The sequence below is a fragment of the Sphingosinicella rhizophila genome, assembly GCF_032378825.1.
In the GTDB taxonomy this organism is placed as follows: Bacteria; Pseudomonadota; Alphaproteobacteria; order Sphingomonadales; family Sphingomonadaceae; genus Allosphingosinicella; species Allosphingosinicella rhizophila.
On record NZ_JAVUPU010000003.1, the window covers coordinates 396,493 to 454,163 of the forward strand.

Below are 57,671 nucleotides of genomic sequence, written 5' to 3' on the forward strand. Positions count from 1 at the left end.
GGCGGGTCACTGCCGGCCAGAATGTCGTCATCCACGGATGCACGGTCGGGGACGATTGTCTCATCGAGGACAATGCCACCATCCTCGATGGAGCCGCGATCGGGAACGGGGCGGTCATCGCGGCCGGCTCCGTCATCTCCCCCCATTCTGTCCTGCAATCCGGCTGGCTTCATTCGGGATCCCCCGCAAAGGCGGTCCGACCGGTCGATCCCGGCGAATATGAGCAGCGCAAAGCCGCGATTTCCGACTCTGTATTTGCCTCGATCTTCGATCGTACCGCCCAGGCTGGCTCCGATCGGGTAGGCCTTGGCGAAAATGTCTTCATCGCAAGAACCGCTGCCTCGAAGGGCCGGCGCCACCATCGCGTGGGGACGGCGCCTCGAACGAAGCTGGTCAGGGGGCAGTCGGCCGGCCCGGCGGCGTGAAACGCGGGATGATGGCGAGGGCAATCGCGATATGTCGCACCTGCGGCCATCGGCCGCCGATTGCGCGCAGCCTCCGGCGCACGATCAAACTCCCTGTTGAGACAGCGTGCAGGATTCAGACCATTCAGTCTGAAGCGACCATGGTGTAGATCGCGCTGTCTACGCGCTTGCGGCCGCACTGATCACGGTGGAATCCGTGTCTCGCCAGCACCCCCCGGCAATGCCAAGTTTTTATGAGTCGTAGAAAGAGAATCTCTACCGCTCCCGGCTCTCGGTCGCAGCTGTTGCGCGCCTGTCGTCTAGGCAGATGCAGGATCGACGTCGCCCTGGAAATGCGCAGCCTAAGATAAGCTATGGCTGCAACTTAGCAATACTGGTTTGCGCTTCCAAACCGAAAGTCAACATAAACAAGGGGTAGACACATTTCGGTCCGCACAGCGGACGAGGAACCCAATCCAACATAAGGGGGACGAAACGATGAAACTGGGTGATATCAAATATGGTTGCGCCATCGCCCTGATCTGGGCGGCACCGGCTTTCGCCCAGGCGACCCCTGAAGCCGAAGAGCCCGCCAACGACGCCGTTCAGGCCAGCAATCAGGGCCAGGAAAATGGCAACGAAATTGTCGTCACCGCAACGCGTCGTGAGACGACGCTGCAAGATACGGCAATGGCGATCAGCGCAATCGGCGAGGACCAGATCGAAAAGCGCAATCTGGTCGGAATGGACGATTACCTTCAGTCGCTTCCGGGCGTCAGCTACCAGGATCGCGGCAACGGTCAGAACACGATCATCATCCGTGGCATCAGCACCGGCAGCCAAATCTCGACGAACACCCCGACCGGCAGCTATTTCGGAGAAGTGCCCGTCACCGGGCTGGGCACCCAGATCAACGGCAACCAGGCCGGCAATTCCGACCCCAAGCTGTTTGACGTTCAGCGCGTCGAAGTTCTGCGTGGACCGCAGGGCACTCTGTTCGGATCGGGCGCACTTGGTGGCGCCGTTCGCGTCATTCCCAACGCGCCTGACCTGAACGATGTGGAAGGCAAGGTCGAAGCGGAATATTCGCGCACCGCTCGTCGTGGCGGCAACAATTATCAGCTTCACGGTGTGCTCAACCTGCCGATCATTCAGGATCAGCTTGCGGCTCGCCTGGTCGCCTATCGTGTTTTCGATGATGGCTATATCGATAACGTGGCCGGAAGCCAGCCCACGGCGGACATCATCGGCCAGACTGCCCTGGGTGTGCAGTCGCGCGATCGCGAAAATGTTGGCGCGTCAAAGACGACGGGCTTCCGCGGCAGTATCTTGTGGGAACCGATGGAGGGGTTGTCGTTTAACGCGATGCACCTTTATCAGCGCGTCAAACAGGACGGTCTCGGCTACATCAACCTCGATGTGTCGGAAACTGATTATCTTCAGGTCGCTCCCAGAACGGGGCCACTCAGCAATTCCGACGAGTTCAGTAATGCAACTTTGAATCTATCAAATCTTGTTGCAGAATATAGCTGGGACTGGGGCTCTCTGTTGAACTCTACGTCTTATATAGATTACAATGCGAATAGCCAATTGTCATTGGGATTCTATGGCGTATCAATATTAGGCGGAACCTATTCCGCTGGGCGCAAGTACCACAATATCTTCGTGAACGAAACTCGGTTCACGTCCGACTGGGACGGGCCGCTCGGTATCGTTGCCGGCCTCTATTATGAGAACCGCTCGGAGCATATTTTTGCGAATCTGCGCTACAGCGGAACTGTCTTCGATCCGGGTACTCCCGATAATCCGGGGCCGACATTCACAATTGAACAGCTCCTTGGCGAAGGCCCTGAACGCAAGTTGGTGACCAAGCAATTCGCAGCCTTTGGCGAAGCGGCGTTCACGCCGTGGGATCCGTTCACTTTGACCGTCGGAGCTCGTTACTATAAGTTCAATATGTCGTATCCGATCTTCCTCGATAAGTCGGACGAACCCACCATTGCGAACGGGCTGCAGGGTTTCGAGAAGAGCATCGATGGCGTGAACTGGAAAATCAACGCCGCCTACAAGCCGAGCGAGCAGATTCTTCTGTATGGCCAATGGGCGCAGGGCTTCCGTCAGCCGCAAATTCAAAACACTCTGGACCCCTTCAACGATCCTGATGGAAATGGGCTGTTCGATTTTGCAGATGGCTCCGAGCGTCGTCCTCCGGAAGGCTTGCTCGATCCTGACAAGGTCGACACATATGAAGCTGGCTTCAAGTTTCAGTCGTTGAGCGGTAACGTCAGCGGCTCTCTGACCGCTTACTATACCGACTGGAAGGGTATTCCGGTTATACTTCTGACCGTTCCGTTCGGCGCAGGTTTCTATTTCAACGCCGGTAGTGCAACGGTGAAGGGCGTGGAATTTGAATTGTCCGGCCGGTTGCCTGGCGATTTCTACGCTCAATTCTCGGCATCCTGGTCGAAAGCCACTCTGGGAAATGACCCGGATTCGCTCTCGCTTTCGGGAGGGATCAGAGACGCCGACTTGCCGGGTTCGCCCGATCACAACGCCTATTTCGCTCTTGAAAAGCGCTTCGACATTGGCGGAAATGAAGCCTTCATCCGGGGTGACTGGACATATGTCAGCAGCTACTACAGCACGCTTTTCGAGACCGGTAGGGTCGGCGACTATCATCTGTTCGGCCTCAATGCCGGTATCACGATCGACAACATAAAGGTCGGGGTGTTCGCCAAAAACCTGACCAACCGTAAGGACCTCACCTGGGTTGATAATCTCTTGGGTGGCGGGCGCGCCTATCGGCTTCGCCCCCGGACCATCGGTGTCAATGCGAGCTTCCAATTCTGACGATTGGGGTGACGGCGTCTTCGGGCGTCGTCACCTCCATTTTGCGATGAATCAGCGCGAGTTCTGTCTGCCTTCCGACGGCGTCGGCTGCAGGACAATCCTGCCTTGCTTCTTTCGTGAGTCCGCCTGGCCGGAACTTGGCGGCGGTGGACCTTGCCAATGGACTTTGGCCGCTGTCTCCCGCGCCACTTGCCGCCGATCGGCGTGCTGATCGTGTCACGCCGTGCGCACCCGATGTACGGATTGACCGGCGTTCGGTGTCGATATGTTAGAGGAGAACGACAATGAACCGGAGAGAGGCTCTATTTTCCGCGCTGGGCGCAGCGGCCGCGTTTTCCGCGCCGGGCGCGTTTGCGCAGAACCGCGGCGGCAACGTCAGCGTGAAGGATGCGCGCCGGCTCCAGGATTCGACCATCCTCATCGACGGCCTCGACCCGTCCGGGCTGACCGAGCGGTATCTGGGCATGCTCGAGGCCGCCGGGGTCGATGTCTGGCATCAAAGCATGGGCGGGATCGACAGCTTCGTGAGCCTGCTGCATTTCTGCGATCGATATTCGAACCGCATCACCCAGGTCAAAAGCGTTCGCGACATTCGCCGGGCGCACAAGGACGGCAAGGTCGGGCATCTGTCCGGCTGGCAGGCTGCCCACCCGCTGATCTCGGACGGCGGTCCGACAATGCCGGCCATCCGCAATCTGCGTATGTATCACGAGCTCGGGCTCCGGATTGTCGGCATCAATTACAATGTGCAGGATTCGTTCGGGGGCGGCGCCTGGGCGCCGACCGTACCGCTCAGTGCCGCCGGGCGGCGCCTGGTCGAGGAGATTCACAAGCTCAATATCGTGCTCGATGTCGGCGGCCATACGGGCGACCAGACATCCTGGGACGCGATCGAAATGTCGAAGGGCATGCCGATCATCTGCTCGCACACAAATTTGCGGGCGCTGGTTGATAATCCGCGCAACATGACCGACCGGATGATCGAGGCGATCGCCAGGACCGGTGGCACGATCGGCCTCACCACCATCAACGATTTTCATGCGCGCAGCCGCAAGGACGAAAAGATCCCGCTGACGCCGCAGGTCGCCTTGGACAAGCATCTCGACCAATATGATTATCTGAAGCGTCTCGTCGGCGTCGATCATATCGCCCTCGGACCGGACTTCATGTTCGATCGGCCCGATATCAGCGTGATCATCCCAGAGCTTTGGCCGCCGATCGCGCACAGCAACAATCCGCCCTGGTTCATGGTCAAGGATTATGAAGTGATCACCGACCTGCCGAACGTGACGCAGGGCCTGATGCAGCGGGGCTGGACGGACGCGGAGTTGAAGAAGGTGCTCGGCGGCAATCTGCTGCGAGTCTATGAAAAGGTCTGGGGTGCTTGACGCCAACTCCTGCGTCGCATTGATGACCGTGAATATGATCGGAAGAGGAAAGATAATGGACGTGCCCGTTTCGAGTGATGGATGGGTTGGACAGGGGCGTTCGCGGCGGACCGGCGCGGCGCAGCGGGCGATGCGGCTGGCCACCGCCGCGACCTTGTCGATCGCCGGCATTCATGGCCTGCCGGCGATCGCCGCCATCGCGCAGGCGGCTGCCTCGAATCCGCAGGCCGAGGCCGAGACGGCCCGAATCAACGCCTGGTTCGACGCCAAATATGAGGAGCAGCTGGGTTTCAGTCCGATGACGCGCAGCTATGGCGGCGACAGGAAGGACAATGACAAATTCGATGACATGTCCGAGGCCGGCATGGCCCGCGTGCTGGAATGGAAGCGGAAATCCGTAGAGGAGCTCAAGTCGAAATTCGACCGGTCGAAGCTGACGGCGGAGGGAAAGCTTTCCTACGATCTGTGGATCGAACAATATGACATGGCGGCGGCGGCCCACAAATTCCGCCGGAGCGAATATGTCATCACTTCCCACTTCGGTCCGCAGACCATGCTGACGCGCTTCCTTCTTTCCGTGCACACGGTGAGCGAGCCGTCGGATATGGATGGCTATATCGCGCGCATCAGCGGCATTTCGCGTGCGCTTCTGCAAAATCTGGAAAGGGCGAAGATCAACGCCGCCGCCGGGGCGCGGCCGCCTCAATTTTCCTTCGACGGCGTCATCGAGCAATCGACCGCGCTCAGTTCGGGTGCACCGTTCGGGGGCGAAGGCGACAATGCCGTCTGGACCGATGCGCAGGCGGAGATCGCCGGCCTCGTCAAGGCGGGCAAGATCGATCAGGCCAAGGCGGATCGATATAAGGCAGCCGTGCGAAAAGCTCTGATCGAGGATTGGGGGCCTGCCCACCGCCAGATCGTCGCTTGGGCCCAGGCGGAGCGCCCGAAGGCGGATGTGGTCGCGACCGGTGTCGGCAAGAATCCGAACGGCAAGGCCTATTATGCCGAAATGCTCGCCAATTCGACGACCACCGACCTTACCGCGGAGCAGATCCACCAGATCGGTCTCGACGAGGTCGCCCGGATCAAGGGCGAAATGGAAGCGATCAAGCAGAAGGTCGGCTTCGAGGGGTCGCTGCAGGACTTCTTCAAATATGTGCGCGACGACGATCGCTTCTATTATCCCAACACCGATGAGGGCCGGCAGGCCTATATCGATGCGGCGACTGCCCATCTTGCCAGGATGAAGACCAGGCTTCCCGAATTCTTCAACATCCTGCCCAAGGCGGACGTCATCGTGAAGCGGGTCGAGCCCTATCGCGAGCAGGCGGGAGCGCCGCAACATTATCTGATGGCTTCGGCGGACGGCACCCGCCCGGGCGTCTTCTACGCGCATCTGATCGACATGAAGGCGATGCCGATCCCGCAAATGGAAGTGATCGCCTATCATGAAGGCAATCCCGGCCACCACATGCAATTCTCGATCGCGCGGGAGCTGACCAACGTTCCGAAGTTCCGAACCGCCTTATATTATAATGCAACCCAGGAGGGGTGGGGCCTCTACACCGAAAAGCTCGCTAAGGAGATGGGCGGATACCAGGATCCCTATTCCGATTTCGGCCGCCTCACGACCGAGATCTGGCGTGCGATCCGCCTCGTCGTGGACACCGGTCTTCATTCGAAGGGATGGACCGAACAGCAGGCGGTCGATTATTTCAGGGAGAATTCGCCGGCAGCCGAAGGCCAGATTCGTGCGGAAGTCCGGCGCTACATCCTCTCCCCGGGCCAGGCCACAGGTTACAAGATCGGCATGATCAAGATCGAGGAATTGCGCCGGCGCGCGGAAACCACCCTCGGTCCCCGGTTCGACATCAAGGGCTTTCACGACACGATACTGGCAAGCGGCCAGATGTCGCTGCCGTTGCTGGAACGGCGGGTGAATGAATGGATCGAATCTCGGAAGGCCAGCTAGCCAGTTTGAACCCCATCTGGCCCATCCCCTTTAGGGGAGGGCTAAAAGGCCCAGGCCGACCGCGTCGCCTCAACGCTTCCGGTTGGCGGCGGCGTGTCTCGCCATGATCTGCGCCAGCAGATCTTCCGGCAGTTCGGGCATCCGCAATGAATCTGCCCCGACCATCGTCTCGGCAGCCACCATCGCGTTGACGATGGCTTCTTCGGTGGCCTCGATCGTCGCGTTGAACAGCGGCGACAGCAGGTTGTTCGGATGCATGGTCAGGCCGGTGGACGGCTCATTCTCGCTCAGCATGCCGGTATTGGCGGTGGAAAAGGCGATGAAGATGTCGCCCGAGCCGTCATTGCTGATCGCGCCCAGCCGACCGAGCGCCAGCGAAGGGCGCTTCACCAGACGCTTCAGCTGATGCGGAAGCAGCGGCGCGTCGGTCGCCACGACGACGATGATCGAGCCGTCTTTTGGCGGATCGCCATTCTGCTTGGGGGAGGGATCGGGGCATTTGGCGAAGTAGCGCGAATATTGGCCTTCGATCGAAGGATCTTCGTAGCAGAATTTCTGGACATTCTGTAACTCGGGAACGGGGACGCCGGCGATGGTCTTCAGCTCCCCCCGATTGCCGTAATTGCACTGCACGAATACGCCGACCGTATAGGTCTGCTTGCCGACCGTCAGCACCCTGGACGACGTTCCGTTTCCGCCCTTGAAGCCGTTGCACATCATGCCGGTGCCGCCGCCGACCGAGCCTTCCACGACGGGTCCCGCTTTGGCCGTGCGCATCGCCGCGAGCGCATCCTCCTTGGTGACGTGATAGCCGTTTATGTCGTTGATGAACCCGTCGAAGGTCTCCGCGGCGACCGGCGCGTGCCAAAGGGCCGGCCACCCCTTTTCGACCATCCAGGCGACTGCCGCATCCCGCACCACGCCGACACTATGGGTGTTGGTGATCATGATCGGTCCGTCGAGGAGCCCGCGTTCGTCCAGCCACGTCGTTCCGGTCATCTCACCGGACGCGTTCAGGGCAAACCAGGAAGCGAATACGGGTTCGGTGGATGCCTTGCCGCGCGGGTGGATTGCGGTGACGCCGGTGCGCACGGGCCCGATGCCCTTCTGCAATTTTCCGTTGCCCTTGATCAGGGTCGTCTGGCCGACTTCGACGCCCTTGACGTCGGTGATGGCATTCAGCGGCCCCGTCTGACCCTTGAAAGGCACGCCGAGATCGCGTGCGCGATGTTCGGCCGCCGCGGCGGGGCCGGCGCCGACCAGCAGAGCGCAAAGCGACAGGAGCAGGAACGGCTTCATCTTCATCGTTGGCTCTCCTCTTTTTTCCGACCGTCGGCCCTGGTCTCGTGCGGATTAATCATTTGAATAGAGCCTGTCGCATAACGAAATTCGCCAGCTCGCCGGCCCTATACAAGGATCATCGCCGCCTCCCGATCCGTTCCCGATCCTATTTCGCGCTTGGCAGCGGCTTTTCTTCGTGAGCGGGCATGAACAACCTGCCGTCCTGCAGCATCAGCCGGCCGTTGACGAAGGCCGTGCGGACCTTCTTCAGCGCGCTCAGATCCTGGTCGGGATTGCCGTCCACCACGATGATGTCGGCCAGCTTTCCGCGTTCGATGGTGCCGAGACGATCTCCCATGCGCATGATCTCGGCGCTCGTCTTGGTTGCCGCGACCAGCGCCTCGGTCCTGGTGAAGCCGATCTGGGTGAAGGATTCGAGCTCGTTGATATAAGCGCCGGGCATATATTCGGGCCAGTTCATGATCAGGTCGAGGCCGATCCCCATCTTCACGCCTGCTCTTCGCATCTTGCGGGCCATGTCCAGGATGGTGGTTTCGTTCAGCTGGAAGCGGCGCGATGTGGAGCCGAAATAGCCGCCGCTCGACCTCGTGATGATGCGGTAGGGGATCAATGTCGGCACCGATGCGACGCCCTTTTTGGCCATCAGCGCGATCGCGGCGTCGCTGCGCGGCAGTGGATGCTCGATCGAATCGACGCCGGCCTTGATCGCCATGTCGATATATTGCGTCTCGGCATCGACCGTGACCGGCAGACCCAGCGAGTGGGCTTCGTCGACCGCGGCGCTGATCTCGGCCTGGCTATATTCGCTGGCCAGCTTGATCAGGTCCGCGCCCTTGGCGAACTGGATGCGCACCGCCTCGCGCCATTCGTCGGGGCCGGAGGCGATCCGCACCATCGAATTGGGGTTGCCGTCCCCGACCTCGGGATAGCCCGGCCCGAAAGCGTGCCCCGCACCATGGCCGCCGGTCATGGTGATGAGCTGGCCGGCCGCGAAGATGCGCGGACCCGGAATTTCGCCCGCTGCCTGCAATTTCTTGAGTACGAACGGCGCGTCGCCATGCGAGCCGACATCGCGCACGCTGGTGACGCCGGACTGAAGGTAGATTCCCATGCGGCCCAAGCCACGCATGACCGATTGCGCACCGCTGATATTGGAGTCCGAATAGACGCTCATATCGTCGGCATCGAGGAAGGTCAGGTGCATGTGGAGATCGATCAGCCCCGGCATCACCGTCTTACCGGTGACGTCATAGACGATCGCGTCCTTCGGCCAGTTGCGGTCGTCCGGCTTCAGCACGGCGGTGATCGTCTTGCCCTCGACCACGATGGTCGCCGGCCGTGCCGCCGCGCCGGTGCCGTCGAACAGCCGGCCGCCGACCAGCACGAACGATCCCTTCGGCGCATTATACCCCGCAGGGGCTGGAATGCGCAGCACATCGTCCGACGTCGGAACCGATGGCGGCAGCCACTGGCTGCGATCATGGATGGGCCGTGTTTCCGCTGCGCGATCCTGCGCCGTCGCCGGGCTCGCCAGGAGCGCGGCCGAGAGCAGCAGAGTTGAAATCCATTTGATCGTCATTGAGCCCCTCCGTTGGCGGATCTGCCAGCAACCTTGCGCTATTCCGGTGCCGCTGTGGAGAGCAACCTCCTCCGACTCCCGTCTGGCGCGATATGGGCTGAACCATGGGTGGCGGGACAACGGGCAGGCAATCGAATAAAGTTAGGGCAAAGGATCAGAAATTCTATGTTGATGCAGCGCTGCAGCGATATGGACGGGATCGATGCTTGGGCGGCCTTCCGGCACGCGTTAGGAAAACTGGCTCTAGTATCGAAGATTTGTCGCTTGCGTCCGGAGGCCCTTGGCAGGCACGTGGGCGTGACAAGCGTGCGCGCCGCGCGCCGCGACACTTTTGGGGGAGTGATCCGATTAGCAAGATGCTGAGAAAGAAGGCCATCCTTCTTGGAGACGAGCGGCCGGTCGAACATCGCATGGCCCGTACCCTGTCCTGGCCGCATCTGGTGGCGCTCGGTGTTGGGGCGATCGTGGGCACCGGCATCCTTACCCTGACCGGCGTCGGCGCCGATCGGGCGGGGCCGGCCGTGCTGATCTCCTTCGCCGTCGCCGGGTTGATCTGCGCCTGCGCTGCACTGGCTTATGCCGAATTGTCGACGATGATGCCGGCTGCCGGGAGCGCCTATACCTACAGCTATGCGGTTCTCGGCGAAATTTTCGCCTGGGTGATCGGCTGGAGCCTGATCCTCGAATATTCGCTCGTGGTGTCGGCCGTCGCGGTGGGCTGGTCCGGCTATGCCGCGCCTCTGCTGGACGCATGGCTGGGCATCCCCATGGCGCTGATGCAGGGGCCGCAGCTCGGCGGCATCGTCAATCTTCCAGCCATCTTCATCATCGCCGTCGTCACCGGGCTGCTGATGATCGGCACGCGGGAGAGCGCCACCGTGAACGCGGTGCTGGTGGTGGTGAAGATCGCTACGCTCGCTTTGTTCGTGGCGGTTGCGCTGCCGCATTTCGACGGCGCCAATCTCGACCCGTTCATGCCCTTCGGCTTCGGCAAGACCATGGATGCCGACGGCGTGGAACGCGGCGTGATGGCGGCGGCGGCGATCATTTTCTTCGCTTTCTACGGCTTCGACGCGATTTCGACGGCCGCCGAAGAGACCAAGAATCCGGAGCGCAATCTGCCGATCGGCATCATCGGGTCGATGCTGATCTGCACCCTGATCTACATGATCGTGGCGGCAGCGGCGGTCGGCGCCATTTCCTTCACCATTTTCGCCGACAGCCCGGAACCGCTGGCTCTCATCCTGCGCGAGCTTGGCCAACCGGGCATAGCGACGATCATCGCGGCCGCTGCGGTCATTGCCTTGCCCACCGTTCTACTGGCCTTCCTTTACGGCCAAAGCCGGATCTTCCTGGTGATGGCCCGCGACGGCTTTCTTCCCCAAAGCCTCGCCAGGATCTCCAGTCGCGGGGCGCCGGTGCGCATCACCATCGTCACGGCGGTGCTGGTTTCGATCATCGCCGGCGTGTTCCCGATCGACGAGATCGCGGCGCTGGCCAATGCCGGCACCCTGATCGCCTTTGCCGCCGTCGGCCTGTGCATGCTGATCCTGCGCAAGCGCGCACCCGACATGCTCCGGCCATTCCGCACGCCGGGGGCCCTGCTCGTCGGGCTCATCGGAATATTGGGCTGCGCCTATCTGTTCTGGAGTCTGCCCAGCAAGACCCAGCTCTACTTCCTGACCTGGAATGCTGTCGGTCTGGCGGTCTATTTCGTCTACGGCATGCGCAAAAGCCTGGCCAAGTAGCAAGGGAATGGAACAGGCTTGGCCGGCATGGTAATGGTGGGGGAGGAACTTTCTCCCAAGCGCTTAAGAAATAAACAATAAGATGGCGTTAGGTCTCGCTCGTGACACCACGGGTCGAGACAGGTTTTGCAAGAGACAGCGCGTAAGGCCGTTCGTTTCCGCCGGAAGCCAAGCTACCGGACCAGGATCGTGCTGGCCGCGGCGGCGGCCGCCGCGCCTGGGTGGCTGCTCTATATGTTGCCGTCACTGCCGCCGGGCCTGAAAGCGGGTCTCGTCGCCGTCGCGATCGCTCTGACGGCGGCGGCACTCATTTCTCTTCACAGGCTGCTCGGTCCGCTTGGCGTCGCAGCCCGCAGGCTCGCGGCGCATACCGGCCGTGCCGGGACGCTCGAACCGGAGGCGGGCGAGAACGAGATCGACACGATCCTTGCCGGCATTTCGCAACTGACCGAACAAGCGGAGGCGCTTCAGCATCGCTGGGTGCAACGCCATCCGCTGACAGGATTGCCGACCCGCGAATATCTGCTGTTGCAGATTGCCGAGGACATTGGCCGGGATCCACGGGATTCCCTGGTCGGTACGATCCGCTTTTCCGATTATGACCGCTTGTCCGCATTCGATCCCGCAAGTGCCGAGACTGCGCTGAAGGCATTCGCCGCAAACCTGGCCGCCGCCGTCGGCAAGAACCGGCCACTCGCCCATATCGACCGGGATTGTTTCGCCATCTGGTTTCGTGACAGTCCGGCGGAAAGCGGACGGAAGGAATTGCAGGCGATCTGCTATGCCCTGGGCGGCGAAATCGAAGCCGGCGACCGGCTCATCATTCCCGACCTGGAGGTCGGGACGGGCGTTCTCGGCGTGGACGGAAACGATCCCGCCGCAGTGCTGACCCGAGCCCTGGTGTCGATTCAGAGACCGGCCGACGCAACCAAGGCCGCAGCGCCCGGAAGATCTGTTCAGGCAGCGCGAGAGCGTTTCTCCCTCGAACAGGATCTGCGTCATGCGATTGCCCGAAGCCAGCTCGAAATGGAATTCCAGCCGGTCGTCGACCTCGCCCGCGGCAGGCTCATCGGTGCCGAGGCGTTGCTTCGCTGGCACCATCCTCAGGCCGGACTGATTTCGCCAGGCCGCTTCGTCCCCATTCTCGAAGACATCAACCTCATCAACGAAATCGGCATGTGGACCCTCAACGCCGCCTGTCGCGAGGCCCGCAATTGGCAGAGGCGCGGCATTGGCGGACTGAGGGTGGCGGTCAACCTATCCGCGACGCAGTTGCGGGATCCCAAGCTCGAATCGATGATCCTGCGGACGCTCGAGCGGCACCGGCTGCCGCCGGAGGCGCTGGAACTGGAATTGACCGAAACCGCGGCTGCGGAGGATGTCGATCGCACGCAGGCATTGTTCGTCGCGCTCCGCGCTGCGGGCATCAGCATTTCCATCGACGATTTCGGCGCCGGCTATTCGAGCCTGAGCTATTTGAAGAAGCTTCCGTTCGATCGGCTGAAGATCGATCGCGAATTCGTTCTCGACGTACACATGCACAAAGACAGCCAGGCCATCTGCCGGAGCCTGATCGAGCTCGCCAGAGGGCTCGAAATCGGCATCCTCGCCGAAGGCGTGGAGAAAAGCGAGGAGGTCGAAATGCTGCAAGGCTTTGGCTGCGCCATCTTCCAGGGCTTTCATTTTTCCAGGCCGCTCGGTGCCGCCGAATTCGTTCGCCTCGCCGTCGACCCGGCCTGGCAAGCAAGGCTGGCGAACCCCGTCGGCCGCATCATCAATGATCTAGAGAATAGGATTATCGCATGACCGTTTTCGCCTCGGGCCGCAGCAGGCGGCGCGGCTTCATCATGGCGACCGTGCTGGCGACCGTGCTGCTGGGCGGCTGCGGCGGGAAGACGAACACCGGAGCGGTGGAATCCGCTTCCGGAAGCGCCGCCACGGGCTGGAAGGGACGCAGCCAGGTCATGGAAGCGATCGAATTGCTCAATCGCGGCGAACCGGTTCCGGCCCGGAAATTGTTGATGGCTGTGCTGAAGAAGCAGCCGGGCGATTCGGTCGCGCGCCAGTTGATCGATCAGATCGATCGCGACCCGAAGATTCTCCTCGGCACCGAAAACCATCGTTACACGCTGAAGGAAGGGGACAGCCTGTCGGTGCTGGCGGCGCGCCACCTCGGCAATCCGATGATGTTCTTCGCGCTCGCCCGTTACAATGATATCGCGGTGCCCAGTTCGGTCGGACCAGGCCAGACCATTCTATTGCCGGGCCGCGCGCCGACCCCGGCCGTGGTGCGCAAGCCGGCTCCCAAACCCGGAGCCGCCCCAAGCCAGAAGACCGGCCCCGCGCAGGGCGCGGCGAAGGCGCCTTCGCCCGCATCGAAGCCGGCGCAGCGGCCGGCCAATGCGGCCCAGGCCTCGAAGCTTCGCGGGCAGGGGCTGGCGGCGATGAATTCCGGGTCGATCAATCGGGCGGTGACGCTGCTTCGTCAGGCCTTGAGCCTCGATCCGTCGAGCGCCGTCATCCGCAACGATCTCAACCGCGCCTTGCGCATCCAAGGCACCGTCCGGGCAAGGCCCTGATTTTGCGCGCTAAAGGCAATCCAAACTTAACCCTTCATCATTACCTTGGCGGCCCATGCCTGAAAGGCGCCACACTTTAAGGAACGATGGTGCAGCTGATCGGTCGCTACAAGATCGAAAAACTCATTGGCGAGGGCGCGATGGCCAATGTCTATCGCGCCCACGATCCAAGCATCGATCGCGTCCTGGCGATCAAGGTGCTGAAGAACGAGTTCCGGCAGAATCCGGAGATCGTCACCCGCTTCCTGCGGGAAGCCAAGGCGGCCGGCGCGCTCTCCCATCCCAATATCGTCACCATCTACGATGTCGGTGAGGCGGACGATTATCCCTATATCGCGATGGAGCTGCTGAACGGCGAGCCGCTCGACGAACATATTGCTAAACATGGTCGGCTGACGCTCAAGCGGAGCATCCGTATCGCCGGACAAATCGCCCGTGCGCTGCATTACGCGCACGGGCTCGGCATCGTCCATCGCGATATCAAGCCGTCCAACATCGTCCTGTGCGAGGATGGCGCGAGCGCGAAAATCCTGGATTTCGGGATCGCCCGCATCGGCGAGGCCGATCGGGTCCGCGCCGAACTCAACGCCTTGCGGACCCAGGTCGGCCAGGTGTTGGGGACGCCCCGCTACATGAGCCCGGAACAGGCGCTGGGGCTGGAGATCGATCATCGCTCGGATCTCTTTTCGCTGGGGGCCGTCCTCCATGAAATGATCACCGGCCAGCCGGCTTTCGGCGGATCCAGCCTCGCCACCATCGCCCTCCAGATCACGCAGCAAAATCCGGACCCTATCGCCGCGTCCATTCCCGATTGCCCGCGCGGCCTTCAGTTCGTCGTCGACAAGCTGCTCGCGAAGCAGCCCGAAAAGCGGTTCGCCAGCGGCGCGGATGTCGCCAACACGCTGCGACGGGAATATGAGGCGCTCTTTGCCGAACGGCGCCAGCATCGGCGCGGCCTATCGCTGGAATGGCGGCTGACGCTCGTCATGGGCGTCGCCACCGCGGTTGCCTTGCTGGTCAGCATCACCGCGGTGCTCGACAGGCAATATAAGATGATGGAGCGCATGGCGCTTACATCCGGCACATCGATCGCGTCCTTCGTCGCCACCAACGTGGCCCTGCGTGCAGTCGAAAATGCCGGATTGCCCGCTGCCCAGCAGGATTGGCTGCCGGTGCAGGCATTCGTCGCCGCTGCGTCCAAGGATCCGAACGTGCAGCGGATCGTCATGGCCGACGCCCATCGCAGGATCAGGGGGTCGAGCGATCCGGCGCGGCTGGGCACCTTGCTGAAACCCGTCGAGGGCGAGACGGTTCTGGCCTCGAGCTCCGACCAGATCGTCACCTCGACGCCGAAGAAAGGCTTCCGGTTCCGGCGCGCCGTCCGCTATGCCGGCCAGCCTTTCGGCACGATCGAGCTGGTGGTCGGCGGTGGCGAATTGAAAGCCGCGGCGGCGAGTGCGCGTAGCCTGTTATTGGGTCTGGGGGCGGCCCTGCTCCTGATCGTGCTGGCGCTAAGCTATACGATCGCGAGCCAGCTCGCCCGCCCGATCCGGCAGCTCAAATCGGCGCTGGCCGATGCCGCCAACGGAAGGCTCGACTATCGCATATCGCATGGCCGGCGGGACGAATTCGGGGATCTGTTCGACGGCTTCAACGCGCTCGCCTCGACGCTCGAGGAGCGCGCAGCCGGCAATCCCGAAAGCGTGTCCGCGGACCCGTCCCTGAATGCCACCCGGGTCGATCTCCCGGCTGCGGCGGCGCCTCAGGCCGGCCGCTTCGGACGGCGCGTCGCCTGATGTTCCTGCTCAAGCTCTTTCACGAAAGCGACCAGCTTCACCCGGTCGACGCGCGCATGCTGAACGAAGGCACGACGCGGGTCGGCCGGGATCCGGCCGCCGATTGGGTCATTGCCGATCCCGAATGCGAGGTGTCGCGGACGCATCTGGAGCTCAGCTATCGCGACGGCGCGTTGCGGCTTCGGCCATTGGGCGCCAACGGCGTGTTCCGCGCGGACGGGGAGAGGATGGAGACGGGGTCCGAACAGACGCTGGGCCTCGGCGCCGCCTTCCGCTTCGGCAAGTATCGGGTGGTGGTCGATCCGTCCCCTTTCGCTTCCCAGGCCACCAATCCGCTCAACCAGACGATGGTGCTCGCCGCGCCCTTCGGGGACCGTGCCGAGATACCGAGCGACTGGGCGGATTCGCCGGAGCCGCCTCCGCTGACCGGTGACGGCTCGCTTCTCGAGGCATTTTGCGAGGGCGCCAAGCTCGACGCGTCGGCATTCTCCGAGGAGGATCCCGCGGACGTGATGCGCCGCGCGGGTGCCATCTACCGCCAGATGATCCTGGGGGTCGGCGATCTGATGAGCGAACGAAGCAGCGCGAAGACGCAGTATCGAATGGATCGGACGACGATCGGCCAGCAGGACAATAATCCGTTCAAATGGGCCCCGACCCAGAGGCTGGCCATCGATCTGCTGCTTTCGCGCGACAGCGGATTCCTGTCCGGTCCGGCCGCACTGAAGGCCTCCTTCGAGGATCTGAAGCGGCATCTCCTCAGCACCTTTTGCGGCTTTCGCGCTTCCTTGCTGGCGCTGGTCGATATTGCCAGCCCCAAGCGGATCGAGGAGCGGATCGAAGGGCAGAAGCTGTTCCTCAAGGGAAGGTCCAGCGCGCTCTGGACGGAATATGAACAGGTCCATCGGGATCTCGACGCACAGATGCGCGACGATCTCGACGGTTCGATCAATCGTGCCTTCATTTCGGCCTATGAACAGAAGATGCGCGATCTGAACAACGGAGGCGGCCTGTGAGCTTCCTCGGCCGCTTCATTAGCGAGCAGCAGGCGGAGCCGGAGCCGGTGGCGCCGCAGGCAGCCGGCGCGTATCGCTGTGCCGCGCGCAGCCATGTCGGCAAGGTGCGCTCCCTCAACGAAGACAGGTTCGTGGCCTTGCCGGATGCGCGCCTGTGGGCGATCGCCGACGGCATGGGCGGGCATCGGGCGGGCGACGTGGCGGCTGAGTTGGTGGCGGGCGCGCTCCGTGCCTGCGCGGCCGGCGGTACGGTCACCGCCGATGCCGCGGCTGCGGCGGTGCAGCAGGTCAATGCGCAACTGGTCGGCATCAGCGAGGCGAAAGGCGGGTCCGACATCAGCGGATCCACCGTCGTGGCGCTGATCGTGACCGACGATCACTATCATTGTCTCTGGGCCGGCGACAGCCGCGCCTATCTGTATCGCGACAGCCGTTGCTACCGCATCAGCCGTGATCACAGCGTCGTCCAGGAATTGATCGATGCCGGCGTCATTGCCGCGGCCGATGCTCCGTCCCACCCGAGCGCCCACGTCATCACGAGGGCGGTCGGCGCCGCCGCGACGCTCCGGCTGGATATCAGCAGCGGCACGATCGAAGCGGGGGACCTCCTTCTCCTGTGCACCGATGGCCTCAGCGACATGGTCGGCGTCGGCCAGATCGAAGCCTGCTTGGCCGGCGACGACATCGAGGCGATGGCGGATGCCCTGCTCGCCGCCGCCCTGGAAGCCGGGGCACCGGACAATATCTCCTTCATCATCATTCGGGCACCCTGAGCGGGGCAAGCGGAGTCTCTTCGCCATTGTCGAGCCTGGCGCCGGACGATCCTCGCGAGGATCGCGCCTTGCCGCGCCGATTGACAGACGGGAAGAGTCGCGAGCAATCAGGCTCTATTCAAATGTCCAGGCAAGGACAGCCCATAAGAGGATCTGTGGTGACGAAAGCTGGAATTTTCACGAAATTGATCGCAGCCTCCTTCCTGCTGGCGGGGGCGGCCGTCGCGCCGGCCGCCGAGGCCGGGCTGGATCTCATCATCCGCAACGGAACCGTCTATGACGGTACCGGCTCCGCGCCGCGCCGCGCGGATATCGGCATTGGCGGTGGCCGCATCCTCTTCGTCGGCGCCGCCGGCGACCGCGAGGCGAAGACCGAGATCGACGCGCGTGGATTGACGGTCGCGCCGGGATTCGTCGATCCGCACAGCCATGTGCTGGAATCGGTGACGGGCGTCGAGGGGCCGTTCCTGGCGCCGCAGATCCTGGCCCAGGGGATCACTACCTCTTCGATCGGCGCTGACGGCTTTCGGTCGCCGGACGAGCTTCGCACCCTGTTCGCGGCGCTCAAGGCCAAGGGATCGAGCACCAATCATTTCTGCTATGTCGGCCATAATGGCGTTCGCAAGGCCGTGATGGGCCATGAAAAGCGAGCGGCGACCGAGGCAGAGATGGACCGGATGAAGGCGCTGGTCCGCGAAGGCATGGCGATGGGTTGCGTCGGCCTGTCCGCCGGGCTGATGTACGATCCCGGCATGTTCAGTCCGCGCGAGGAAATCGTCGCGCTCGCCAGGGAAGTGAAGCCGTTCGACGGCACGTTCGATTCCCATTCCCGCGATCCGGTCAAGCAGTTCCTGGCCTCCGAACTGGAGACCGCCGAGATCGGTATCGCTGCCGGCATCCCGGCAAAGCTCGGGCACCTGAAGGCGGTGGGTTTGTCCAACAAAGGGAAGTCGGCGGACCTCGTCGCCCGGATCGATGCGCTGCGCGCCCAGGGACATGATATCGTGGCGGACATCTATCCCTATGATGGCGCCCAGACCAATCGGCTGGCCAATATCCTGGTCTTTCCGGGCCAACCGCCCATCCGCCCCTCGCAGAGCCTGGACAGCGTCATCGCGGCGCTGCGGACCACGCTCGCCGATCCGGCGGCCAAGGCGGCGCTCCGGGACGCGACCAACAATGGCTATCGGGGCGGCTTCTCCTGGGTGAAGGCGGTCGGCTATGACAGCATCCGCATCGTCGACGCGCCCGGTCAGCCGGATCTCGTCGGAAAATATCTGTCCCTCATGGCCGAAGCGAAAGGAGAAGATCCCTTCGACACCATGGTCGACCTCCTCCTCAATGCAAAAGGGACGATCATCATCACCGCCGGCGCTATGGTGGAAGAGGATGTCCAGAGGCTGCTCGTGCAGCCCTGGGACATGATCTCCAGCGACGGATCCTATATCGGCAAGGGGAGCGTCTATCAGGCGGCCCCGCATCCGCGCTCGAGCGGGTCTTTCGCCCGCGTGCTCGGCCATTACAGCCGCGATCTGAAACTCTTTCCGCTTGCCGAGGCGATCCGCAAGATGACGTCGCTGCCGGCCCGGCATCTGCGCCTATATGATCGCGGGGAGATCGCCGTCGGCAAGGCCGCCGATATCGCCATCTTCGATCCGGCGGCTGTGGCCGACAAGGCGGACTATGTGCATCCCGAACGCCTCGCCGTGGGAATGAAACATGTGCTGGTCGGGGGCATTGCGGTGTGGCGCGACGGCGCGCCGACCGGCGCGACGCCGGGCGCCTTCATCGCCCGGCAGCCTTCCGACCGATGAACGCCTCGCCCTGGACTTGATTCACGGCGGATGGAATCATCTGGCGACCCGGAACTAACGGGAAAACAAGGAGAAAAAGGACGTATCCGGGACGAGTCAGGTACGCCCGGCGCGTCTCACCAGGCGATGCCGTAATCGTCGCCATGATTGCTGGATCCGCCCCAGAAGGTGCCATGCTCGCGGTCGAAATAGATCGCGTTGATCGGGCCTGAGGTCTTGCGGCCGTAGCTCAATTTATAGCCCATCTTATCCAGCTCCGATCGGACCCAGGGCGGCATCTGCTCGTTCAGCAGCAGCCCGCCCGGCTGGATCTCATGCTCGCCGAACGATGCGCGCATCTGGTAGGAATTGATATTGGGCGCTTCCGCGGCCTGCTGCACGTTCATGTCGAATTCGACCATGTTCAGGAAGAATTGAAGCAGGTTCTGGTCCTGCGTGTCGCCGCCCTGGACGGCGAAGGAGAGGAAGGGGCTGCCGTCCTTCAGGGCCAGGCTCGGGGTCAGGGTGACGCGCGGCTGCTTGCCCGGGGCGATGACATTATAGGGCCCGTCCGCGGCATCGAGCACGAAGCTTTGCGCCCGCTGGCTGAGGCCGACGCCGGTCCGGCCGGCGATCACCGCCGGAATCCAGCCGCCGCTCGGCGTGATCGAAACCACCCAGCCTTCGGCGTCCGCGGCCTGCACGGTCGTCGTGCCGGAGCGGAAGGTCTTTTCGAATTCGGCCTGGGCGAGCGGAGGCGTCGAGCGGGCGTCCAGCTCGCTGCGGTTGCGGTTCCAGTCCCGAAGCAGGTTCTGATAGGGATTGCGGCCGCGCTGGAACGGGTAGGGATCGCCCGGGCCGATATTCGGATCGTTGCGGTCGGGCCGGATCAGCTTGGCGCGGCTGCGGGCATAATCCTTGGAGAGAAGGCCCCTTATCGGCTCCTCCGGCCCGGCATAGATGTCGCCATAATAGAAATCGCGATCGGCGAAGGCGAGGTTCATCGCCTGATAGAGCGTATGGACGTAGCGGGCGCTGTTATAGCCCATCGACTTCAAATCATATCCTTCCAGGATGTTGAGCGCCTGGAGCAGCGCCGGGCCCTGCGTCCATTCGCGCAGCTTGTAGACCTGGATGCCGCGATAGCTGGTCTGGACCGGTTCCTCGATCCGCACCCGCCAGTCGGCCAGGTCCTGCATGGTGAACAGGCCGCCCTGCTCGCGTGTGCTTCGCACCAGTTCTTCGGCGATGTCGCCGCGATAGAAACGGTCATAGGCCGCCTGGATCGCTTCCTTGCGGCTCTTGCCGGCGGCAAGCGCCTGCTGCTCTGCCGCGACCAATTTGCGAAGCATGGCGGCGAGATCGCGCTGGCGGAAGATCTCGCCCGCGTCCGGCGCTTCGCGCGCGCGCCCGGGATGGGTCAGGAACAGGGCCCGGGAATAGGGCCATTGCTTGATCCGCTCCTTGTTCTGCTCGATATAATCGGCGGTCTGCTTCTCGATCGGATAGCCGTCCGCCATCTGGATGGCCGGCTCCAGAACCTCCTTGAGGCTGAGCTTCCCATATTCGGCGAGCATCACCAGCAGGCCGCCCGGCGTCCCCGGCGTCACCGCCGCGAGCGGCCCGAATTCCGGCGGATGTTTCATGCCCTGCTGCTTGTAATAGTCCGGCGTGGCCCCCGTCGGCGCGACGCCGAGGGCATTGATGCCGATCACCTTCTTGGTCTTGGGATTGTAGATCAAGGCCTGCGTCTCGCCGCCCCAGGACAGCACGTCCCACATGGTCGAAGTCGCGGCCAGCATCGCGCAGGCGGCGTCGACGGCATTTCCGCCCTTGGCGAAGATCGTGGCGCCCGCCGTCGCCGCAAGCGGCTTGCCGGTGATCGCGACCCAATGGCGGCCGTGGAGAACCGGTTTGGCGGTGGCCTGCGCGGAAGCTGCCTGCGGCCCGGTCGCCACCAACAGCAGGGCCATAAGGGAAGTGATGATGCGTCGCATGCCGGAGCCCATATTGTTGCCAATGTCCATCCTGGGTCGCCAATGCCAACCTTCAAGTCAAGGGTCGGACGTTGTCATGGCCTTGCCCAAGCGGGCCAGTCCCGGCAGCCGTCCGATCGGCAATGGACTCTCATGGGAAAAGGGCTCATCTTCGAACGGGGAATTGGCCGTCGGCATGACGGTCGAGGAGGGGATATTATAAGATATTTGGCCTTGGCTCTGACGGTGCTTCTTGCGTCGGCGGGCAAGGCCGCTCCGGCAGAGAAGCTCGAAATCCGCTTCTGTCCTGAAAAGGTCGTGCGGCCCTATCCGCTGGACAGCATCCGCGGGATACAAGGACTGCTGGTTCAGAATATTGCCGTCGTGAACAAGGGCAAAGTCCCTCGCGCCATCGCAGAAATAGAGATTGCTTTGCTCGAGGGCGATCGCGTCATCGACACACGATCGATCAAGGGACCTTCGCTCGACGCCGCGGTCCGAACGGCGCAAGCCGTCAAGGCGCAGGGAATTTTGGAGCTTGCGCCCTTCCAGTTTTGCGACGGTCGGCTGCTCGGCGACGCAAGCTTTTCCGAACAGACGAAGATAATGCCCGGCCAGGCCCTGCTTCTCATGCAGCAGGTCTTTGCCTATCGCGGCGCGCGTAATAGGGTTCGCGTCACGGCGCGGGCGGACGATATGGGATCGGAGGTCGCCAGCGCGTTCATTCCGATCGACGCGGCCGGCTCGGCGACCCGGTTCCGCTGGCCGCTCGCCGGCACCCGGACCTGGCTGGTCGCTGCGGCGGCGAGCTTTCATACGACCCACCGCTGGGCCGTCCCCGAAGAATTCGCCTTGGACATCATCGCCGTCGATGCGGACGGCAACAGCCATAGCGGAGCCGGCGACGCCAATGCCGATTTCTACGCTTATGGCGCGGATGTGGTCGCGGCCGCCGACGGTGTCGTCGCGAAGCTGGTTTCAGGAGGCCCGGAAGAAACACCCTTGCTGCGCAAACCCGACGAGGCGATGAACGCTTATTATGCGCGGATCGGGGAGCGCCAGGCCCGCAATCTCGCATCGGGGGAGGCCGGGGTCGTCGGAGACGGCGTGGTCATCGACCATGGCAATGGCGAATATTCTGTCTATGCCCATCTTCGCCCCGGCAGCGTGAAGGTCCGGGTCGGCGAACGCGTGCGATCCGGGACGGTGATCGGTAGCCTCGGCTCCTCGGGCAATTCGACGGAGCCGCATTTGCATTTCCAGATTTGCGACCGACCAAGCGTGCTTTCCTGCGCGGCCATTCCGCCCAGCTTCGTGGACATCCTGCTTCCGGCGGCGGACGGGGACCGGCCGGTCCAGTCCGGCGATCTGGTGCGCGCCGGCAAGGATTGATCTCGCCGTCCGGCGTCGTGAAGCGGACGAATCCGGGGACCTCAAGCGGCGGGGATAGTCTTTCCAGGATTCATGATGCCGTCCGGGTCCAAGGCCTGCTTGACTGCGCGCATCACTTTCAACGCTTCGCCATGCTCCGCCTCCATCAGTCCGAGCTTGTGGAGACCGATACCATGTTCGCCGGTGATGGTGCCGCCATGATGGAGCGCCCGCAGCGCGATGCTTTCGGCCAAAGCGTCGGCGCGTTGCCGTTCGGCCGGATCGCTCGGGTCGAACAGGATCAGGACGTGGAAGTTGCCGTCGCCGACATGTCCGACGATCGGGCAGATCAGGCCCGATGCCGCGGCTTCTGCCTTGGTTTCCGTGATGCAGGCCGCCAGGTTGGAAATCGGCACGCAGGCATCGGTCGCGAAAGCTTCGCAGCCGGGCCTCAGACCGCGCGCCGCCCAATAGCCATTGTGGCGGGCCGTCCAGAGCCGGTTGCGTTCTTCCTGGACCTTCGCCTGTTGCAGGGCGCCGCCGCCAAGTTGGCCGACGATTTCCCCGACCTGCGCGATCTGCTCGTCCACTGCGGCCGGCGAGCCGTGAAACTCCATGAACAAGGTCGGCGCTTCGCGGAGACCGTCCAGCTTCGAATAAGCGATGCTCGCCTGCATCTGCAGTTCGTCGAGCAATTCGATGCGGGCCATGTCGATCCCCATCTGCAGGATCACGGTGACCGCCTCGATCGCGCCCGCCAGATCTTCGAACTGGCACACTGCTGCGGCGATCACTTCCGGGATGCCGAACAGCCGAAGTTGCAGCTCGGTGATCACGCCAAGCGTTCCTTCGCTGCCGACATAGAGACGGGTGAGATCATATCCGGCCGAGGATTTGCGGGCGCGGCCGCCGGTGCGGATGACTTCCCCCTGCGGCGTCACCACGGTCAGCCCGAGCGTGACCTCCCGCATCGTCCCGTAGCGCACCGCATTGGTGCCGGAGGCGCGGGTGGCGGCCATCCCGCCGAGGGTCGCGTTGGCGCCCGGATCGAGCGGAAAGAACAGCCCGTCCGATTGGATATGGGCGTTTAGCTGCTCGCGGGTGACGCCGGCTTCGACGCGGCAATCGAGATCGGCGGCGCTTGTCGCCAGGATCTGCGTCATCTGCGACATGTCGAGGCTGATGCCGCCGTGGAGCGCCTGGATCTGCCCCTCGAGCGACGTGCCGACGCCGAAGGCAATGATCGGCACCTTATGATCGGCGCAAAGGCGCACGATCTGCGCCACTTCTTCCGTGCTGCGGGGAAATGCGACCCCGTCGGGCGCCATGATGTCGTGAAGACCCTCGCCGCGGCCATGGGCGTCGCGCACGGCCTGGGAGGTGACGAACCGATCGCCGAGGCTGGCGTTCAGGCTGGCAAACAACGCTGTCAGATCTTCGCCCGTCTTGTTCACTGCACCATCACCTCTTCTGCCAGATAGGCGCGTGGATCCGATTTTCCGAGGATATTGTCGATAGCTTCCAGGTAGAAACCCTCAAATCCTTTAGTCTCCGATCTCTCGCGAAGAGAGCGGATCGATGCGGTCCGGTTCCTAGAATCTGAGACTTGGCGTGATGAAATGGAAGGCAAAGGCGATCCACAATATGGCCAGCTGAGCTGCCGCCAGCAGGCTGTTGCCGATCCGGGTGAACCAGCCGCGGTCTTTTGTCCACGTCAGCCAGGCAAGATAGATGGTCGCCACGGTGCAGAGGCCGGCAGACACGCCCACCAGCTGAAGCAGCCTGATCCAGGGATCCAGCGTCGCGTTCAGAAGTGACAGGTCGTTCATGGCCGCTATGAAGATCCAGGCCCAACCGAGGGTGAACACGACACCCAGCAAGGCGCCGACCCGCGACAGCGAATGGAGCTTTGCCTCCTTGCCCTTATGAGACGCCGGCCGTTCGAATTGCCGCCGCAATATCGGTGCGATCGGCCAGGCCAGCGTTGCGATCAGCAGGATTGTGAAGGCTGCCCCGAGCAAGGGCAGGTTGAGAGCGCCGGAGCGATGGAGCGGGACAGGCAGCCACAATGCGGTGGGTCCGCCGCTATTGGTACCAAAGGCCACAACGCGCCCATTCTCAATCCGCGCCGCCAGCAGATCGTCGCCGCCCGCTTCGCGCCATACGAACGGCCCGATCTCCCGCCATTTCTTCGCAGCGCCGTCAGCGCCGTAGAAGCCGCCGCCCCCGGTCACGGAGATGGTGCCGTCTTCATTGGCGGCCACGTCCACCTGCTGCGCGATCGCATAGACCAGGCTCATGAAACTGGATTCGATGTGCCGCGAGCTTTCGTAGCGTCCCGCGATAAGGGCGGCGTGAGCGGCGGCCGTCGGCACCGTTCTTTCCAGGGGCGCTTCCGGGGCGGGGAAGTAACGGTTCAGGAAATGATCGAATATTCCTTCCATGACAGGATAGGCGCCGCCATTCTTTCCCGCACTGTTGAGGGCGATGAAGAATCCGACCCTCTCGTTCGGGAACATTCTCAGCTCATTGAAGAAATATTGGGAATCGCCGCCATGGCCGATGATGCGCCGCCCGTTGCGGTTATATTCGAAGAACCCGTAGCTGAATCCATTCAGCGCGGGGATCGGCCGGTCGCGACCGAAATGCATCGACCGCGCCGTGTCAGGGCGCATCAACCCGTTTCCTTGTTCGAGATGACCGATCATGAAGCGGCCCATGTCGCCGACGGTCGCAGAAATGCTGCCCGCCGGTCCCAGTTGATCGAGCTCGAATGGACCCGGCGCCTGTGACGCGGTGAGATAACCCTTGGAGACAAACGGCGCTAAAGCGGGTGGGGGCGGAATGCGGAACGTGGATCGGCGCATGCCTAACGGAGCGAAGATGTGGCGCTCCATGTAAAGATCGAACGGCTCGCCCGACACGCGTTCGACGATATAGCCCGCCAGCGCCGTGCTATAGTTTGAATAAGCCGAAATGCGGCCAGGCGGATAGATCTGGGCCGGCACGCTTTGTTTCAGGTGGAGGCCCAGCGGCTTCAGACTCGCCGCGTCTTGCGCCATCATTCCCTTCACGGCTTCTTCGAAGCCGGCGCTATGATGCATCAGCATCCGCATGGTCACGGCATTGCCGCCGTGCCGGGGAATCCTGAAATCCAGATAGGCGTTCACGTCGGCGTCGAGGTCGATCCTGCCCTTCTCGACAAGCTGCATGACCGCCGTCCACGTGAAGGTCTTCGCGACCGATCCCGGTCGGAACATCGTCTCTCCCGGGTCTACTGGCTTGCGGCGGGCGACGTCCGAATAGCCATAGCCCTTCTGGAAGAGAATCCGCCCGTCCTTGACGATCACGATCGCGCCGCCGGCAATATCGGTGCGTTCGAGCGCGGCTGGCACCATTGCGTCGAGCCAGGGCTCGAGGTCCTCGGCAACCAATTGCGGCGCGTCCGCCGCGCTGTCGCCCGTGACGAAGGCCGGGGCGGGTGGCGGAGCGGCGACGAGTTTGCCCGTCGCAATCAGGCCAAGCAGCAGCGTCATGATGGCCCATTTTTGCATGCCGGCTGCCCGCCTTTGTCTTCCGCCTGAATTCCCCCATTTCGCGCGCACGTCCGCGCCGACGCGGGCCTTGGCCATCATCGCCGTGAAAAGACCGACATTTGCGACCGCTCGCTGCCGTCCGATAGCCTGATCCGTGATTTCAGGATCAAGGTCTTGCCGTCGGCGGAGACGGTGGACAGGAGGTGGCCGATGATCCTGTCCCGGAGCTCGATCGTGCCCACGTTGGTGCGGTCGTCGATGCGATCCACCGTCAGCATGTCATAGGCCGGGATCGCGGTCTGCGGCACCGGCTTGCCGAAGCTGTAGGGAATGGTGAAATAGAGCATCTCGCCGCTCGGCGTCTCTTCCCATTCCTTGATCACCATCCCGTCCGCGGTCGGCTCGAAAACGAGGATCTTGCTTTTCGGCGCCGGTCCCGGCGTGAAGGTGGATTTGGCGACATCCAGCGTCCAGGTCCCGATGAAAGGGTCGTTGGCGGCGTGAACCGGAGACGAAGCGGCGACAAGCGCCGCAAGGCTTGCGATCAGCGAAGTCCGGACCCGCATCCTTCGTCTCCTCACCCTGGCTGGACGGACGTCAATCGGCTCCGGCGCGGATGACGCCGAGCCGGTCTAGCGTCGCCAGATATTCGGCGATCTCCTCGATCGGCACCGGCGCGATGGTGGCGGCGATGGCATCGCCGATCTGCTGAACGGTGCGGCGGCCGTCGACCAGATTCAATGTCTCGTAATCGAAGCTCGGTCCATCCTCCCCGGCGCGCCGCGACAGCAAAGCGGACCTTGGCAATCCTGCTTTTTCAAGATGATCGGCGAACCAGGAATAGCCGAAGCCGGTCATCGGCCCCTTCAGGGCGGAATTGCGGCGATAGACCATGCCATAAGCCGGCTCGGCCGGCGCGGACATCGGTGCGCCCTCGCTCGCCGTGGCGACATCGGCGCTGAGGCCGAAGCGCCCCAGGGATCGTCCCACCTCGGCTTCCAGGCCTTCGGCATGAAGCAGCAAACGCGCTTCCTCGGCGGGCGTGGCGGATCGCCGCATCAGGTGCGCCGTCCGGCGGACGGCTTCTCCCCGGCTGGCGCGCGCTATTGCCGGCACGTCGTCCTGGGTCAGATTCGCGAGCGACCAGGCGGATGCCGCCGCGATGAAGATCGCCCGACGCATCTTGGTGCTGTCCAGATTGGCGGGCACGTCCTTGTTGGTATGGATGTAGATGTCGGGCCAATCGGCCAGATAGAGGACGGGCACGCGGAAGCTGCCTTCGGCCCAGATCTGATGGTCCGACCCTTCCGAAAAGCCGCCGATCTTGGCGTGAAGCGGGTTCCTGGTCCCGTCGGGCTCGATCAGGGGCAGGGCCGCTTCGCCAGTGTCGGCATAGAGCCGCGACTGATCGTCCACATAGCGGGCGATCGCGAAGCCGATGTCGGAAACGAAGCTCGGCAGGCTTGGCGGCGAGCCTTCGACCTTCAGATTGCCGTGGGTGATGTCGGTATTGCCGCCGATCATGTCGAGATGGATGGTCGCCAGCGTCCGTTTCACCCATTGCGGGCGGGCGTTCAGATAGGCGATCGTGCATTCCATCTCGCAAGGCCAGATGAAGCGGATCGTCCGCTCCGGCTGCGGCAGCCGGCCGTCGGAGATCAGCCGGTTCAGGCTGCGGGCCACTTCCAGGATGCCGGAACAGCCGCTCGCATTGTCGTTGGCGCCCGGCGAAGGGTGGTCGAGATGGCAGGATAGGACGATTTCCTTGTTCCTGTCCTTGCCCGGGATCAATGCCGTGGGGATCAGATAGGCGGACGGGCTGCGCCCGGCATCGACCTTGGCGCGCAGGCGGATCGTCTCGCCCTTGGCCAGCCGCGCCTGCCAGGCGCGCGCCCGCGCCGGCGAGACCATGAAGGCGAAGGCGGGATCCTTCCACGTATCGAGATGGCCCCAGCGGATCAGATCGTCATCCTCGCCCCACCAGCCGCTCTTCTGGTTCTGCGCCCAGGAGATTATGCCGGCGGCGCCGCGCTCGGTCACTGCGAGCCGCGCGACGGCTTCGGGCTGCGAGGAGGTGAGCACGATCTTGCCGCGCACGTCCTTGCCTGCATAATCGCTGGGCGAGGTGCCGGCGCCGATATCCGCCAGCTCGGCATTGGCCACGCCGCTGATACTGTCCTGGGCAAGCGTGAGCGGCTGATCGGCCCAGGATGCGATACGCTCCCCATCCGTCCATTCCGTACCCTCGCGCCGTTGCTCCCACAGCTCGGCGAAGCGTGCGTTCCAGGCCGGACGCGAACGCTGGGTGCCGTAAAAGATCTTGCCGTCGGCCGGGAAGGACAGGATCTCGACGTCCTTGAGGCCATAGGATTTCAGCCGGTCCCGGATCAGCTCCGCGGCGGCGCGATAGCCTTCGGACCCGCGCATGCGGTGATGCAGCGACAGCGCCTGCACATTGCGCTTCGCAGCCGTGCCCGAAACCTCGGCGGCGATGGCTTGCGCATGGTGGGGCGGCACGATCGGCAGCTTTTCCTGCGCAGCGACGGCAGCGGGCATGGCGAGCAGGAGGAAAGGAAGGAGGTTTCGCACGATAATTGAAGCCTGCCAGCAGGGGCGGACGGTGTCCAGACTCCCCGTGGGTCCGATGGTGGAACGGGACCAGTTTTCCAGTTTGCCGTCCGGCCGGACCTCGAGCCCTTTCGCTCAGGCCAGGTCGACCAGCCTCGAGCATCCGGAAGATCGTTCAGGTGACGGCGGCACGGACCCGGTAATCGTCGCGGTCCCATCTCCTGTCGGCCATGATCGTCTTGAGACGCTGGACGGCCTCCCATACGTCGGCGAAGCCGACATAGAGGGGCGTGAAACCGAAGCGGAGGATGTCGGGCGCGCGGAAGTCGCCGATCACGCCCTCCTCGATCAGCGCCTGGACGATCGCATAGCCTTCGGGATGGCGGAAGGAGACATGGCTGCCGCGGCGCGAAGCCTCCCTGGGCGTCACCAGTTGGAGCCCGGCAAAGTCGCATTCCTGCTCGACCAGGTCGATCATCAAGGAGCAGAGGTGCCGCGACTTTTCCGCCAGTCGCGCCATGCCGGCTCTGGCAATCAGGTCGACGCCGACTTCGAGCGCAGCGATGCCCAGGATCGGCGGGGTCCCGCACAGGAATCGCCTGATGCCTTCGGCCGGCCGGTAATCGTCGACGAAGTCGAACGGGCTCGAATGGCCCATCCATCCCGACAAGGGCGATCGCAACCTGCCGTGATGGCGTTTCGCGACGAACAGGAAGGCCGGTGCGCCGGGGCCGCCGTTCAGATATTTATAGCCGCAGCCGACGGCGAGATCGGCCCCGGCCCCGTTCAGATCCACTTCCACCGCCCCGGCGCTGTGGCTGAGATCCCAGAGGATCAGCGCGCCCGCTTCATGCGCGCGCGCCGTCATCGCCGCCATGTCGAGCTTGTCAGCGGTCTTGTAATGGGTCTGGGTGAGAAGGACGAGCGCGACCTCCTGCGTGATGGCGTCGGCGAGCGTCTCGCGCGGCCGCGTCTCAAGCCGGCAGCCTCGGCCGACGGTCGCGATCGCACCGTGGATCATGTAGAGATCGGTCGGGAAATTGCCTTCTTCCGACAGGACGATCGTCCGGTCCGGCCGCGCCTCCAGAGCCGCCACGATCAATTTGTAGAGATTGGCCGAGGTGGAATCCCCGACGATCACTTCATCCGGACCGGCGCCGATCAGCCCCGCAATCTTGGCGCCGACGCGGAGCGGGGCGTTGATCCAGTCGTTGGAGGTCCAGCTGCGGATCAGATCCGCGCCCCATTGCCGTTGCACGACGTCGGCCACGACGCCGGGAGTGGCCGCCGGCAGGGCGCCCAGCGAATTGCCGTCGAGATAGATGAGCCCTTCCGGCAACAGGAACGCGCTGCGATATTCCGCCAGCGGATCGGCCGCGTCCAGTTCCAGGCAATGGTCGAAGGTGATCTTGGTCATCATGCGTCCGCCTGATCCCTAGCCTGCGAGCCGTCGAATGCAAGCCGGCTGGTCTCCTGCCGGGCATCGTCGAGAAACTTGGCGAGCATGGTGCCGCCGGTGCCGATCGCGTCGGCGGCCATGCCGGATGGTACGGTGATATAATCATGGGCGATCCGGCGATGGGCCAGCCGGAACCGGTCGACCTGGGCGATGGCCGCATCATAGGCTCGGCGGAGTGTCTCCGATCCGGTCTCGGCACGGGAACGCAACCGCGACACCCTCTCGACATCCTCGACGAAACGGCGATGCCGGCGCGGCATGTAGGTCCGCATTTCCTTGAAGAATTTGCCGGTGGCTGTGCCGTCATGGACGACACCCAGCACCGCGTCGATGGCCTGGATCAGCGCGCTCTGCCCGGCGCTTCCACCGGTGAGCCGACGGGGATCGGTCCATCTTCCGTCATAGACCACGCCCGGCGCGGGCCAGCCGGCGACGAAGATGCGGACGCGATGGTAGAAGATATAGGGATCGCACCATTCCCGCATGCGTTCGAGCGCCGCGATGACGGGCTCCATCCCGTCGACGATTCGTTGCGCCTTGCGGGTAAGATCCTCGTCATCCTCTTCATGGGAAGCGATGGCCGCCTCGCGGATGCTGGCCAGCAGGCCGGCGCCCGCCAGCTCGACGCCCATCGACGCGAGGTAGAACCATTCCTCGTCGACCCCGCCCAGGAAGCCGATCATCATCTGGGCATTGTCGGCGGAAACGGGTCGGCTGCGGTCGACCCGCCGCCAATTGTGCAGCACCATCGATCCGTAATGGCTGATCGGCGGGCGATCGAGCTTCGCGGCGAGATCGACGAGCGGCATTGCGATCGTGCCCGGGATCTTCAAGTCCGGCTCGGACCCTCCCCAGACCCAGGCATTGGCGAAGGTGGTGAGGATCAGAAGCGCTCGTTCGAGTTCCGGATCCGACCAGAGATCGTCGAGCCCGAGGCACGGCAGTTGTGCCAGTTCCGCCCTCATCCGGCCGGACCGGATCAGCGGGGCGATCGACGGGACCAGCCCTTCCCACGGATCGTAGCGCGGCGGCAGCCGCTCGAGCGGATCGGCGGACGGGACGAAGCCGGTGACCGGATCGATATCATAATGGTCGAGCGGGCGCAGGATGTGGGCGCCGTCGCCGGATGAAGTGCGCGCGAGATTCAATGCTTCCACCACCGCCGATCGTCCCTTCACCGTCTCCGAGGCATCCATTTCAGACCGAAAAGAAGTCTGGTCAAGGACCAGTTTCCGACTGTAATATCAGACTTCTTATGGAGCTCCACGTCCCCATCGACCGATCTTCCGGCGCCACCCTGCCGCACCAGATCGGGCGCGCGCTGATCGAAATGATCTGCTCCGGCATGTTGCCGCCGGGTACGCGGCTGCCCGCCAGCAGGGCCTTCGCCGATCAGCTGGGGGTGGCGCGTCTGACCGTGGTCGAGGCCTATCAATGGCTGGCGGACCAGGGTTTCGTCGCCGCCCGACGCGGATCGCGCGCGGTGGTGCAGGAGGTCGGCATTCTTCCTTCCGCTTGTGCGGCCCCGGCCGAAGAGGCTGCTGCAGTTCCCGAGAAATCGTCCCCGGCATTCCTGATCGACTTTCGCGCCGTGCGGCCCGATCTTCGCGCCTTCCCGCGCCGGCGCTGGGGCGCGGCGCTTGCCGCGGCAAGCCGGGATCTCGCGCCGGAGGATCTCGATTATGGCGATCCGCTCGGCCACATGCCCTTGCGCGAGGCCTTGTCTTCCTATCTGCGCAGGAGCCGCGGCCTGACCGTCCCGGCCCGCAACATCGTCGTCACGTCGGGCAGCGGGCAGAGCCTGGACGTCATGCTGCGCGCCCTTCCGGAGCATCGCGAGGTCGCACTGGAAATGCCCGGCCATGCCATCATCCTGAAACTGATGGCGCTGCACGGCTCCCGAATGATCCAGACGCCGGTCGATCGGGACGGCATCCGTGCCGATCTCCTTCCCGCCGACAGCAGGAGCAAGCGGATCGTCCTGGTCACGCCCAGCCATCAATTCCCGATCGGCGCCCGCATGTCTTTGGCCCGGCGGCGCGCCCTGATCGCCTGGGCATCGCGCACCGATGCTCTGATCTTCGAAGACGATTATGACAGCGAGTTCGCCTATGACGGGCGGCCGCTCATTCCCTTGGCGAGCATCGATAGGACCGGACGCGTCGTCTATATGGGCACATTCTCCAAGACTCTCGTGCCCGGACTTCGCCTGGGCTTCATGGTCGTACCGGATTGGCTGCGCGATCGCGTGGCGGCTGTGAAGCTTTGGTGCGATTATGGTGGCGGCATCGTTCCGCAGGCGGCCTTGGCGCGATGGATCGACGACGGCAGCTTCGAGCGGCACTTGCAGCGCATGCGATCGCGCTATCGCGAACGATATCGCGGGCTGGTGGCGGAGGTCGGGTCGGTGTTCGGCGACCGCGCCAGGATTATCGGCGCGCCGGTCGGCATGCATGCCGCCATTGCGCTGAAATCGACGAGGACCGCGGAGGAGATTGCGGATCGTGCCGCCGGGCTCGGCGTCGGGCTCGCGCCGCTTGCGCCCGCGGCTGGCATGCTCGAAGCGGGCGAATCCGCTTTCCTGATCGGCTTCGGCAATTTGAACGAGGATGAGATCATGCGAGGGCTTGCGCTGTTTGCGGAAGCGGCGGCCTGAGCGCTTCTTCCTTGTCCGCTCAAATGACTTGGTGTGCACTTGCTTCGGCGCCGTTCGGCGCTAATCGATGAGCTGGAGCAAGGGGGCTTGGCGATGTTCAAGAAAGCGGAAGTGCGGCGGGAATGCTGGGACTATGCGGTTCCGTTCGCGATCGCGCGCGGCGTCCGGACAAGCTCGGACCTGGTCGTCGTGACCCTCGACGACGGCATCCATCGCGGCCAGGGCGAAAGCTGTCCGACGTCCCGTTACGGCGAGAGCGTCGAAAGCGTGCTCGCGCAGGTCGAAGAGATGCTGTCGGCACTGAAGGGCGGCGCCGATTGGGACGATCTTCATGACGACCTCCCGCCGGGCGCTGCGCGCAATGCCGTCGATTGCGCAATCTGGGACTGGCGGGCCAAGAGCCAGAACCGGCGTGTCGCCGATCTGCTCGGGCTCGCGCCGCTCCGGCCTGTCGCCACCGTCTTCACGGTCGGCATCGGCACCCTCGATGAGATGGCACGCTCTGCCGAACGAAGGAGCAAGCAGCACGGGACGTTGAAGATCAAGCTCGGCGACGGCGGCGACGATCTGGCGAGATTGCGCGCGGTCCGCGCAGCGGCTCCGGGTGCGCGGCTGATCGTCGACGTGAACGAGGGTTGGGATGCGGCGCGGCTGGAAGAGATGATGCCTGAATTGGCTGCGCTGGGCGTCGCGATGCTGGAACAGCCCTTGCCGGCCGGGCAGGACGGCGCATTGGCGGGCATTGAACGATCCATGCCGATCGGTGCGGACGAATCCTGCCACGTCGCCGCCGACGTCGAAGAGCTTGTCGGTCGCTACGACGTCGTCAACATCAAGCTCGACAAGACCGGTGGCCTCACCGAGGCAATGCGGCTTTTGAAGGCTGCGAAGGTGCGCGGCTTCGAAACGATGATCGGTTGCATGGCCGGCACCTCGCTCGCCATGGCGCCCGGCGTGCTGGTGGCCCAGAATTGCGCGTTCGTCGATCTGGATGCGCCTTTGCTGTTCGGCCAGGATCGCGAACCCCGCCTGCTCTACGACGGCGAAACGGTCCACCCGCCCGAGCCCGCGCTCTGGGGTTGAACGTCACGCGATAAAACAGCTTAACCGGGCAGCCGGCAGGGTTTTCCTTCATATTGGTGGCGGAGCAGCGCATATTCCTTGCCGTTCCAGCGCAGCACCGGGAAGCAGAAGCCCGGGCCGCCCACCTCGATATCCTGCCAGCCGCCTGCGCCTCGTGTCGCGAGGAATTTGGGGATGCCGCTGTTGGAATGAACGCTTTTCCAGCCGGCAGGCGATGAAGCCATGATCGCATAGCCCTGGCCGGTCATGCCGTGGCAGGCGATACCGGAATCGACCAGGATGATTTCGGCCTGGCCGTCGCCGTCGAGGTCGCGGATGGCGCCGCCATCGACCCATTCGTCGTCCAGCCGGCCCTCGCCATTGCCGTCGCAATTGGTCCAGCCTCCGTTTTGCTTGCGGAACCCGGCGGCGCGGAAAATGGCGTCGCGTTCGGCCGGCGCGAGCTGGCTCGTTTTCATCGGCAACCTCCACGAAGCGGCCGGGCCGCCCGGTGGAGCCGCCACCGCGGCCATCGGGACGAAAAGCAGGAAGGGGAGAAGCCCGCGCACGTTCACCTCCGGATCAGGGGATCGTTGCGGCTCTATATCAGACTTCCGGACCCCGAGGCGATGCGCCGAAAGCAACGCGCACGATCCGGAAAGAAGCTTCGGGGACGCGACTTGTTTTGCGACTGGATATTCTCGGATCGTCCTACCCCTGGCACCACTGGGTCATTGACACCCGAATGGAAAAGTTCTGATTTGACCGGCGCCGGCATTGCCTGCATCGTGGTGCGGGGGCGTGAGGAGGTTGGAATGATCGATCGTCGTACCCTGCTGGGCGCTATTGCCGCATTGCCTCTGGCCACTTCGGCCGCGGCACAGGCTGGGGCGGCCCCGTCGGCTGCCGCCCTGCATAAGGTCCGGATACCGGGAACGAAGCGCGATGTCCCTCTCGTCGGTGTCGGGACGTCGCGGCGCTACAATGATCCGCAGGGCGCTGATCAGATGGCTGCGCTGAAGGCTTCCATCGCCCGTTTCGCAGAGCTGGGTGGCCAGGTGATCGACACTGCGCCTTCCTATGGCCGGGCCGAGGCCGTGACCGGCCAGCTGGTTCAGGAACTGGGCGTGCGCGACAGACTGTTCCTCGCCACCAAGGTGGGCGTCGACAGCCGCGAGGAGGGGGTGGCGCAGGTCGAGCAGTCGTTCCGTAACCTCAGGACCGACCATATCGATCTGATCGCCGTCCACAATCTGCGCGACGTCGGCAATCAATTGGCGATCCTTCGCGAGCTCAAGGCCGAGGGCCGCGTCGGGGCGGTCGGCATCACGACCTCTTCGGACACGCAATATGCCGATTTCGAGGCGGTGATGCGCCGTGAGCCGCTCGACGCGATCCAGGTCGATTACGCCCTCGACAATCGCGGGGCGGGGGATCGGATCCTGCCGCTCGCGCAGGACCGGCAAGTGGCCGTCATGATCAACCTGCCATTCGGTCGCGGCCGGCTGTTCGAGGCGACCCAGGGCAAGCCGCTTCCCGATTGGGCAGCCGAGATCGGCGCGGCGAGCTGGGCGCAGGTCTTCCTCAAATATATCGTCTCCCACCCGTCCCGCCCGATCGCCATTCCCGGAATGGCGCAGGCCCGCTACGTCGATGACAATATGGGGGCGGCGCGGGGGCCATTGCCGGATCAGGCGATGCGCAAGCGCATGGAAGATTATATCGCTGCCATCTAGGGTCCGGACCCTAGTTTACTGGTCCGGGAGCGCGGGTCCTCCGCGTCAAAAAACGATCGGCCAATCAGACTGAAAATGGGGAGGGGACTTTGACTTCGGATTCGACAGAAGCTGCGCCGGATGGCGTCCTGGCGCGGATCATCGTGGCGCGAAAGGAAGAGGTGCCGGCGGTGGTCGGAGGCTTCGTCCTCTTCTTCCTGCTGTTCGCAAGCTATTTCATGCTGCGGCCGGTGCGCGAGACGTTCGGCATCGCCGGCGGCGTCGACAATCTCCAATGGCTGTTTCTGGGCACCTTTCTCGCCACCCTGGTCGTCGTGCCGATCTATGGGCTGCTCAGCGCCCGGCTGCCGCGCCGCACCTTGCTTCCGGTCACTTACATAGGCTCGGGCCTGATCATGGCCGGCTTCGCCTTCAGCCTGATCGCCGACCCCGACAATGTCTGGATCGGCCGCGCCTTCTACATCTGGGTGTCGGTGTTCAATCTCTTCGTCATCTCCATCGCCTGGAGCCTGATGGCCGATCTCTTCACCAGCGAACAGGGCCGGCGGCTGTTCGGGCAGATCGCGGCGGGCATGAGCATGGGCGGTCTGACCGGGCCCTTGCTGAGCGGGCTCCTCGTCGAGCCGCTCGGTCTTGCCGGCCTGCTTCTCCTGTCGACCGCGCTGCTGCTTTCGACCCTGTTATGCGTTCGCTATCTGCTGGCCTGGCGGGACCGCCAGGGCGCCCTTGATGCCCCCGAAGCGTCGACGCGGCCGATCGGTGGCAGCATCTGGGCGGGCCTCGCTCTCATTCTCAAATCGCCTTATCTCCTGGCCATATCGCTGTTCGTGATCCTGCTCACCTCCGTTTCCACCTTTCTCTATTTCGAGCAGGCGCGCGTGGTGGAGGCGGTCTTTCCCGATCGTGTCCAGCAGACTCAGGTCTTCAGCGCCATCGACGTCGTCGTTCAGTCCTTGACCATTTTCGTGCAGCTCTTCTTCACCGGCCGGATCGCGCGGCGCCTCGGCGTGACGGTGCTGCTGACTGCGGTTCCCTTGATGATGATGCTGGGCTTCGGGGCGCTGGCCATCGCCGCCACTTTCCCGGTCCTCGCTGTCGTCATGGTGGTCCGGCGCGTCGGCGAATATGCCCTCGTCCGTCCGGGTCGCGAGATGCTGTTCACTGCCGTCGATATCGAGACCAAGTACAAGGCCAAGAACGTCATCGATACGTTCGTCTATCGCGGTGGCGATGCGATCTCGGCCTGGGCCAATGCCGGCCTCGTCGCTGTCGGCTCGACGGCCCTCGCCGCGATTGTCGGGGCGATCATCGCCGGGCTCTGGGCGCTGACCGGCCTCTTCATCGGACGGCGCGATCGCGCCCGTCAGAAGCCGGGAGCCGCAGCCGGATAAGGACCTTGGGCGCGCGGCAGAGTCTCAGCCGGCTTGCCGGTGCTTGCGCTGACGGCTGCCGATCGCGATCAGCTTGGATCGCGCCATCGCCCGGGCCTTGTGGGCGTCCATCGGCTGCGCGAGCGCGAAGCCCTGGCCGAATTCGCAGCCGCGCGTCTGCAGGAATTCTCGCTGCTCGGGCGTTTCGATATGCTCGGCGATGCAGGGAAGGCCCAGCGATGCGCAAAGGCCGAGCACGCCGCGCAATAGCCGTTCGGCAGCTTCGGAGCTTGCCGCCGTCGTCACCAGCGAGCCGTCGAGCTTGATCGCATCGAAATTCATCTCGCGCAGGTAGGACAGGCTCGCATAACCGGCTCCGAAATCGTCGAGCACGATCCGTGCGCCGGCATCGCTCAACATCTTGAGATTGGCGCGTGCGACCTGGAAATCGGCGAGCAAGGCAGTCTCCGTGACCTCGATCTGAAGGCGCGACGGGTGCAGGCCCTGCTCCTTCAATATGGCGAGGATCGTGTCGCCCGTCTGGCCGGAACAGAGCTGCACCGCGCTCAGGTTAAAGGAAAGGCTGACCGTTTCGGGCCATTTCACCGCCTCGCCCGCCGCCTTGCGCAGCAGGAAGTCGCTGACCTCCTCGATCACGTCGATCTGCTCGATGATCGGGATGAACTCGGCTGGGGAAATGGGACCGAGCACGGAGTGCGACCAGCGCGCCAGCGCTTCGAACGAACATAGGATGCCGGTCTCCAGCTCATAGATCGGCTGGTAGACGAGCTGGATCTGGTCCTTGACGTCGTCTGATCGGAACGCGCCTTCGATGGCGACGCGGCGGCGGTTGCTGTCGGCCATGGCGGGCGAGAAGAAGGAGACGGAGCCGCGATTATTGTCCTTGGCCGCGTAGAGCGCGGTGTCGCAGCAGATCAGCGAATGGCGGAAGTCCCGCTCTTCGGGCTGGATCAAGGTCATGCCGCAGCTTCCCGACAGCCTGAACTGACGCCCCTCTACCCGATATGGGCGTCGCAGCGCCGCGCAGATCGCCGTGGCCAGCGCATCGGCCGAAGCCTGGTCCTGATCCGTGGCCAGGATGGCGAATTCATCTCCGCCCATCCGCGCGACAAACGCGGCGCGGCCGACCGCGCGGGTGAGTCGTCTCGCCACTGCGGCGAGCACGATGTCGCCCGCAGCGTGACCGAACGTATCGTTGATCGGCTTGAATCCGTCCAGGTCGACAAGCGCCATCAGCGAGATCGTCCTGCGCTCTTCGTCGCCCATGTGGCGCTCGAGCCTGTCCAGGAATGCCCGGCGGTTGGCGACGCCTGTAAGCGGATCGGTGTCCGCGATCGCCCGCACCTTCGCCTTTTCGGCAACGGCCGATCGTTCGGCGCGGCGCGCCCGTTCCTTCTCGCTCTCGGTCTGGGTGCGGGATCTCACCAGTTCCGAAAAAGCTTCGTTCTGGACGTTCATGAGCCGGAGGACGAGCAGGATGGTCAGCACGAGGCTGATGCCGATGCCGACATGGGCGGGATCGGCGGACAGGATCAAGCCGGCCGCCAGCGGCAGGCCGAACAGCAATAAAGGCAGCCGGGCGGCGCTCGGAAAGGGGCTGAGGCCATAAGCGCAGCCCAGCATGGCGAGGCAGGAGAAGAGGATGACGTGGGTGGCATGCGCGTCGTCCGGCGTGCGGAGAAGGTCGATCGCGGACCAGCAGAAGAGCAGGCTGAACAATGCGGTCAGCAGGAGCGTCTGGCGTAGCTGGCCCAGCATCTCGTCGGGCGTCAGCGCCTGGCGTCGTCGCTTGATCCAGTAGAACATGCGGCCGACCACCAGGGCCACCAATGCGGTGGCGGGATGCAGGAATTGCGTGATGCCCTCCCCGTTGGAAAGGACCACGCCGAATATATTGGCCAAGGCGATGATGTAGAGCAGCGGGATCTGGCGCTGGAGCGCCCGATATCGTTCTTCCAGCAGCGCACGGCCCGTCGGGGTCCGGGCTTCGCCGACGTCGATCAGCGCGCGCGGCAGCGAGGAAAGATAGGATTTCATCCTTCGCTCTTAGGCGCGATCGATTAAGACCAGGTTTCCGGCTGCCGGACTTTGGTCGCTTCGCTTGAAGATCGTTCCCGTCCGCCGCCCGCCCGATGGATGAAGGAGAGTCGCGGGCGCTCCGCCTTGCTTTCGTCAATCGATGCAAGTCCGGCTTCTGTGGCCCCGGATCCTCTGTTATCGACCCGGACTCGATGATTTCCATAAGGGGGCTTGTTCATGAGTGCAGCGGGCATGGGAGAAGCGGCGGAAAAGACCTGGTTCGGCCAGCCGCGGGGCCTGACGATCCTGTTCCTCACAAACATGTGGGAACAATTCTCCTATTTCGGCATGCGTGCGCTGCTCGTCTATTACATGACCAAGCAGCTGCTGATCGAGCAGACCCATTCCTCCTATATCTACGGCGCCTACACCTCCTTCGCTTATTTCACGCCGATCATCGGCGGCGCGATCTCCGATCGCTGGCTCGGCAAGAAAAAGGCGGTGATCATCGGCGCCAGCGTCATGGCCGCCGGCCATTTCATGATGGCCTTCGAGTCACTCTTCTATTTCGCGCTGGCGACGATCGCGATCGGCAATGGATTGTTCCTGCCAAGCCTGCCGAGCCAGATCAACGACCTGTACGGGCCTCGCGACCCCCGGAGGGGTTGGGCTTACAATGTCTATTATGTCGGCATCAATATCGGGGCATTCCTGGCGCCGTTGATCTGCGGGACCCTGGGTGAGGTCTATGGCTGGCATTATGGCTTCGGTGCCGCCGGCATCGGCATGGTCGGCGGTCTCATTATCTATCTTGTCGGCGGACGCTATCTCCCGCCGGAACAGCCGCGCGGCAAGGCTGCTCCGGTGGCGATCGATGGCGGCAGCGCCGTAAATTATCGCAGCACCTATGCGGTGCTGCTCGCCATTGGCCTGTCGGTCGTGGTGTTTCGCGGCGCTTATGAGCAGATCGGCAATACGATCGCGCTCTGGGCCGACACCGGAATCAATCGGATGGTCGGCGATTTCGAGATCAGGATGACCTGGTTCATCGCCCTCAACCCCTTGCTGGTGATGGTGATGACGCCCTTCCTGCTGGCGCATTGGCGCCGCAAGGCCGAGGCCGGGCGCGAACGCAGCCCGATGCAGAAAATGGCGATCGGCGCTCTCATCATCGGCTCCGCTTACGGCCTTCTCGCGATCGTCTCGGCCGTCGCCACCGCCCAGGCGAGCTGGATCTGGCTGGTACTCTTCTTCTTCATCCTCACCTTCGGCGAGCTTTACATCCTGCCCACCGGCCTCGGTCTGTTCGCGCGTCTCGCCCCGCCCAGGGCAGGCGCAACCACGGTCGGCTCCTGGTTCCTCGTCACGGGCGCGGGCAGCCTGTTCGCCGGCTTCGTCGGAAGCTTCTGGAGCAGCACCTCGAGACCGGTCTATTTCGCCTGCCTCTTCATTCTCACAGTGATCGCCGCCGGACTGCTGCTCGCGCTCGACCGCTCGACACGCAAGGTCGAGGCGACGCGCGCTGCCGAGCTGGACGCCGCACACGAGAGCTGAAATTTTTTTTTCGACTGTGGCCGTTGCGCCACTTCAAGAGAGAGGAAGGGGCTCCGGGAGGCCGTCGAGGACGGTCAGCCGCCCTATTCCAGCCGGCACGCATCCAGGTGTGTTATTTTCATATGCGAAAAATGTATGTCAGGAATATCGGGACGAATCCTGGATAGGTCGTTTGAACGATGGAACAGGGTCCACGTTCGTTTCATATAGGGGGAATGAGACATGGGAATCCGCAATAAATATCGTAGCAATCTGATCTTGAATGCCAGCCTGGCTGCGATCGGCACCTCCCTGTTTGCAGTGGCGCCTGCAATGGCGCAGACGACTCCTGATGGCGACACCCCGGCCGAAGAGGCCGGTGTCGGCGAAACCGACGATGAAAACGTGATCGTCGTCACTGGCTCGCGCATCGAACGCGCCGGCTTCGATCAGCCGACGCCGACGACGGTCGTCGGCGGCACCGAAATCCGCCAGGCGGCGGCGCCCAACCTGCAGCAGGTGCTCAACGACCAGCCGCAGGTCCGCCCGTCGGTCCTTCCGGCAACGACGGTGGGAAATACTGGCTCAGGCACCGCTCCGGTCGATCTTCGCGGCCTCGGTACGAACCGCACCCTTGTCCTGCTCAACGGCCGCCGCTTCGTCGGCGAGGGCAATTTGAACGTGGTTCCGCTCAGCTTGGTGCAAAGGCTCGACCTCGTCACCGGCGGCGCCTCCGCCGCCTATGGGTCGGGCGCCGTCGCCGGCGTCGTCAACATCATCCTCGATACCAAGCTTGAAGGCATCAGGCTGGGCGCCGAGACGGGCATTTCCTCGCGGGGCGACGGCGAACGCTATCGGCTTGACGGTGCGTTCGGCACGAGTTTCGCCGACGGCAACGGTCACTTCATGATCGGCGCCGAATATGTCGACGACAAGGGTATTTCCCCTCACGGCCGCAAGTCGCGCCCGGGCCTGCGCGGCGGCGGGCAGACCGTTCTCAACGGACAGGTCGTGATCGCCGATGACGTGAATGCCGTAAGAAGCGAGTCGGGCCTGATCAGAAGCGGGATTTTTGCGGGTCAGACCTTCAACAATGACGGGACATTGCGCCCTTATCGTGGTCCGGGCGTCGGGAATATCGGCGGCGAGGATGCCTCGAACCTTTACGATCATATCTATTTGGCGGGACCGTTCGAACGGCTCAACGTTTATGGTCGCGTGAGCTATGATATTGGCGGTGCGACGATCTGGGCCGACGCCAATTACGGACGCGTCCGGTCCAGTTACGACTTTTTTCCGGACTATATCACTCCGGGCGATTTCGGCGCCGGGCCGATCACGGTTTCCGCGGCCAATCCTTTCCTCCCACAATCGCTACGGGATCAACTGGCTGCGGCCGGTGAAACCAGCTTCCTATATTCCCGTACCTTCACCGACATCTTCATGCTGAAATTCGAGTCGGAGCGGGAATATAAGGAAGGCGCAATCGGCATCGACGGCACCTTCGGCAATGGCTGGAAATATAGCGCCCATTACAGCCATGGCGAACTCGAGACGACCCAGGCACTCAACGACAACCGCGTGAGAGCGAATTACCTCAATGCGATCAATGCGGTTTCCAGCGGCGGCCAGATCGTCTGCGCCATCAATGCGGACGCCAATCCCGCGAACGACGATCCCGCATGTCGTCCGCTCAATATCTTCGGATCCGGCAATGCTTCGGCAGAGGCGATCGACTATGTCACTGCCGATCAGGGTGCGAGCGCGATCGCAAAGCTGGATGCAATGGGCGCGGAAGTGCAGGGCGATTTGTTTTCGCTGTGGGCCGGACCGATCACGGTCGCATTCGGCGTCGAAGCGCGATGGGAATCCTCGCGCGGCTTCCGTACGGCTGAGCAAATTGCCACCGCTCCGACGCTGGGCATTCCGCTCTACACCTCTGACGTCGCCGGCAAGTTCAACGTAAAGGAAGGCTTTGTCGAACTTGTCGTGCCGGTGATCGATGCGGAAGGCATCAAGATCGACACGAACGGTTCCGCCCGCTATTCCGATTACAGCACCAGCGGCGGCATTTGGTCTTGGAAGCTCGGTGGCACCGCCCGCTTGTTCAACGACCTGAGGTTGCGCATCGTTCGTTCCCGCGACATCCGTTCGCCGAGCATCAATGAGCTGTTCTCTATCAGGGCCGTCAATATCGGCCCGCAAGTCGATCTGGATACGGCGGGCCGCACCGGCATCCCCGGCTATAATCCCAACCCGGCCCAGGTGACGACCTATTCCGGCGGCAATCCGGATCTCGTGCCGGAGACCAGCAAGACCTTGTCCTTCGGCGGATCCTATCAGCCGAGCTTCATTCCTGGTTTGAGCTTGTCGGTCGATTATTACGACATCAAGATCAGTGGTGCGATCACCGTTATCTCGGCGTCCAACCTCACGGCGGCTTGCGCTGGCGGCAGTCAGGCAGCCTGTGACCGCATCACGCGTGACCCTGTCACGCAAACCCTGACCGAGGTGTTGACGAACCAGCAGAATATCGCCTCATTTTCCACGAGCGGTCTGGACTTCGAGGCCGCCTATCAGTTGCAGGTACGGCAGTTGATGGGCGACAAGCCGGGTTCGATCCGCTTCCGTGCCCTGGCGACGTACGTGAAGGATTATGTTTTCGACACTGGTTTCTATGCTACCGGCAGGACTGGGCCCGTTAATCTGGCGGGTGATGTGGGTGACGGCGTCACCGGTCTTCCGAAATGGCGGGGAACGTTCAGCGCAACCTATCAGGACGGGACGTTCGGCCTCGATGCACGCGTCCGCTATGTCGGTGGCGGCGTGTTCAACGAACTGCTTGACGGGACGGGCGGCCGTGTCAATTTGTCCAACAACAAGATCTCCGCACGGACCTATTTCGACCTTGGCGCTCAGTTCAAGGTCATGGACAGGTTCACCTTTTTTGGAAATGTGAGGAACTTGTTTGACGAGGCGCCGCCGATCAACACCACCGCCAGCGCGCATTATGATGCCATTGGCCGTTACTTCACCTTTGGAGCCAAGGTAAACTTCTAACCTCACCGAAGGCGGCAAAGGCATCCGCCTTCGTTCTGCTGAGGAAGATAATGGGAAGCGGGCGGCGGTCATTGATCGCCGCCCGTTTCATTTCTACACCTGTCACGTCTTTGAGTCGAACGGCTCGTCTGATGCCAGTGGTGCAATTGAGCCACCGGCTTCTCAAGCCCGTACAGAATGACGATCAACGGAAGTGCCGTCTGGCGGGCGGTGCGAGGCGAGCTTGGCCCCTCCGATGCACGTCATTTTCCGGGCGGATAAATTTTCTTTAACTGTTGCGCCGGCGCCACGCCCGCAGAGAGGACAGGCATCGTCCTCGCGCGTTCAGGCTTGTTTCATCCCAATAGGGTTCTTTGAATATCACGAAGACGGATTTTCATTTGTGAAATAATTGTGCACATGTGCGGCAAGCCCCCGATTCACGGGGCAAGATCCGTTGCATCTGCAGCTTATCATCCGGGAGGGAAGTCAAGAAATGACAATTCGTGGGGAAAATCGCCGTCGGCTCACTTTTGGCGCCAGCATGCTGGCGATCGGCGCGTCCTTCGCGGCGGCCGCTCCTGCTTACGCCCAGACGGCGGGGCAGCCAAACGACACGCCCGCCGAAGAGGCGGGTGCCGGGGAAAGCGGCAATGAGAATGAGATCGTGGTCACCGGATCGCGCATCGAGCGCGCCGGCTTCGATCAGCCGACGCCGACGACGGTCGTCGGCAACACCGAAATCCGCCAGGCCGCACAGCCGAACCTCCAGCAGGTGCTGAACGAGCAGCCGCAGATCCGCAACACGTCCAATCCGGCGGGAACGGTCGCCAATACCGGCAGCGGCACCGCGCCGGTCGACATGCGCGGCCTCGGCACCGCGCGGACCCTTACGTTGGTCAACGGACGGCGCTTCATCGGCGACAACAACCTCAACTTCGTTCCGACCAATCTGGTCGAGCGGATCGAACTCGTGACCGGCGGCGCATCCGCGGCCTGGGGTTCGGGCGCCGTCGCCGGCGTCGTCAACATCATCCTCAACGACGATCTCGAAGGCTTCTCGCTGGGCGCCAATACCGGCATCTCCTCGCGTGGCGATGGCTTTCGCTACGGCTTCGATGGTTCGTTCGGCACCCATTTCGCCGACGGCAGGGGCCATTTCATGGTCGGCGCGGAATATGTCCGCGACAAGCGGATCGGCCCCAATGGAATGAACGATCGCCCGTGGTACGGCGCGGACTTCGTCAATATCGGCGGCGGCCAGCTCGAGCTGCAGCCCAATATCAACAACAACCTCATCGTCGCGGGGCAGCCCGTCACCCTTGGCGGTACGATCCTCACCAGCTCGCTCGCCGGCCAGCTGTTCAATCCCGACGGGAGCCTGCGTCCCGCGACAGCTGCCGACGCGATCAACGTCTATGAAACGATCAACGTCAGGAGCCCGCTGGAGCGTATCGGCAGCTATGCGCGGGTCAGCTACGACGTTGGCGCCGGCGCGACGATCTGGGCCGACTTCGCTTATGGCAGGACGCGGGTGAACCAGCCGTTCCTGCCCGACACCTCGGCGATCGCCCTCAACATTTCGGCGACCAATCCCTTCCTGTCTCAGACTATCCGTGATCAACTGGCTCTGGCCGGGGATCCGGGCTTTCTTCTCGGGCGTCTGTCCGGCGACGCGCTTTTCCTGCAGTTCGAGGCGGAGCGCGAAACCTTCGAAGGCGCGGTGGGCATCGAAGGCAGTCTCGGCGGCGGCTGGAAATATGACGCCCATTTCAGTCATGGCCAAATCAAGAGCAAGCAGTTCATGCGCAACTCGGCGATCAGCGCGAACCTGGCCCGCGCGGTCAACGCCGTGCAGACCCCGGGCGGCATCGTCTGCGCGGTCAATGCGGATGCTAACCCGGCCAATGACGACCCCGCCTGCGTCGCCTTCAATCCGTTCGGGGTCGGCGCACCCTCGGCGGCTGCGATCGACTATGTGACCGGGACCCAGAGCTCCTTCAGCACCAGCAAGCTCGATTCCGCCGCCGTGCGGCTCCAGGGCAGCCCATTCTCTCTCTGGGCCGGCGAAGTCAGCGTCGCCTTCGGCGCCGAAGCGCGTTGGGAGGAGAATATCGCAACGAACGGGGAGCTGGACAGGCAGGGTGCATCCAGCATCTTCGGCACGCCTTTGTATCGCAACCCGACCAGCGGCCGCACAAACGTCAAGGAAGGCTTCGGCGAAATATTGCTGCCTTTGCTGGACACCGATCAGGTCAAGTTCGAGCTGAACGGCGCGGCCCGCTATTCCGACTATAATCGCAGCGGCGGAATATGGTCCTGGAAGGTCGGCGGAACCGCACGCCTGTTCGACAGTCTCCTGCTCCGGGCCACCCGTTCGCGCGACATCCGCGCGCCGGGCATTGGCGAGCTGTTCTCGGTCAGTGGGCTGAACATCAGGAACGTCGTCGATCTCGATCCGCCCCCGGGCGCCGTCGACGGACAGAATGGCTACGATGCCACGCCGACGATCAGGCTGCTGACGGGCGGCAACCCGAATCTGGTCCCGGAAATCGGCAAGACCTGGACCGTCGGCGCCAGCGTTTCGCCTTCCTTCCTGCGGGGCTTCAACCTGTCGGTTGATTATTACGACATCAAGATCAGCGGTGCGATCCAGGCGCCCGACACGCGGGATCTTACCCTGAACTGCTCGCAGGGCGATGCGGAGGCCTGCGCCCGCATCACCCGCGATCCCGTCACCGGAACGATCACGGAAGTCCGCGCGCAAAGCGCGAACATCGCCAGCCTGCAGACCAACGGCATCGACATCGAAGCTTCCTATCTGCTGCCGATGTCCAGCATTTCGAGCCTGCCGGGTTCGCTGCGCTTCCGCGTCCTGGCGAACTGGACGGACAAGCTGCTGACCCAGACGCCGACCTGCATCCTCCTCAACAGCTGCTTGCAGCCGATCGGCAGCGTCGGCGATACGGTGGTGGGCGGCGCTCCGCACTGGCGCGGGACGTTCAGCACCACCTACCAGAGCGACGCGCTCGGTCTCGATCTGCGCGTCCGCTACGTGGGCGGCGGCAAGTTCAACGAGGCCCAGACCAATATCGTCAATAACGACATCAGCTCCCGCATCTATGTGGACGTCGGTGCCCAGTTCAAGGTGATGGACAAGTTCACCTTCTTCGGAAATGTCCGCAACCTGTTCGACCGGGATCCGCCCCTCGCGATTCAGCTTGGCGGCACCCATTACGACACGATCGGCCGTTACTTCACGGCTGGCGTCAAACTGGATTTCTGATCGGGGCGATGTCCCGAGCCTCGGGTGTGGGACAGGATATGGCCTGTCGCCCGGGTTATGGATAAAGAAAGCGGGCGGTGGCTTGGGTCACCGTCCGCTTTCTTTTTACCGGTTCCCGGACATGGACCTTGGCCGGGCCTTTCGACTTCCGAGTATAAGGAAATTTCAGCTCCGCGCCGGTCCATCCCTCGGGGAGAAGTATAGGGGCATAGCCGCCAGCTATGGCAGGCCCAAACCTCTTCTGTTGCGTCGCGGGCGATATCGTGTGATTTTACGTATGGAAAAAATGTTCGGATTAAGCCATGAGAGTCCCCAACAGGATTCCTTCCGGGAATCGGACATGCTAAGCAGGAGATCGAGAAAGTGTCGACGATGACGGCCGCTGGCCAGGTTGAAGCGCAGGTGCGTGAGCTGCCGCGCCCCTATCTGCTGTTCCTGGGCGACAATGTGGACCCCAATTATGCGAAGACGGCCTTCGGGCTGCGCGATTGGGCCGGCGAGCTCTGCATCGGCGAATATGCGCTGCCCGGCGCGACCACCACCACCGGCCTTCCGGTGCTGACGCCGGCCGAGGCGGCGGCGAAGGGTGCCAGGTCGCTGGTGATCGGCGTCGTCGTCAGCGGCGGGATGATCTCGCCCAAATGGATCCCGACCCTGATCGAGGCGATCGAGGCCGGCCTCGACATCGTCAGCGGCATGCATGCCAGGCTGGTCGACATCCCGGAGCTGAAGGCGGCCGCCGACCGGGCCGGGCGCGCGCTGATCGACATCAGGACGCCGCCGCGGAACCTGCCGGTCGGCAAGGGTCTCAAGCGCGGCGGCAAGAGGCTGCTGACGGTCGGTACCGATTGCGCGCTCGGCAAGAAATATACCGCGCTCGCGATCGCCCGCGGGCTGAAGGCACGCGGGCTCGACGTCGATTTCAGGGCCACCGGCCAGACCGGGATCATGATCGCCGGCCGAGGCATACCGATGGACGCGGTGGTCGGCGACTTCATCTCGGGCGCCGCCGAGATACTGTCGCCGGATGCCGCGCCCGATCATTGGGACGTGATCGAGGGCCAGGCATCCTTGTTCCACCCTTCTTATGCCGGCGTGTCGCTGGGCCTGCTCCATGGCAGCCAGCCCGACGTGTTTGTCATCTGCCATGAGGCGGGGCGGACCACGACCATGGGCCATCCGACCTATCCGCTGCCGAGCATCGAAGAGGTGATGGACCTCACCATCCGCCAGGGCAGCCGCACCAACAAGGTGATACGATGCGCCGGCGTCAGTCTCAATACGGCCAAGCTCGGGCCTGAAGAAGCCGAAGCCGTGATCGCCGCCGAATGCGACCGCCTGGGAATGCCGGTCGCCGATCCGATGCGCCCCGGCCCGGCCTTCGAGAAGCTGCTCGACGCCTGCATCGCCTGACGGCGGGGCAAAGGCGCGGCCCTGATCTGGGTGCTGTTGCGGTCACGGGCCGGCTTGGGCAAGCTGGCCCCGCCGGCTTCCGGGCCGGGCAGGGCGCGGAAGGCTGTCGGGTAGCGAAGGAGGCGGTATGAGATATTTCGCAGCATGGGCGCTGGCATCGTTCCTAGCGGCGCCGGCCTTGGCCGCGCCGCCCTCTGGCTTCGACCAGCGCGTGGAGGCGCTTCGCCGATCGTTCGGCGCGCCGGGCGTCTCCATCGCGATCGTGGAGGATGGCAAGCCCACTCTTGCCCGGGGCTATGGCGTCCGCGTCCATGGCAAGCCGGAGCCGGTCGGCCCGGAGACGATTTTCGCCACAGGATCGACCGGCAAGGCCTTCACCGTCGCGGCGCTCGCCATCCTGGTCGATCAGGGCACGATCGGCTGGGACGATCCCGTCATCGATCACATGCCGGATTTCCGCATGTGGGATCCCTGGGTGACGCGCGAAATGACGATCCGCGACCTGCTCGTCCATCGCAGCGGGCTTGGCCTCGGCGCCGGCGATCTGCTGTTCGTCCCGCGCAGCGACCTTTCGCGCAAGGAATCGGTGCGGCGCCTCCGTTACATCAAGCCGGCCACCAGCTTCCGCAGCGCCTATGCCTATGACAATGTCCTCTACATGGCCGCCGGCCAGCTGATCGAGGAGGTGACGGGCCAGACCTGGGAGGAATTCGTCAAGGCCAACATCTATCGCCCCGCCGGCATGGATGTTTCCACCGTCGACGATGCCGGTCGTATCGCAACCGCCAATCGGGCGCGGCCGCATGCGCGGCTGAACGGCCCGATCCGCGGGCTCGGCGATCTGGAGCCGCTCGACGAGACCGCGGACCAGGCGTCCAACGTCGCCCCGGCCGGGGGTCTCGCGATCAGCGCCGACGACATGACGCGGTGGCTGATGATCCAGCTCGCCCACGGCAAGCTGCCGGAAGGTGATGGCCGCCTGTTCAGCGCGGAGGCCGCCGCCGAGATGTGGCGTCCGGTCACCTTGCAGCCGGTCGATCCGGTCCCGGCCGATCTGCAGCCGACCCAGCCGATGTTCTCCACTTATGCGCTCGGCTGGGACGTCCAGGATTATCGCGGTGCCAAGATCGTCTGGCATGGCGGGGCCGTGTTCGGCTCGCTGACCGCGGTGGTGCTGATCCCCGACCGCAATGTCGGCTTCTCCATCGCCACGAACAGCGAAGAGGGGCAGATCGTTCGCGGCCTGATGTACGAATTGCTCGATCATTATCTGGGCCTGCCCAAGGCCGGATGGCCCGAGAAGCTGGCCGCGCACAAGGCCCGGCGCGCGGCTGCCGCCGTCAAGGCCGTCCAGGCCGAAGGCGCGGCGCGGGCCAGGGTCGGGCCGTCGCTTCCCCTGATCCGCTACGCCGGCGATTATGCCGATCCCTGGTACGGGACGATCTCGGTGCGCAGGGTGGGGGACAGGCTCCGGGTCGATTTCCCGCACACGCCGGGGCTCAGCGCGACGCTGGAACATTGGCAATATGATACGTTCCGGACGGCGTTCAACGACAGGGGCATGGAACCCGCCTTCATGACCTTCAGCCTCGATGCCGACGGCAAGGTCGATCGTATCACCATGAAGCCGGTCTCGCCGCTGGCGGATTTCAGCTTCGATTATCAGGATCTTCTCTTCACTCCGGTGAAGGCTTCGCGCTAAGCAGATCGGGATCAGCGGCCCTCGGGCGTGATCCACGGCGCCGAGCAGATGGACAGGATCCGGCATCTGTCCTCGCCCTTGGCAAGATAAGCGTGCGGCATCGCGCTGTCGAAATAGACGGATTCGCCCGGCACCAGCGTGACCGGCGCATAGGCGCCGGTGTGGAATTCGAGCAGGCCCTCGATCACGAAGATGAATTCCTCGCCGGGATGGCTCAGGAACTCGTCCACCTCGTCCAGCGTCCGCGCCTTGACCTCGCCGATGATCGGCGTGAACTGCTTGTGGAGGATGTCGGAGCTCAGATAGCGCAGGGTCTGCTGCGCCATGTCCAATATTTCGCCGCTGCCGATCCGGTTTACGCTCCGCCGCTGCTTATTGTCCTGGCTTTCGATCGGCACCGCGGAAAGCAGCTTGGCGATGTCGATCGCCAGGCCGTTACTGAGCTTGCTCAGCTGCCCGTAGGTCGGGGAGATCTGGTCGTTCTCGATCCGCGACAGGGTCGATACCGGCAATCCCGTGCGCTCGCTGACGAAGGCCAGGGTCCAGCCGCTCTCGCGCCGATATTTCCGCAGGATCGATCCGGGCTTCGCCACTGGCCGCACCTTTTGCTCCTCCTGTCGCCGTTGCGCGATTAGCTAGCGGCTGGCATAAGCCGGCGCAAAGGCTTTGCACCCCCTGAATCCGGTTGCATTTTCACGAAATTTGCGGATATGGAAATCCGATTCCTTCCGCTGAGGAAGCGTTATCGGTTGATAACAGGGGAAAAGTTCAGGATCGGAGCGGGGGCCGCTCGTTCGGCTCCGACGCAACGCCCGGCCATCGCGCCCGGCACGCTTGCGCGCGGCGTGCGAAACGGGCGCATATGATCCTCTTGCATTTGACCCCAGTTTCTAGGACGGCTGGTTTTGGCCTGATCGGAAGCGACGGAAAAATCCGTCTTGCCCGATCCGGTCCCGGATTTCTCTCAACATCCGCGTCGCCTGGGCGGCGCGGACCGATCATGAAGACAAGGCTCGATAGTGAACCAGCAAAGCAATCTCCCGGCCGCAGAAGCAATCACCCTTCCGCAGCCATATCTTTTGTTCCTCGGCGACAATCGCGAGCCGGGCTATGCCAAGACGGCCTATGGGCTGCGGGATTGGGCCGGCGATCTGTGCATCGGCGAATATAAGCTCGACGATCAGACGACGACCACCGGCCTGCCCCAGCTCACCCCGGCCGAAGCCGCGGCCAAGGGCGCCAAATCGATGGTGATCGGCGTCGCCAATAGCGGCGGCTTCATCCCGCCCTCCTGGATTGCCGGCCTGGTCGAGGCGCTGGAGGCGGGGCTCGACCTCATCTCCGGCATGCATATGCGCCTCGCCGATCTTCCCGAGCTGCGCGAGCCTGCCGAACGGCTCGGCCGCCGGCTGATCGACATCCGCACGCCGCCCAGGAACATTCCGATCGGCACCGGCCGCAAGCGCACCGGCAAGCGGCTGCTCGCGGTCGGCACCGATTGCGCGCTCGGCAAGAAATATACGGCGCTCGCCATCGCCCGCGGCTTCAAGGCGCGCGGCATCGACGCGGATTTCCGCGCGACCGGCCAGACCGGGATCATGATCGCCGGCGGCGGCATTCCGATGGACGCGGTGGTGGCGGATTTCTCCGCCGGCGCCGCCGAAATCCTCAGCCCCGATGCCGCGCCCGATCATTGGGACGTGATCGAAGGGCAGGGCTCCTTGTTCCACCCGGCTTATGCCGGCGTCTCGCTGGGCCTGCTCCACGGCAGCCAGCCCGACGTGATCGTCGTCTGCCACGAAGCGGGCCGCGAACATGTGCTCGGCCATCCCGGCTATGTCCTGCCCAGCCTCCAGGAGACGATCGATCTCCACCTCCGCCTCGGCAGCCGCACCAATCCGGCGATTCGCTGCGGCGGCATCAGCCTCAACACGTCGAAGCTGTCGGCGGAGGAAGCCGATGCTTTGTGCGCCAGCGAATCCGAACGGCTCGGCCTGCCGGTCGCCGATCCGGTGCGCGGCGGCCCGGCGTTCGAGCGGCTGCTCGACAATTGCCTCGCCTGAGCATCTGAGCGCCCGGATCCTTCCCGGCGCGCTCGGCTTCGTTCAGGCTATTTGGGGGCGGCGCCGGCCTCGGCCAGCGCCGCTTCGAACAGCTTCACCAGCCGGTCGCCCGCGCTGCATTCGCCCTCCGCCTCGCAGATCGGCTGGACCGACATCACCGTCCGCAGGATCGTCGTGCCCATCAGCAGCGCCAGCGCCAGGCTGGCGCGGATGTCGGCATCGTCTCCGTCCAGCAACGCGGCCATCGGCGCCAGCATGTCGTCGCGGAACGCCGTCCGCACCAGTTCCGCGGCCTTGGGCGACGAAGCCGATCGGACGACGATCAGCAGCCTTTCGAGATGCGCGATATCGCCCTGGCCGTCCTGCTCCAGCGCCATTGCGGTCAGATAGGCGGGAAGGTTGCGCGCGTTCAGCCCCGCCTGGAACTTGTCTTCCTTGCCCTCGCGCAGCACTTCCTTGAACAAATCTTCCTTGCTGCCGAAATAGCGGCTGACCAGCGCCACGTCGACGCCGGCATCGCCGGCAATGTCGCGCAGCCCGACATTCTCGTAACTTTCCTGCAGGAACCGCCGCCGCGCCGCCGTCAGCATCGCCTGCCGGGTGGCGGCGGCATTCTTGGCGCGGGGTATGGGGCACAACATGGCATCCGGTCTATCATCTGCACGCCCCACGTCAACAATTGCTGACTTGTCGGGTCTACACTTGTTGACACCGTCTGGGCCGAAGCCTAGTCAGCGCCCGTTGACTTGAGCGAACACGCTGTTGGGGGAGGCGGTCGGAGCGCCCCTTTTTCGGCCTACGCCTTTCGGAAAAACAAGCGCATTATGAAAATCAATGCTTTAGCCGCCGCCGTCGCTGCTTCGATCCTGCTCCTCGCCGGCTGCTCGAAGGGCGAATCGGCCGCGCCGCCGCCGCCGCCACAGGTCACCGTCGCCAATCCGCGGGTCGAGGCGGTGGTCGACTGGGACGAATATGTCGGCCGGTTCGAGGCGGTCCAGAGCGTCGACGTCAAGCCGCGCGTCACCGGCTACCTGCGCACCGTCGCCTTCCGCGACGGCCAATATGTCCGCGCCGGCCAGACCCTGTTCACCGTCGATGCCCGGCCCGCCCAGGCCCAGCTCGATCAGGCGCGGGCCCAGCTCGCCCGCGCCCAGGCGACCCTGGTCAATGCCCGCACCGAGCTCGCCCGATCGGAAACGCTGGCGAAATCGCAGGCGGCGAGCAAGGAAGAGGTCGAACAGCGCCTGGCCGCCGTCCGCGCCGGCGCCGCCGATGTCGCGGCCGCCCAGGCGGCGGTCCGCGCCCAGCAGCTCAATGTCGGCTTCACCCGGGTCACCGCGCCGATTTCGGGCCGCATCTCGGAACGGCTGGTCGATCCCGGCAACGCCGTCAGCGCCGATGAAACGGTGCTGACCCGCATCGTCTCCACCGATCCCATCCATTTCGCCTTCGAAGGATCGGAGGCCCTGCTGCTCAAATATCTGCGCCAGGATGCCGGCGCCACGCCCGGCACCCAGGTCCGCATCCGCCTCCAGGACGAAGCCGATTACAGCCATGCCGGCCGGCTCGATTTCGTCGACAACGAGGTCAAGACCGGCGCCGGCACGATCCGCGCCCGCGCTTTGGTCGCCAATCCCGACGGCTTCCTGCGCCCCGGCATGTTCGGCCATATGCGCCTCGCCGGCTCCAATCCCTATCGCGCCATGCTGGTGCCGGATACCGCCATCGTCACCGATGCCGCCCGCCGCATCGTCTATATCGTCGGCAAGGCCAATGTCGTCGCTCCGCGCCCGGTCGATCTCGGCCCCGTGATCGGCAATCTGCGGGTGATCCGCAGCGGCATCTCGCCCGATGATCGCGTCATCATCGGCGGCATCCAGCGCGCCTTTCCGGGCCAGAAGGTGCAGCCCAAGCCCGGCCGGGTGCCGCCGCTGGCGGTGCCGGAGGGCGGTTCGGCCGCGCCCGCCGCTTCCGCGCCGGCCTCGACGGCGACGCCCGTCGGCCCGGCGTCGCGCTAGGGCATCGGCGCCATGAACATTTCAGCCTTCTTCATCGAACGGCCGATCTTCGCCGCCGTGATCGGCATCTTCATCACCCTGATCGGCGTCTTTTCCTATCCTCAGCTGCCGCTGTCGCAATATCCGGAAATCGCGCCGCCGACGGTTCAGGTGAATGCCTTCTTCCCCGGCGGCTCCGCCGAAAGCATGGCCGAAACCGTGTCGCTGCCGCTCGAACAGGCGATCAACGGCGTCGAGGACATGCTCTACATGTCCTCTTCCTCGACCTCGTCGGGCCAGACCGTCGTCACCGTCACCTTCGAGCCCGGCACCGACCTGGATGAAGCGCAGGTGCTGGTGCAGAACCGGGTCAACACCGCCTTGCCGCGCCTGCCCGAACAGGTCCGCCAGATCGGCGTCACCGTCAACAAGGCGGCGGTCGGCTTCCTGATGATCGCCGCGCTCACCGCCGAAGATCCCCAGGTCGATATCGATTATGTCGGCAATTACGCCAATTCGGTGGTCCGCGATCGGCTGCTCCGGCTGGAGGGCGTCGGCGACGTGCTCGTCTTCGGCGGCGGCAATTATTCGATGCGGATCTGGATCGATCCCGATCGCGCCGCCGCCCGCAACCTGACCGCGGGCGAAATCGTCACGGCGCTGCGCACCCAGAATGTGCAGGTCGCCGGCGGCGCCGTCGGCCAGCCGCCTTATGCGGGCGGCAATCCCGCCTTCGAACAGCCGATCGAGGTCAAGGGCCGGCTCAGCGATCCCGCCGAATTCGCCGATGTCGTCATCAAGACCGGCGCCGACGGATCCATCACCCGCATCCGCGACATCGGCCGGGTCGAGCTGGGATCCCAGGAATATGGCGTCCGCGCCCAGTTCGGCGGCAAGCCCGGCGTCGCCCTCGCCATGATCCAGCAGCCCGGCTCCAACGCGCTCGATTCCGCCAACCGGGTGCTGGCCGATCTGGAGGATGCGGCCAGGGAATTCCCGCCCGGCATCGGCTGGACCATCCCCTACAATCCCACCGAATATGTCCAGGCGTCGGTCGATGCGGTGCAGGAAACCCTGATCGAGGCGATCGTGCTGGTCGTCATCGTCGTCATCGCCTTCCTGCAGACGTGGCGCGCCTCGATCATCCCGATCGTCGCCATCCCGATCGCCCTGATCGGCACCTTCGCGGTCCAGCTCGCGCTGGGCTTCTCGATCAACTCTTTGTCGCTGTTCGGCCTCGTCCTCGCCGTCGGCATCGTCGTCGACGACGCCATCGTCGTGGTGGAGGCGGTGGAAAAACATATCCGCGAAGGCATGGCGCCGCGCGCCGCCGCCCACCGCACCATGCAGGAAGTGTCGGGCGCGCTCATCGCCATCGGCCTTGTCCTGTCGGCCGTCTTCATCCCGACCGCCTTCGTGTCCGGCATTCCCGGCATCTTCTACCGCCAGTTCGCGATCACCATCTCGGCGGCGGCGATCATCTCGCTCCTGGTTTCCTTGACCTTGTCGCCGGCGCTCGCCGCTTTGCTGCTGAAGCCGCACGACGTGAATGCGGTCGATGCAGGGTCGCGCTGGCTGCGGCCGGTGCGGGTCGCCGGGCAGAAATTCAACAGCAGTTTCGAATGGCTGGCCGATCGCTATGGCCGCTTCACCGCGAAGGCGGTGCGCATGGTGGCGATGCTGCTCATCGTCTATGCCGGCCTGCTCGCGCTCACCGGCTGGCGGCTGCTCGACACGCAGACCGGCTTCATCCCCGAACAGGATCAGGGCGTCCTCATCGGCATCATCCAATTGCCGCCCGGCGCCTCGCTCGATCGCACCACCGAAGTCGTCAACAAGGCGCAGCGCATTGCCTTCGAAACGCCCGGCATCATCAATTCCGGCAGCTTCGCCGGTTTCGAAGGCGCCAGTTTCTCCCAGGCCTCCAATGCCGGCACCATGTTCCTGAAGCTCAAGCCGTTCGAGGAACGCCGCGGCGAGGAAGGCATGACCGCCACCGAACTGGCCGGCACCCTGACCATGAAGATGGCGCAGGAGATTGAGGAGGCGCAGATCTTCTTCATCGCCCCGCCGGCCGTCGAGGGGCTCGGCAATGGCAGCGGCTTCATGATGATGCTGCAGCAGAAATCCGGCGTCGATTATCGCGCGCTCGAAGGCGTCACCATGAACATGATGATGTCGGCCGCCCAGGTTCCGGAGGTCACCCAGGTCTTCTCCTTGTTCAACACCGGCTCGCCGCGCATCGTCGCCGATGTCGATCGCGATCGCGCGCAATTGCTCGGCGTCCAGCCGAACCAGGTCTATGACGCGCTCGGCACCTATCTCGGCTCCACTTATGTCAACGATTTCAACATGCTCGGCCGCACCTTCCGCGTGACCGCCCAGGCGGAGCCGACCGCGCGCGACGATCTCGCCGATGTCGGCCGGCTGCAGGTCCGCTCGGTCAGCGGCGAAATGGTGCCGCTCTCCTCGGTCGCGACCCTCCGCCACGATAGCGGCCCGTCGCGCGTCGTCCGCTACAACATGCTGCCGGCTGTGGAGCTGCAGGGCGCGGCCGCGCCGGGCGTCTCCTCGGGCGCGGCGCTGGCGGCGATGGAGCAGCTCGCGGCCGAAAAGCTGCCGCCGGGCTTCACCTATGAATGGACCGGCCTTGCTTATCAGGAGATCGCGGCGGGCAATACCGCGCCGATGATCTTCCTGCTCGCCGTCTTCTTCGTCTTCCTGGTGCTGGCCGCCCAATATGAGGCGCTGACATTGCCGCTCGCCGTCATCCTGATCGTGCCGATGTGCATCCTCGCCGCTCTGGTCGGCGTCAATCTGCGCGGCCAGGACAATAATATCCTGACCCAGGTCGGCCTGGTCGTGCTGGTCGCGCTCGCTGCCAAGAACGCCATCCTGATCGTCGAATTCGCCAAGCAGGCGGAAGATCATGGCGAGGATCGCTTCCAGGCCGCCGTCACCGCCGCCCGTCAGCGGCTGCGGCCGATCCTGATGACCAGCTTCGCCTTCATCTTCGGCGTCATCCCGCTCGCCATCGCGGTCGGGCCGGGATCGGAGATGCGGCAGTCGCTCGGCACCTCGGTCGCTTTCGGCATGGTCGGCGTGACCCTGTTCGGCCTCATCTTCACGCCGGTCTTCTACGTGCTCACCCGCGGCTGGGCGGAAAGATATGAATCCTGGCGGGATCGGCGCCGGGCGGCCGCCGCGCCGCCGCTGACGCCGGAGGAAGGGAAGGCATGATGCGCATCCGGTCCTTCGCCGCCTTGCTTCTGCTCGGCCTCTCCGCCTGCACCACCGTCGGCCCCGATTTCGCCTCGCCCACGGCCGAGGCCCCGGCCCAGGCGCCCTTCCTCGGCACCGCCTCGCCTCTGTTCGAAGCCAGCGAGCCGCCGGGCCGCTGGTGGAGCCTGTTCGGCGATGCCCGCCTCGACGCTTTGGTCGAAGAGGCGTTGCGCGCCAACACCGATCTGCGCGTCGCCGCCGCCAATCTGGCGCGGGCGCGCGCCGTCCTGCGCGAAGTCCGCAGCAACCGGCTGCCCTCCACCGATATCGCCGGCTCGGTCAATTACGGCCAGGCCTCCGGCCAGGCGCAGGGCCTGGACGAAAAGCTTCCCACCGGCGAAACCTACGATATCGGGCTCGACGTCGGCTATCAGCTCGATCT

The 57,671-nt window shown here is 63.9% G+C and carries 38 protein-coding genes (2 of these 38 only partly in view); 25 read left to right on the plus strand and 13 right to left on the minus strand.

Going from position 1 to position 57,671, the window contains the following annotated elements; genetic code table 11:
* The 4 genes from RQX22_RS07825 to RQX22_RS07840 form a co-directional block, all read left to right on the plus strand.
* A protein-coding gene (locus RQX22_RS07825; RefSeq protein ID WP_315725255.1) for a gamma carbonic anhydrase family protein crosses the window boundary here: on the plus strand, positions 1-425 show its final stretch. The gene continues 538 nt to the left of window position 1, outside the view; the window shows 425 of its 963 coding nt (coding positions 539-963); its start codon lies off the left edge, out of view; its stop codon occupies positions 423-425.
* Between the two features lie 477 nt (positions 426-902).
* Positions 903-3,254: a TonB-dependent receptor gene (locus tag RQX22_RS07830; RefSeq protein WP_315725256.1), complete on the plus strand. Its 2,352-nt coding sequence runs from the start codon at positions 903-905 to the stop codon at positions 3,252-3,254.
* 284 nt (positions 3,255-3,538) lie between these two features.
* The gene (locus RQX22_RS07835; protein WP_315725258.1) at positions 3,539-4,642 is read left to right on the plus strand and encodes a dipeptidase; all 1,104 of its coding nucleotides are present in this window, start codon (positions 3,539-3,541) and stop codon (positions 4,640-4,642) included.
* A gap of 22 nt (positions 4,643-4,664) precedes the next feature.
* Positions 4,665-6,614, plus strand: a complete 1,950-nt coding sequence (locus RQX22_RS07840) for a DUF885 domain-containing protein (protein WP_315725260.1) — start codon at positions 4,665-4,667, stop codon at positions 6,612-6,614.
* Positions 6,615-6,683: 69 nt separating this feature from the next.
* On the opposite strand, the gene RQX22_RS07845 is transcribed toward RQX22_RS07840, so the two are convergent.
* Together RQX22_RS07845 and RQX22_RS07850 are read right to left on the minus strand one after the other, a co-directional pair.
* On the minus strand, positions 6,684-7,919 hold the full coding sequence (locus RQX22_RS07845) for a DmpA family aminopeptidase (protein ID WP_315725262.1): 1,236 nt from the start codon (positions 7,917-7,919) through the stop codon (positions 6,684-6,686).
* A 142-nt stretch (positions 7,920-8,061) separates the two neighbouring features.
* Positions 8,062-9,495 carry an amidohydrolase family protein gene (locus tag RQX22_RS07850; protein ID WP_315725263.1) on the minus strand — a complete coding sequence of 478 codons (1,434 nt, stop codon included), beginning with the start codon at positions 9,493-9,495 and terminating at the stop codon, positions 8,062-8,064.
* A 356-nt stretch (positions 9,496-9,851) separates the two neighbouring features.
* Between RQX22_RS07850 and RQX22_RS07855 the strand changes: the two genes are divergently transcribed.
* The 7 genes from RQX22_RS07855 to RQX22_RS07885 all read left to right on the plus strand — a co-directional run bounded on the left by RQX22_RS07855 (position 9,852) and on the right by RQX22_RS07885 (position 19,221).
* On the plus strand, positions 9,852-11,243 hold the full coding sequence (locus RQX22_RS07855; protein WP_315725265.1) for an amino acid permease: 1,392 nt from the start codon (positions 9,852-9,854) through the stop codon (positions 11,241-11,243).
* Between the two features lie 189 nt (positions 11,244-11,432).
* Positions 11,433-13,049, plus strand: a complete 1,617-nt coding sequence (locus RQX22_RS07860; protein WP_315725267.1) for a putative bifunctional diguanylate cyclase/phosphodiesterase — start codon at positions 11,433-11,435, stop codon at positions 13,047-13,049.
* Positions 13,046-13,822 (plus strand): LysM peptidoglycan-binding domain-containing protein, encoded by a 777-nt coding sequence (locus RQX22_RS07865; RefSeq protein WP_315725269.1) that lies wholly within the window; start codon positions 13,046-13,048, stop codon positions 13,820-13,822. Before RQX22_RS07860 ends, RQX22_RS07865 begins: the two co-directional genes overlap by 4 nt.
* Before the next feature lie 86 nt (positions 13,823-13,908).
* Positions 13,909-15,618: a protein kinase domain-containing protein gene (locus RQX22_RS07870; RefSeq protein WP_315725271.1), complete on the plus strand. Its 1,710-nt coding sequence runs from the start codon at positions 13,909-13,911 to the stop codon at positions 15,616-15,618.
* Positions 15,618-16,634, plus strand: a complete 1,017-nt coding sequence (tagH, locus tag RQX22_RS07875) for a type VI secretion system-associated FHA domain protein TagH (RefSeq protein WP_315725273.1) — start codon at positions 15,618-15,620, stop codon at positions 16,632-16,634. Before RQX22_RS07870 ends, tagH begins: the two co-directional genes overlap by 1 nt.
* Entirely contained in the window at positions 16,631-17,407 is a 777-nt protein-coding gene (locus RQX22_RS07880; protein WP_315725276.1) for a PP2C family protein-serine/threonine phosphatase, read from the plus strand. Before tagH ends, RQX22_RS07880 begins: the two co-directional genes overlap by 4 nt.
* A 158-nt stretch (positions 17,408-17,565) precedes the next feature.
* A complete protein-coding gene (locus tag RQX22_RS07885; protein ID WP_315725278.1) occupies positions 17,566-19,221 on the plus strand; it encodes an N-acyl-D-amino-acid deacylase family protein in 1,656 nt (551 codons plus the stop codon).
* Positions 19,222-19,337: 116 nt separating this feature from the next.
* Here the strand turns inward: RQX22_RS07885 and RQX22_RS07890 are convergent, their stop codons facing one another.
* Positions 19,338-21,227: a gamma-glutamyltransferase family protein gene (locus tag RQX22_RS07890; RefSeq protein ID WP_315725280.1), complete on the minus strand. Its 1,890-nt coding sequence runs from the start codon at positions 21,225-21,227 to the stop codon at positions 19,338-19,340.
* 183 nt (positions 21,228-21,410) lie between these two features.
* Between RQX22_RS07890 and RQX22_RS07895 the strand changes: the two genes are divergently transcribed.
* Entirely contained in the window at positions 21,411-22,568 is a 1,158-nt protein-coding gene (locus RQX22_RS07895; protein WP_315725282.1) for a M23 family metallopeptidase, read from the plus strand.
* 41 nt (positions 22,569-22,609) lie between these two features.
* On the opposite strand, the gene RQX22_RS07900 is transcribed toward RQX22_RS07895, so the two are convergent.
* The 6 genes from RQX22_RS07900 to RQX22_RS07925 form a co-directional block, all read right to left on the minus strand.
* Positions 22,610-24,001, minus strand: a complete 1,392-nt coding sequence (locus tag RQX22_RS07900; protein ID WP_315725283.1) for an FAD-binding oxidoreductase — start codon at positions 23,999-24,001, stop codon at positions 22,610-22,612.
* A 138-nt stretch (positions 24,002-24,139) separates the two neighbouring features.
* Positions 24,140-26,101, minus strand: a complete 1,962-nt coding sequence (locus tag RQX22_RS07905; RefSeq protein ID WP_315725285.1) for a serine hydrolase domain-containing protein — start codon at positions 26,099-26,101, stop codon at positions 24,140-24,142.
* 77 nt (positions 26,102-26,178) lie between these two features.
* Positions 26,179-26,649, minus strand: a complete 471-nt coding sequence (locus RQX22_RS07910) for a hypothetical protein (protein ID WP_315725287.1) — start codon at positions 26,647-26,649, stop codon at positions 26,179-26,181.
* Positions 26,650-26,680: 31 nt separating this feature from the next.
* The gene (locus tag RQX22_RS07915; protein ID WP_315725289.1) at positions 26,681-28,672 is read right to left on the minus strand and encodes a DUF4910 domain-containing protein; all 1,992 of its coding nucleotides are present in this window, start codon (positions 28,670-28,672) and stop codon (positions 26,681-26,683) included.
* A 154-nt stretch (positions 28,673-28,826) separates the two neighbouring features.
* The gene (gene kynU, locus RQX22_RS07920; protein WP_315725291.1) at positions 28,827-30,071 is read right to left on the minus strand and encodes a kynureninase; all 1,245 of its coding nucleotides are present in this window, start codon (positions 30,069-30,071) and stop codon (positions 28,827-28,829) included.
* On the minus strand, positions 30,068-31,306 hold the full coding sequence (locus RQX22_RS07925; protein WP_315725293.1) for a PrnB family protein: 1,239 nt from the start codon (positions 31,304-31,306) through the stop codon (positions 30,068-30,070). Before RQX22_RS07925 ends, kynU begins: the two co-directional genes overlap by 4 nt.
* A gap of 59 nt (positions 31,307-31,365) precedes the next feature.
* On the opposite strand from RQX22_RS07925, the gene pdxR reads away from it, so the two are divergent.
* Complete coding sequence (gene pdxR / locus RQX22_RS07930) at positions 31,366-32,766, plus strand: MocR-like pyridoxine biosynthesis transcription factor PdxR (RefSeq protein ID WP_315725295.1); 1,401 nt, start codon at positions 31,366-31,368, stop codon at positions 32,764-32,766.
* 93 nt (positions 32,767-32,859) lie between these two features.
* A complete protein-coding gene (dgcA, locus tag RQX22_RS07935) occupies positions 32,860-33,849 on the plus strand; it encodes an N-acetyl-D-Glu racemase DgcA (protein WP_315725298.1) in 990 nt (329 codons plus the stop codon).
* A 20-nt stretch (positions 33,850-33,869) separates the two neighbouring features.
* Here the strand turns inward: dgcA and RQX22_RS07940 are convergent, their stop codons facing one another.
* Entirely contained in the window at positions 33,870-34,307 is a 438-nt protein-coding gene (locus RQX22_RS07940; protein WP_315725300.1) for a hypothetical protein, read from the minus strand.
* Positions 34,308-34,643: 336 nt separating this feature from the next.
* Here RQX22_RS07940 and RQX22_RS07945 point away from each other — a divergent pair, with 336 nt between their 5' ends.
* Both RQX22_RS07945 and RQX22_RS07950 read left to right on the plus strand, forming a co-directional pair.
* The gene (locus RQX22_RS07945; RefSeq protein WP_315725302.1) at positions 34,644-35,564 is read left to right on the plus strand and encodes an aldo/keto reductase; all 921 of its coding nucleotides are present in this window, start codon (positions 34,644-34,646) and stop codon (positions 35,562-35,564) included.
* Positions 35,565-35,653: 89 nt separating this feature from the next.
* Complete coding sequence (locus RQX22_RS07950; protein ID WP_315725304.1) at positions 35,654-36,955, plus strand: NTP/NDP exchange transporter; 1,302 nt, start codon at positions 35,654-35,656, stop codon at positions 36,953-36,955.
* Positions 36,956-36,979: 24 nt separating this feature from the next.
* Here RQX22_RS07950 and RQX22_RS07955 read toward each other — a convergent pair whose 3' ends face one another.
* On the minus strand, positions 36,980-38,992 hold the full coding sequence (locus RQX22_RS07955) for a putative bifunctional diguanylate cyclase/phosphodiesterase (RefSeq protein ID WP_315725306.1): 2,013 nt from the start codon (positions 38,990-38,992) through the stop codon (positions 36,980-36,982).
* 219 nt (positions 38,993-39,211) lie between these two features.
* On the opposite strand from RQX22_RS07955, the gene RQX22_RS07960 reads away from it, so the two are divergent.
* The 5 genes from RQX22_RS07960 (at position 39,212) to RQX22_RS07980 (ending at position 49,947) form a co-directional block, all read left to right on the plus strand.
* A complete protein-coding gene (locus RQX22_RS07960) occupies positions 39,212-40,528 on the plus strand; it encodes a peptide MFS transporter (RefSeq protein ID WP_315725308.1) in 1,317 nt (438 codons plus the stop codon).
* A 222-nt stretch (positions 40,529-40,750) separates the two neighbouring features.
* Positions 40,751-43,567 (plus strand): TonB-dependent receptor domain-containing protein, encoded by a 2,817-nt coding sequence (locus RQX22_RS07965; protein WP_315725310.1) that lies wholly within the window; start codon positions 40,751-40,753, stop codon positions 43,565-43,567.
* Between the two features lie 475 nt (positions 43,568-44,042).
* Positions 44,043-46,832, plus strand: a complete 2,790-nt coding sequence (locus RQX22_RS07970; RefSeq protein WP_315725312.1) for a TonB-dependent receptor domain-containing protein — start codon at positions 44,043-44,045, stop codon at positions 46,830-46,832.
* 372 nt (positions 46,833-47,204) lie between these two features.
* Positions 47,205-48,245, plus strand: coding sequence for a DUF1611 domain-containing protein (locus tag RQX22_RS07975; protein ID WP_315725550.1), 1,041 nt, complete (start codon positions 47,205-47,207; stop codon positions 48,243-48,245).
* 127 nt (positions 48,246-48,372) lie between these two features.
* A complete protein-coding gene (locus tag RQX22_RS07980) occupies positions 48,373-49,947 on the plus strand; it encodes a serine hydrolase (protein WP_315725314.1) in 1,575 nt (524 codons plus the stop codon).
* An 11-nt stretch (positions 49,948-49,958) separates the two neighbouring features.
* On the opposite strand, the gene RQX22_RS07985 is transcribed toward RQX22_RS07980, so the two are convergent.
* On the minus strand, positions 49,959-50,549 hold the full coding sequence (locus tag RQX22_RS07985; RefSeq protein WP_315725316.1) for a helix-turn-helix domain-containing protein: 591 nt from the start codon (positions 50,547-50,549) through the stop codon (positions 49,959-49,961).
* Between the two features lie 417 nt (positions 50,550-50,966).
* Between RQX22_RS07985 and RQX22_RS07990 the strand changes: the two genes are divergently transcribed.
* Positions 50,967-52,010, plus strand: coding sequence for a DUF1611 domain-containing protein (locus tag RQX22_RS07990; protein ID WP_315725318.1), 1,044 nt, complete (start codon positions 50,967-50,969; stop codon positions 52,008-52,010).
* Positions 52,011-52,057: 47 nt separating this feature from the next.
* Here RQX22_RS07990 and RQX22_RS07995 read toward each other — a convergent pair whose 3' ends face one another.
* A complete protein-coding gene (locus RQX22_RS07995) occupies positions 52,058-52,651 on the minus strand; it encodes a TetR/AcrR family transcriptional regulator (RefSeq protein WP_315725320.1) in 594 nt (197 codons plus the stop codon).
* A 183-nt stretch (positions 52,652-52,834) separates the two neighbouring features.
* On the opposite strand from RQX22_RS07995, the gene RQX22_RS08000 reads away from it, so the two are divergent.
* The 3 genes in view from RQX22_RS08000 to RQX22_RS08010 are tightly spaced (at most 12 nt apart) and all read left to right on the plus strand, a layout consistent with a single transcriptional unit that may run on beyond the window.
* Positions 52,835-54,028, plus strand: a complete 1,194-nt coding sequence (locus RQX22_RS08000) for an efflux RND transporter periplasmic adaptor subunit (RefSeq protein WP_315725322.1) — start codon at positions 52,835-52,837, stop codon at positions 54,026-54,028.
* A 12-nt stretch (positions 54,029-54,040) separates the two neighbouring features.
* On the plus strand, positions 54,041-57,247 hold the full coding sequence (locus tag RQX22_RS08005; protein WP_315725324.1) for an efflux RND transporter permease subunit: 3,207 nt from the start codon (positions 54,041-54,043) through the stop codon (positions 57,245-57,247).
* Positions 57,244-57,671 carry the 5' end (the start) of an efflux transporter outer membrane subunit gene (locus RQX22_RS08010; RefSeq protein ID WP_315725326.1) on the plus strand. The gene runs 982 nt beyond the window's last position, so the window shows 428 of its 1,410 coding nt (coding positions 1-428); the start codon lies at positions 57,244-57,246; its stop codon lies beyond the right edge, outside the window. The genes RQX22_RS08005 and RQX22_RS08010 overlap by 4 nt, the downstream gene beginning before the upstream one ends.

Bases quoted from the DNA above. Each gene is read 5' to 3' on its own strand.
- RQX22_RS07830 (WP_315725256.1), top strand. From the start codon at position 903: ATGAAACTGGGTGATATCAAATATGGTTGCGCCATCGCCCTGATCTGG.
- RQX22_RS07835 (WP_315725258.1), top strand. From the start codon at position 3,539: ATGAACCGGAGAGAGGCTCTATTTTCCGCGCTGGGCGCAGCGGCCGCG.
- RQX22_RS07840 (WP_315725260.1), top strand. From the start codon at position 4,665: ATGACCGTGAATATGATCGGAAGAGGAAAGATAATGGACGTGCCCGTT.
- RQX22_RS07845 (WP_315725262.1), bottom strand. From the start codon at position 7,919: ATGAAGATGAAGCCGTTCCTGCTCCTGTCGCTTTGCGCTCTGCTGGTC.
- RQX22_RS07850 (WP_315725263.1), bottom strand. From the start codon at position 9,495: ATGACGATCAAATGGATTTCAACTCTGCTGCTCTCGGCCGCGCTCCTG.
- RQX22_RS07855 (WP_315725265.1), top strand. From the start codon at position 9,852: ATGCTGAGAAAGAAGGCCATCCTTCTTGGAGACGAGCGGCCGGTCGAA.
- RQX22_RS07865 (WP_315725269.1), top strand. From the start codon at position 13,046: ATGACCGTTTTCGCCTCGGGCCGCAGCAGGCGGCGCGGCTTCATCATG.
- RQX22_RS07870 (WP_315725271.1), top strand. From the start codon at position 13,909: ATGGTGCAGCTGATCGGTCGCTACAAGATCGAAAAACTCATTGGCGAG.
- tagH (WP_315725273.1), top strand. From the start codon at position 15,618: ATGTTCCTGCTCAAGCTCTTTCACGAAAGCGACCAGCTTCACCCGGTC.
- RQX22_RS07890 (WP_315725280.1), bottom strand. From the start codon at position 21,227: ATGGACATTGGCAACAATATGGGCTCCGGCATGCGACGCATCATCACT.
- RQX22_RS07905 (WP_315725285.1), bottom strand. From the start codon at position 26,101: ATGCAAAAATGGGCCATCATGACGCTGCTGCTTGGCCTGATTGCGACG.
- RQX22_RS07910 (WP_315725287.1), bottom strand. From the start codon at position 26,649: ATGCGGGTCCGGACTTCGCTGATCGCAAGCCTTGCGGCGCTTGTCGCC.
- kynU (WP_315725291.1), bottom strand. From the start codon at position 30,071: ATGATGACCAAGATCACCTTCGACCATTGCCTGGAACTGGACGCGGCC.
- RQX22_RS07925 (WP_315725293.1), bottom strand. From the start codon at position 31,306: ATGGATGCCTCGGAGACGGTGAAGGGACGATCGGCGGTGGTGGAAGCA.
- pdxR (WP_315725295.1), top strand. From the start codon at position 31,366: ATGGAGCTCCACGTCCCCATCGACCGATCTTCCGGCGCCACCCTGCCG.
- dgcA (WP_315725298.1), top strand. From the start codon at position 32,860: ATGTTCAAGAAAGCGGAAGTGCGGCGGGAATGCTGGGACTATGCGGTT.
- RQX22_RS07940 (WP_315725300.1), bottom strand. From the start codon at position 34,307: ATGAAAACGAGCCAGCTCGCGCCGGCCGAACGCGACGCCATTTTCCGC.
- RQX22_RS07945 (WP_315725302.1), top strand. From the start codon at position 34,644: ATGATCGATCGTCGTACCCTGCTGGGCGCTATTGCCGCATTGCCTCTG.
- RQX22_RS07955 (WP_315725306.1), bottom strand. From the start codon at position 38,992: ATGAAATCCTATCTTTCCTCGCTGCCGCGCGCGCTGATCGACGTCGGC.
- RQX22_RS07960 (WP_315725308.1), top strand. From the start codon at position 39,212: ATGAGTGCAGCGGGCATGGGAGAAGCGGCGGAAAAGACCTGGTTCGGC.
- RQX22_RS07965 (WP_315725310.1), top strand. From the start codon at position 40,751: ATGGGAATCCGCAATAAATATCGTAGCAATCTGATCTTGAATGCCAGC.
- RQX22_RS07970 (WP_315725312.1), top strand. From the start codon at position 44,043: ATGACAATTCGTGGGGAAAATCGCCGTCGGCTCACTTTTGGCGCCAGC.
- RQX22_RS07975 (WP_315725550.1), top strand. From the start codon at position 47,205: ATGACGGCCGCTGGCCAGGTTGAAGCGCAGGTGCGTGAGCTGCCGCGC.
- RQX22_RS07980 (WP_315725314.1), top strand. From the start codon at position 48,373: ATGAGATATTTCGCAGCATGGGCGCTGGCATCGTTCCTAGCGGCGCCG.
- RQX22_RS07995 (WP_315725320.1), bottom strand. From the start codon at position 52,651: ATGTTGTGCCCCATACCCCGCGCCAAGAATGCCGCCGCCACCCGGCAG.
- RQX22_RS08000 (WP_315725322.1), top strand. From the start codon at position 52,835: ATGAAAATCAATGCTTTAGCCGCCGCCGTCGCTGCTTCGATCCTGCTC.
- RQX22_RS08005 (WP_315725324.1), top strand. From the start codon at position 54,041: ATGAACATTTCAGCCTTCTTCATCGAACGGCCGATCTTCGCCGCCGTG.